The organism is Tabrizicola sp. (assembly GCF_041919135.1).
In the GTDB taxonomy this organism is placed as follows: domain Bacteria; phylum Pseudomonadota; class Alphaproteobacteria; order Rhodobacterales; family Rhodobacteraceae; genus Tabrizicola.
The window spans coordinates 1-53953 of record NZ_JAYRUJ010000012.1; the positions used below are offsets into that span (position 1 = coordinate 1).

Consider the following 53953-nt stretch of genomic DNA (forward strand, 5'->3'; position numbering starts at 1 on the left):
CTCGCGCCTTGTCTTCAGATTTTCCGAACCTCAACCGCGTCGCCGCCGCTTCCGCCCGTCACCGCCGCGTCTCCGCTTCGGTGAGGCGGTATTTACGGAGACCAAGCAAAACCCGCAAGAGGGAAAAAACGGAATCCTTCAAAAAACTTCTCACGACCGGAAAAGACCGCAAAATCTTGGGGTTGGCGCAAGAAAGGCCACAAAGGGGCCCCATCCTGCGCAACTTCCTTTCCCTCAGGCCGCTGCGCTGCGGCGAGAGCGGCCACGGGGAAGAAGGCGCAGGCCCAGAAGCAGGGCGCCAAGCGTCCAATAGAGGAGAATCTCCCCGGTCCAGACCTTGGAAAGCAGCGCCAGATGCAGCAGGCCGGCCAGAATCGCGCCATAGGCCAGGCGGTGCAGACGCCCCCAGGCCTGCGGCCCCAGCCGCCGGATCGCCGCATTGCTGGAGGTGAGGGCCAGGGGAATCAGCGCCGCGAATCCCGCCATGCCCAGAATCACATAGGGCCGCTTCACCAGGTCGGCGGCCATCTCGGCCCAGCGCAGGCCCATGTCCAGCCAGACCCAGGCCACCAGATGCAGGGATATGTAGAAGAAGGCGAGCAGCCCCAGCGCCCGGCGAAAGCGGATCAGGTTCAGCCCGGCCCGACGCAACGGCGTGACCGCCAGCGAGGCCAGGAGGAACTGCAGGCCCAGCTCGCCCAGCCGGTGCTCGATCGCCTTTACCGGCTCGACCCCCAGGCCTCCGACCACCGCGCCCCAGAGCAGCAGCGCCAGCGGCAGCAGCCCCAGGCCATAGACCAACCAGGTCGGCACTCGCCGGGCCAGGCCGTTCAGCCGCTCCATCAATAGTCCACCGCCAGGTCCTGCCCGGCATAAAGCGAGGCGACCTCGGCCTCATAGCCGTTAAACATCAGCGTATCCTCGCGACCCGCGAAAATTCCCGCGCCGACCCGACGTTCGCTGGCCTGAGACCAGCGCGGATGGTCCACGTTCGGATTCACATTGGCATGGAAGCCGTATTCCCGCGGCTGCAGCATGTTCCAGGTGGTCGGCGGCATCCGGTCCACCAGCGAGATCCGCACGATCGACTTGATCGACTTGAATCCGTATTTCCACGGCACCACCAGCCGGATCGGCGCGCCGTTCTGCCGGGGCATCGCCTCGCCATAAAGCCCGGTCGCAAGAATCGTCAGCGGATGCATCGCCTCGTCCAGACGCAGCCCCTCGCGATAGGGCCATTCGATGAAGGGGCTGGCCTGGCCCGGCATCTCCTCGGGGCGCAGCAGCGTCTCGAAGGCGACGAACTTCGCGCCGGGCTGCACGCCCACCCGCTCCAGCAGGCCCGAGAGCTGGAAGCCGATCCAGGGCACGACCATCGACCAGGCCTCGACACAGCGGAAGCGGTAGATGCGCTCCTCCAGCGGCTGGTCCTTCAGCACATCGGCCAGGTCATAGCTGCCGGGCCGGTCCACCATCCCGTCGATCTGCACCGCCCAGGGGTCGATGGTCAGCCCGCCGGCATAGGCGGCGGGGTCCTCCTTCCCGGTGCCGAATTCGTAGAAGTTGTTATAGCCGGTGATCTCCTCCAGCGTGTTCGGGGCCGCGTCGGTGGAATAGCGGCTCGCCGCCGCCTCGATCCGCCCCAGCGCGGGCGTCGCGGCCAGGGCGGCCGTGCCGGCGATCAGCTGGCGGCGGTTCAGCCAGAGCGGTTTCGGGGTCACGTCGGACCAGGCAAGCTTGCGGGTCATGGCACCTCCTGAACGTGGGAACAATGATGCGCCGGTCGGCGGGAAAGGCAAAGCAATCCCGGTCACGTCCTCGGCAATCGACTGAAACATCCCGCCCGGCTTCACCTCCGGTCGAGTTGCCGCGAAATTGGCCCGGCTTGGCGCAAGGGAACCCGTGTTTCCCGGCGGCGTTGTGTCTGCGAACTGCCGTTCCGGCACCATTTCGGGAGACAGACCATGTTTCGCATGAAAACCCTTGCCGCCACCGCCGTCCTGGCCGTCCTTTCGACCTCTGCCTTCGCCGCCGTCGACCGGATCGCGAAGATCGACGTCACCGCCGACCTGACCGCGATCGGGAACGAGAAGGCCGCAACCTTCTGGGCCAATCTGGAAACCGATCTCGAGAACGCCATCGCCGCCCGTGTGACCGACCGGGTGGCCGACACCGGGGCCGAGATCCTGGTCGACATCCGCGAGGTCGAGCTGGCCAGCGCCTTCGACCGCGAACTGAACCTGGGCGATGCCGTCCTGGTGGGCCAGGTGAACATCAAGGACGACACCGACAACTCGAACTTCGACGCCTACGAACTCAGCGTCTCGCTGGAGAACGCGCAGATCGTCCTGCCCGAGGGCACGTTCCTCATCCTGTCCACCGACACCACCGGCGCCTACAATCGCCTGGTCGACACCTTTGCCGAGGGCGTCGTCTCCCGGCTGAAGTGACAGGTCCCTCACCGTCCGTTTCGCGGCCGCATCCCCGCCGGGTTGCGGCCGCATACGGTTGACGGCAGGGCGCCGATGGGGAAACCTCCCGCTCCGGGCACTGGTGAGATGAGTCAACGCAGAATGCAGTCCGTCACTGATACCCGCGCTGCCGCAGCTGGCAGGACATGATGCCACGCAGGCCCGGCCCGCTGCCTGCGCTTGTGTTCCTTGCCGCCGCAACCGCCGGTGCCGGGCTGGTCTGGGCCGTCCATGTCGTCGAAAGCCAGCGGGACCGCACCGATTTCGAAGCCTCTGCCGACCTGGCCGTCGACCGTGTCGTCTCGCGGATCGAGAAGCACGTCGTCCTGCTGCAAGCGACCCGTGGCCTCATCGCCGCGCAAGAGGGCGAGCTGAACCGCCGGGCCTTCGACCGCTTCATGGCCACCCTCGACACGATCAACGAACTTGGCGGCGTGCAGGGCGTGGGATTCGCGCGGATGATCCCGACCGGCGGGGCCGCTGCCGTCGAAGAGGAGATCGAGGCGCGTTACCGCGTCGACGTCCAGGTCCGCCCCCCCACGACCGAGCCCTGGCGCACCCCGATCGTGATGCTGGGCCCCGTCACGGCCCGCAATCTCGTCGCATTGGGCTATGACATGTATGTCGATCCGACCCGCCGCGCCGCGATGGACCGCGCCATCGTCAGCGGCCTGCCGCAGATGAGCGGTCCGGTCGAACTCGTGCAGGAAATCACCCAGGACAAGCAGACCGGCTTCCTGATCTATCTCGCCTTCGGCGCCGGCCTGGACACTCCCACCTCCGGCTTCGTCTATGCGCCCTTCCGTGGCGGCGACCTCGTGCGTGCCGCGCTGGCGGCCGGCCCGCCGCTTCCGGTTGCCGTCACCGTCACCGACACCGGCGCGCCCGACAGGCCGATCTACACCAGCCCCGACAAGCCGCTTGGCAAGGGCCTCGTCCTGCAGCGTGCGGTCGAGCTTGCGGGCCGGCAATGGTCCTTCACCGTGCGGGAACTCTATCCGCCCGCCGCCTGGCGCCGCAACATCGGCAGCATCCTGGTCGGGCTGATCTCGTTCCTCTTTGCCGGGGCCGCCGCCGCCGCCGTCAGCGCCCGCCAGAACGAGGCCGAGCAGGTCCGCGCCCTGGCCGCCGCCGCCCGGCGCGAGGCGGAGTATCGCGGGCTTCTCCTCGACGAGATGAAGCACCGGATCAAGAACCACATCGCAAGGATCCAGTCCATCGCCCGGCAAAGCGCGCGCGGGGCCACCGATGTGAAGGCCTTCACCGATGCTTTCGACGCCCGGCTTCAGGCCATGGCCGCCGTGCAGGAGATCCTTGCCGGCACCGCCGTGCCCCAGGCCGACGTCCGCTCGATCCTGCGGACAGAGCTTCGTCAGGGCCTCGACACCGATCAGGTCGAGCATCTCATGGAAGGCCCGGTCGTGCGGCTGGACGAGCGGCAGGCCCATGCTTTCGCCATGGTCGCGCATGAGTTGGTGACGAATGCGATGAAATACGGCGGCCTCACGCCCGAGGGGAAGGGCCTGCGCATCGCCTGGTCTGTCGGCTCTGGTCCGAACGGGGCCGAGGAGGTGACGGTGGATTGGGACGAACGCTTCGTCGCGACCGCCGAAGGCGGCGCCCCGCCCGCCGGCTTCGGCTCGCGCCTGATCGACGCCAGCCTGAAGGGAGAGCTTTCCGGCACCCTGACCCGCGACTTCCATGCCGCGGGATTGCGGATCCTGTTGCGCTTTCCGCTCAAGCCCGCGGTCGGGGCGACCGCGCCCGAACAGATGGCCGCGCAATGAAAGACGGCCCGCGCCGCCAGGGGCGCGGGCCGTCCGGATCGCAGGGCGCTTACTCCTTCTTGAATTCGGGCAGCGCCTCAAGCTCCTCCTTGGTCATGTCGACCCAGATCGCCAGGTCGCCGCCGCTGCCCTGGGCCACGGTCAGCCGGTCCAGCGGGATCGCCACGGCCTTGGCGCCGATCCCAAGGAAGCCGCCCACGTCCAGCACCACGTCGGTCACCTGGCCTTCGCCGGTCAGCACCAGATCCGAGATTTCGGCAATCGAATTGTCCGCGGTATCGCGCACATTCGCCCCGGTCAGCATCTCGGCGGTCAGCGTCTCGCGCTCGACGGCGACATAGCCCTCGGGAAGGGTGACCGCCCCCGGCGTGGTGGTCGCGGCGCCGCCCGCCGCCTCCGCATCCGCCGCAGCCGCCGCATCGGCGTCGGGAGCGGGCTCGGCGCCGGCGTTGGCGTCGGTATTGGTGTCGGCCGTCGCATCGGCGTTGGCGGCGTCTGCGCTCGCATCCGCGGCGGCAGCGTCGGCGGCAGGCGCCTCGTCGGTCGCGGCGCCATCCGTCGCCGCCGCATCGCCAGCCGTGGCATCGGTCGCGGCCGTGGTGTCAGTCGTGGCCGCAGCGCCCGGCACGACCCATTCCGGCGCGGTGTCCAGGGCGGCGCGGTCGGCCTGCATCACCAGGAACCAGCCGTCCGCATCCGTGGCGTCGTCCTGGACAAAGCGCAGGGCCGCCATGTCGACCGCGACCTGGCGCTCGCCGATTCCCAGGAAGCCGCCGATATCGACCAGCACCGCATCGACGCTGCCGTCGCGGCCCAGGATGATGTCGTTCACTTCGCCGATATCGTTCCAGCCTTCCTGCACGCCGCTATAGGCGTCGGCGTCCACGGCGGCCTCGCTGGCATAGATCCGCGCGCCGATCATGTCCGAAGCCGCGACCGCGGGCCCTGCGGCCTCGGTCTGGAACGGAGAGGTCTGGGCCAGCGCAGGATAGGCAAGGCCGGCCGCCATGGCGGTTGTAAGAAGCAGAGTTTTCACGGGACTCTCCTGTGTCTGTTGTGCGGCAGGTCTCTCGCCGCTTGTACGTGGGATCAACGTCCCTGCATCGGGCAGGTTCCGGCCGGTTTCCGCCGTTCCCGCGCCCCTGGGCGGGAAATCGCGCAAGGCTCAGACCATCTCGTCGGGAACCAGAGGGAAAGCGCGGCCGAAATCCTCGGCCGATTTCGGGTCATAGGGCAGGATGAAGCCCCGCCGCCGCGCGGGCGGCAGTCTTGCATTCCGCCCCGCCAGCGCCCGCCAGGCCATAAGCGCCCTGTCCGGATCGAAGAAATCCTCGCCCGCCCCCGATGGCAGCCAATGCTCCATCAGCCGCCGCCGCAGCGCGACCACATCCTCCGGCCGGTCGATCACCAGCCCCGCCTCGGTATCCCAGCGCAGCGAGCGCCCGTTCAGGTTGGCCGAGGAGACGATCGCCCGCCGGTCGTCGAAGATGCTGACCTTGGCATGGATATAGACCAGCGGCGCGCCCTTCAGCTGCGCCCTGCCGCCTTCCTTCGTCCTGCGGCGCTGCGCCGCCCCGCCGATGAACAACCGTCGGCCAAAGCCTTTGCGCAGGATCCGCAAGGCCCGCGCCTGCAGGAATTCGCCCAGCCGCGCGTCCAGCCGGGTCGAGCCCTCGAAGGCCACGTCATCCGGCGCGGCGGGCAGGATCAGGATCATTCGCAATTCCGGGTTCCGCCGCGCCTCTCCGGCAAGGTGGCGGGCAAGGCGGCGGTCGCGGAAATACTGCGTCTCGACATAGATCAGCCGCCGCGCCTGCCCGATGGCCTCGTGATGCGCGGCCTCGATCTCGGCCACCAGGGGCTCGGGCGCGATCTGCCGCCCCGCCCAGCGCAAGCGCCGGCGCGAGAGCGTGCGGACAAAGCGCAGCCCTTCGTGCCAGGGTGCGGCGGGCAGCGGGTCGGCCGCGCCCGCCACCACCGCCAGGAATCGCTCGAGATGCGCCTTCGCATCCCCGGCCACCGGCCCCTCGATCATCAGTTGCACGTCATGCCAGGTCTCGTGCCCCGGCAGCTCATGCTCGGGCGTGTCGTAGAACCTCTCGTCCAGGTCCAGCCCGCCGATGTAAAGTCGCCGCCCGTCGATGACCGCCAGCTTCTGGTGATGCGTCGCGGGATGCAGTGGCGGCACCGCCAGGACCCGGGGCCGGGGCCGGCGCTCCAGCGGCCCGGCCAGCAGGCGCCGCGCCCCCGGCATCTCGCGCAGCGCGGCCAGGCGGATGGGCGGGACCTGCCGGCGCAGCCAGCGGCTCAGGCGCGCAAGCCGCGACAGGATCAGCGGCCAGAACAAGAGCCGCGGCCCGATCCCCGCCACCGCCGAATGCATCGCCGGGATCACCTGCAGCCGCGCTTCCGGCCCGGCAAGTTCGGCCGCCGCCCAGAACATCCTGACCGTCCGCCAGGTCGCCCGGTGCAGCCTGGGCCGCGCGACGGGATCGAAATCCGACAGGATCACCGTCAGGCGCACCCCGCGCCGCAGGGTGTGGATCACCAGTTCGAACCAGCTCCGCCCCACCGCCCGCCCTTCGGCCGAGCGCAGCCGGGTCTTCAGGTCGAACACCCGGAACCCGGCCAGGATCTCGCTTTCGGCGCTGAGGAAGGCCCGCTCCAGCGCGGGATAGGCCTCGGCCGCGGTGACCAGCACCGCGACCCGGCCTGCAACTGGTGTGGCAACGGGCGTGACGGAATCCGGCTCCGCCATTCCATCGGTTCAGGGGCGCAGGCTGTCGGTCGACGAGAAAAACATCGCCTGACTGACGGCCGAGCGGACCTGCTCCTCGGTATAGGGCTTGTTGATCAGGAAGGCGGGTTCGGGCCTTTCGCCGGTCAGCAGCCGCTCGGGGAAGGCGGTGATGAAGATCACCGGAATATCGCCGAACTGGGCCAGGATCTCGTTCACCGCCTCGACGCCCGAGGAATTGTCGGCCAACTGGATATCCGCCAGGATCAGATCCGGCCGCTCGGCCGCCGCCATCTTCACCGCCTCGGCATGGGTCCGGGCGTTGTCGGTGACCCGGTGGCCCATTCCCTCGACGATTGCGGCGATGTCCATGGCGATGATCGCCTCGTCCTCGATCACCAGAACCGAGCCGCGCACCGACTCTTCCATCTCGCGGATCGCGGTCTCGACCAGATGCTTCGCCTCGGCCTCGTCGCTCCCCATGATCGCCGCGACCTGGTCCAGCTCGAAACCCTCGATCGTGTTCAGAAGCAGCGCCTCGCGCGAATTATGGGTCAGCCGCGCCAGATGGGCCTGGGCTGCACTCGCCAGCCCGCCCTCGGCCTCGGCCACCGGGGCGCCGGAACTGGACCAGACCGAATGGAATACGGCGAACAGCGCGACCTTGGGATCGTCATGCTGCGCCAGAAGGTCCGGCTCGGCGACGACAGCCTCCAGCACCGCCACGGCATAGCGGTCGCCGCTGGTCTGGTTTCCGGTCAGTGCACGGGAATAGCGGCGCAGATAGGGTAGATGGCGGGCGACGGTTGCCGAAAGATCCACCGTGTCCTGTGCGAGCATGTACAGACTCTCCCTCGTCATTTTCGCTATGCGTCGCAGGATCAACGCTGCGCCATGGCTTCGGTTCCACAGCGGCGGAGAGATCGGCAAATTTCGGTTCCACGTTGGAACCGTGTGCATGTTGAAGGCGTTCGTCCTTCACGAGTGAGTGGGAAGCAGAACGATATGACGAGAGAAAAGGACGAAGATGTCCCCAAAAGGCAGGCGATGCGGGCACAGATCGACGAGAATCTGAAGCGTGTCTACACCTCGGCCCTGAACGAAGAGCTTCCCGAGCGGTTCCGAGAGCTTCTGTCGCAGCTCAAGGCGCGGGAGGCCGCGAAGGACGGCGGGAAGGATGGCGGAAGGTCATGACCGGAGGCACCGATGTCCCCGAAGACCCGCGCGACCGGCTGGCGGGCGCGATCCCTCGGCTGCGCGCCTTCGCGATCAGCCTGGCGCGCGACGTGACCCAGGCCGACGACCTTGTGCAGGACACGATTCTGAAGGCATGGTCCAACATGGACAAGTTCGATCCCCGGACCAACCTGGATGCCTGGCTTTTCACCATCCTGCGCAACACCTTCTATTCCGCCCTGCGCAAGACCCGGCGCGAGGTGCAGGACACCGACGGCGTCCACGCCGCCGCCTTGTCCGAGAAGCCCGCGCATGACTCGCGCCTCGCGTTCAAGGATTTCCAGCGCGCCTTCGACATGCTCTCGCCCGAACACCGCGAAGTGCTCATCCTGGTCGGGGCCTCGGGCTTTTCCTGCGAGGAGGCGGCCGAGATGATGGGCGTCGCCATCGGCACGGTGAAAAGCCGCGCCAGCCGCGCCCGCAAGCGCCTGGCCGAAATCCTTCACCTGGCCGAAGGCGAGGGCCTGTTCTCGGGCACCGACGGACCCACCCAGGCGGTCGTCTTGCGCGCCGCTTCGGGTGCGCGTTGACATTGCCCGCGACCGGCAGATTCGCGAAAAGCACCCTGGGCTTCCGCTTGGGCAGCACGCTGGTCCTGGCGCTGATGCCGCTTGGCGTTCTCTCTGTCGTCCAGACCCAGTCCGCCCAGAACGACATGCTCGCCTCCACCCTGGAAGGCGTGGCCGGGGCCTCGCTCAAGGCGGTGCAACAGCAGATCGACCTGATCAACGACGCCCGGATCTCGGCCCGGGTGATGGCGGCCGCGCTCCCCGTCGCACTCAGCGAACGCGGCTCCTGTTCGGACCGGGCCAAGGCGGTGAACGACGATCTGCCCAGCGCGACCCTGGTCGCCTATCTGCCGATGTCGGGGCTGATGAGCTGCTCCTCGACCGGCGCTGTCCACGACTTCAGCAGCAGCCCGCATTTCCGCAACGCCATCTCCCGGCCCGAGCCGATGGTCATGTACAATCCGCACGGGGCGGTTTCCGACACCGCGGTCGTCGCCGTGACGCATCCGGTCTTTGACCGGCAGGGCGCCCAGATCGGGATCGTGTCGATCTCGCTTCCCTATTTCTCGGTCGCGCCGCAGGCCTATGCCGATCCCGTCGCGCTGTGGCGGCCGGTCTATCTTGCCACCATCCGGGGCGACGGCACGCTTCTCATCGGCTCCGATCCCGGCCGCGACCTGGACTCCGCCTTGCCCCCCGGCGTGACCGCCGCTTCGCTGGCCGAACGCGCCGGCAGGTCCGCCCTGCTTCGGGACGAGGGGGCCAGCCGCATCCTCTCGGTCACTTCCGTCGCCCCCGACCTTTACCTGCTTTCGATCTGGCAGCGCGAAAGCGCCGGCATCTTCAGCCCTGCCAGCTGGGTGGCGCCCTATCTGCTGCCGGTTCTCACCTGGCTGGCCGCTCTTGTCGCCGCCAGCTTCGCCGCCAGCCGTCTTGTCGTGCGCCATGTCCGGGCCCTGTCGCGCTCGATGTCCGACTACATGGCGACCCGCAGCCGCATCATGGTGCCCGACATCACCGACGCGCCGGCCGAAATCCAGAATCTGCACGCCGTCTACGAACAGCTGATCCGCACTATCGAGCACGAGGAGGCCGAGCTGCAGAACCTGATCGTGGACAAGGACGTCCTCCTGCGCGAGGTGAACCACCGCAGCGGCAACAGCCTGCAGATCATCGCCTCGGTGATGCGGATGTATCGCCGCGAAAGCCGGGACGATGAGGTCCGCACGATTCTCGACGGCCTGATCAACCGCGTGATCGCGCTGTCGTCCACCCACAGCAGCCTCTACACCATGACCGGCCGCCGCGACGTGCCGATGGACGAGATCCTGGCCGGCGTCGTGCGGCGGCTGAAGGAAATCCACGGCGTCGCCCTAGGCGTGGCGCGCAAGCATTTCGATCCGGTCCGCATGCCGGTCGAGGCCGCCGTCCCCCTGGCCATGGCCCTTGCCGAGATCATCGGCTGCCATTTCCACGCCCGCTCCGTCGCCAGCGAAGGGGTCGACATCTCGTTTCGGGAAGACGACGGAGAGATCAGCCTCAAGGTCGAGGGCCCGATCGTGCCCGAGTTCCTGCCCGAGACCATGAGCGGCATCGCCGCCCTGCCGCGCCGGATGCTGCTTCAGTTCGCCGCACAGCTGCGTGGCAAGGTGGCGATCCGCTCCGCGGACAACCGCTCGGCGGTCGAGGTGACCTTCCCCCATATCGCCGTCTGAAACGACTGCGGCCGGCCCCTGTCTCGGGACCGGCCGCGTGAATTTGCTGGGCGGATCAGTGCCGGACGTCGGTCCCGCGCCAGGCATGTTCGGGGCGCAGCACCAGCCTGGCGCGCTCGATATCGCGACCCATCGCCGACTTCAGCTCCTGCGCCAGGTCGCTGGCCCGGGTCACCTCGGCCCGCGCGGCGGCCCTGGCGTCATCGACCAGCTGGTCGCGGGCATCGCCCATCAGCCGGTCCTCCAGCTCGGTCGGCGGGAACATGCAGGCCACCGCCGCCCCCGCCGCCGCCATGGCCATGCCTGCGGCAAGCGGATAGCTCTCGACAACCTCGCGCCCCTTGGCGGTGGCGGCCACGCTGGCGGTATAGACCCGCTCCCGCGCCTCCAGCGCCTCGGCCCGGGCGGCATCGGTCAGCCCCTCCAGCCCATGCCCCAGCGCCGCGCCGGTGTCGCGCGCAAAGGCGCCCATCACCGCAGCCCGATGCTTCGCCAGTTCCGCCGCCGGGGTCAGGCCGCGCCGCGCCGCATGGTCGATCTGCCGCAACAGGTCGGCCGCGCGGGCGCGCAATCCCTTGGCCCGGGCCAGCCACTCCTCCTCGGGATCGACCGGCTCGGCCAATGGCGGGCCGCCCTCGTCCTCCCAGCGGGTGAGGGCCTCGAACTTCTCGGGCGGTCGGGGATGCCTCTCCGCCGCCTGGCGCTGCCGGCCCAGGATCAGCGCCGCCAGCGCCACGCCCGCCACCGCCGCGACAAGGGGCTGCGCCCGTATCGCATGGTCCAGCCGTGACAACAGCGGCGCGGCCTGCGCGGCCAGCGCCTCCTTGCCCTGTTCGACCAGCGCCGAGGGGGTCAGCCGGTCATGCAACTCGGACAGGGACCGCGCCAGTTGCATCCGGTCGCGCTCCAGTTCGCGCTCGATCTCATGGCAATCCACGTCAGACATGTCGCACTCCTTCCTCGCTCATGGCGGCGCGCACCGCTTCGGCATCGCGCCGAACCCCGCGCAGCGCCCGGTCGGGCCAGAGGCCCCGCAGCCGCAGCGCCGCGCGCCCGGCCAGCGCCAGCACGATCGCCAGCACACACAGCGCCAGCCCCACGATCAGCGCCGCCCAGCCCGCGCCCAGGCCCGCCTCGGCCAGCGCCGCGACGGCGGCGCCGGCCAGGACATTCAGCCCGACCAGCGCCAGGATCGCCGCCAGCACGATCTTGACCAGACCGCCCGCGGCCATCCGCAGGCCTGCGCCCGCCTCGGCCCTGGCCAGCATCAGCTCGCCCTTGACCAGACGCCCCAGGCCCGTGACCACATCGGACAACAGCGTGCCCGTGGGCTCGGTGTTTTCCGCCGGGCCCGGCATCAGACCCGCGGCCCCTGGTGACGATCATGCTCGGCCATCCGCCGGTGCGCCGAGGACCGCACGAAGCGCGCCGCCGCAAAGCCCACCACGGCCGCGGCCGCCATGAAGGCCCCCGGATGCCGCCGGGCCATCTCGCGCACGTCCGCCGTCAGGTCCGAGACCGACCGCTGCCGCAGCACGTCCGAGGCCTGGGTCAGCCCCTGCGCCACGCTGCTCAGCACCTTGGACTTCAGCGCATCGCCATCCTCGCCATCGGCCGAGCGTTGCAGCGTCGCCGCCAGCCGCTCGCCCACGTCCGAAAGCGTCTCGCGCGCCGTATCGGCCTTTTCCACCGCGACATCCTTGACCGCCGCAAGGGTCGATCCCGCGCCGCCGACGATCGCGTCCTTGGCCTCCTTCAGGCGCGAGCGGCCCTCGTCCATCGCCTCCGAGGCGCTGTCCTTCAGGCCATCCAGCTTGCGCTTGCCCTCATCCATGACGTCGCCCGCCTTCTCCATCGCGGCCGCGCCGCCCTCGCTCGCGGTTTCGGCAAGCGACTGGGCCAGGTTGCTGCCCGAGCCTTCGGACTGGTCGTCTGATTTCTTGTAGGTCCCGTTCATGGCAGATCTCCTGAAATCTCCGGGGTAAGGTCCATGCACCGCGCCAGGGTCCGGCGGCTGTGCGTCACGGTCTGACAATGCGAAAGCCGCCGCATCGGTTCCCGTCCGCCTCCCCGCCGCCGCACCCGGTCGGCCAGCCCCCGCCTGCCGCAAACTTTTTCCGCGACCCTGCGGAACCCTGGCCCCCGGCCGGGGGTTGAGTCGCAAACGTCACCCGGCGCGGCTCCCCGCGCGCCCTGACCCAAAGGAGAATTCCCATGCTCGGCTGGGCAGTCACATTCCTCGTCATCGCGATCATCGCCGGCGTCCTCGGCTTTGGCGGCATCGCGGGCACCTCGGCCGGGATCGCGCAGATCCTGTTCTTCATCTTCCTGGTGCTGTTCGTCATCTCGCTGTTCCGCGGCGCGCTCCGCCGTTGAGCCACCCCCCCGAGGGCGACGGTCCTTCCCTGCCGTCACGCCTCGATCTGGGGCTGCAGCTTCGGTTGCAGCCCCTTTTTCATGCGCGATCCATTCGGCCACGCTTCTGTCGTCAGCGATTGTTTCGCGTGGGGTCAGGCGGCGACCGGCTGCGTCGGGCGCTGCGGCTGGATCTGCAACAGCAGCCGGATCCGGTCCTGCGCCATCCGCCCGTCCAGCCGTTGCAGGAAGGCCCGCAGCGACCCCAGCGCCGGGCCCTCCTGGACCGTCAGCACAACCTCCGCCCCCGGCTTGCGGCGCAGGGATGGCAGGAAGGTCAGGATCGCGCACATCAGCGAGAACATCGCCTCGCCGTCCTGCGCGTTTCCGGCCAGCACCAGCCGATCCAGCCCGCCCAGATCGCGGATCACCCCATGCAGATGCCGCAGCGAGGCGCTTTGCCGGAAGTCGGTCCAGATCATCTGCGCGCCGGGCAAGGAAAGCTCGGCCAGCGTCATCCGCACCAGAGAGCTTCCGGCCACGATCACCACCGCCCCGTCAGCGCGGCGCAACTGCTCCAGCGGCAGATCCAGCGCCGCCTCGTTCAGCAGGGTCACCGTTGCTTGGCTCATGGCTCGTCCTCCCGTCCGGGCAAGGGGCAACCCCAGGGACGGCCTCCGGTTCCCCGAGGGCCGCCGGTTCCGCACCGGGAACCGGGATGCGCCAGGGCCGTTGTCGGGCGAACAGGGCAGTGCATGGGGATCAGGATGCCAGACGAACCGGCCGCGACGACCGACCTCACGCTTCCCTTTCCCCGCGATCCCTCACCCGGCGCAACCTCGGTCGCCTCACTGCGGACGCTTGCCACCATCACCGTGGTCTGCGCCATCCTTTACGTCGCCAAGGACCTGTTCCTGCCCCTGGCGCTTGGCATGCTGATCGCCTTCATCCTGACCCCCGTGGTCAACGCCCTGCGCCACCACGGCCTGCGCGACACCGTGGCGGTGGTGCTCACGGTGCTTTCCGCCGCCACATTGGTCGGGGCCTTCGTCCTGATCCTCGCCTTCCAGATCAGCCAGATCGGCTCCAACCTGCCGCAATATCAGGGCAACGTCCTGACCAAGATCGACTCGCTGCTCGACGCCGGCAAGGACAGCCGCATCATCTCGCACCTTCAGGGCCTGGTCGGGCGGATCTCAGACCGCCTCGCCGCCGAAAGCGCCGCCACCGGAGACGCCGCGATGAAGGTCGAGGTGGTCGAGCACACCGGCCTGAAGGACTGGCTGACCGGGGTCATCCTGCCCGCCATGACCCCGGTGGGGATCTTCGGGCTGATCTTCGTCGTCGCCATCTTCGCCCTTCTCGAACGCGGCGCGCTGCGCGACCGGCTGGTGCAGCTGATCGGAGGAACCAACATCCTCGCCACCTCGCGCCTGCTGGCCGAGGCGGGGGCGCGCGTCTCGACCTATCTCTTCGCGCAGCTGGTGGTGAACGTGATCTATGCCGTGCCGATCTGGTTCGGCCTCTGGCTGATCGGCGTGCCCAATGCGCTGTTCTTCGGACTCGTGACGCTGGTGATGCGGTTCGTGCCCTATATCGGCTCGGCGATCTCGGCGATTCTGCCGCTTCTCATGGCCTTCGCCGTCTCGCCCGACTGGTCGCTGGTGCTCTGGACCGGGGCGCTGTTCCTGGTCGTGGAATTCACCACCTCCAACCTCATCGAGCCGTGGTTCTACGGCCAGCGCACCGGGCTCTCGCCGCTGGCCGTCATCGTCTCGGCAATGTTCTGGACCTGGCTCTGGGGTCCGGTCGGCCTGATCATGGCGACGCCGCTGACCGTCTGCCTCGTCGTCGTCGGACACCATGTCCCCAGCCTGCGCCTGTTCCCGATCATGCTGGGCGACCAGCCCGTGCTGGCCGAATCCGCGCGCCTCTACGACCGTCTTCTTGCCGGCCATTCCTTCGCCTTCACCGAGGCCGCGACCGCCTCGACCGCGCAGAACTACCTGGCCGACTACTACGACCGCAGCGCCATCCCGGCGCTGGCGCTGGCCCAGGCCGACCATGAGGCGGGCCTTCTCTCCGACTACCAGACCAACCGCATCGCCCATTCCGCCTGGAGCCTGACCGAGGACCTGGAAGCCGTGGTCGAGGACGAGCTTGCCTCGGCCACCAAGACCCCCGCCGAAGGGGCCGAGGCCGCGCCGCTGGTGTCGAATGGCGTGCTTGACGGGCTGGGCAGGCGCATCGCGGTCATGGGCGCGCGCACCGGGCTGGACGATGCGGCGGCGCAGATGCTCTCGCAAGCCCTGCGCGCCGAAGGGGCCGAGTCGCGCGCGGTGCCGCATCGCTCGCTGATGCCGCGCGCGCTCGGGGACCTCGATCCCCAGACGCTGGTCCTCGTCTCGCTGGACGCCAGCCTGCCGCGTTCGGTGGATTTCCAGCTCCGTCAGCTCCGCCGCCGCCTGCCCGGCATCCGCATCGGCCTGGCGCTCTGGCCGCCCGAGGACGGCCCCCTGCCAGAGCCCGCCAGCGCCGATTTCGTGGCCCGGGGCATGGAAGCCGTGCTTTCGGCCGCCTTCGACCTGCCCTCGCCCACGGAAACGGCCGGACAGTCCCCTGCCCGGCCCGCCTGAAAAAGTCGGGGCGGAACCGAAGTTCCGCCCCTTCCATGGCGATCAGAGGTCGGCCTGCCCTCTCGTCCCCAGATCGGGAGAGCGTCCTTCCACTGCGCCACGAACGATATTCGCAATTCCCCGCAACAGCCCGTGTCCGTCCCAGACATCGGCATGGTCCGGGTCGATCGCCAGCGCGACCACGTCATGCGCCTCGGGCCCCTCGGGCCAGAAGACCTTGGCCCCCGGCGACCACAATTCCCGAACCAGATTCTTGTCGGACTCCACCTTGGCCTGCCCATGCAGGGCAACATGGTCGCCCCGCCCCTGAAACGACAGGAAGACCGAGCCATTCTCCCGGACATCCCTGGCCGCGTCCGAAGTGCTTTCGGTCAGCACATAGACCAGCCCCCGCTCGGGTTTCGGGATCGTGGACATCGGCCGGCCGCGCATCCCCTGGTCGGAGCGGGTGACCAGCATCGCGACATCGATCCTGTCGATCATCTCCCAGACCCGCTCCGGCTTGATCGCCTCGGGCTTCTGGTCGGTCTGCTTGTCACCGTCTTCGGTCATTGGCGCGGGGGTCCGGATTGCAAACCGGCGGCCGATGGCCGCCACTCCCCGCAAGAACTTCCGGATCCCGGATCGGTTCCCGCCAAGTTCAAAAATTTTCATCCGGCAGAAAGCAGACGGCCCGGGGGTGCCCGGGCCGTTCTCTTCTTAGTGCACCACGGCCTGGGCCGGGCGCTCGCGTCGGCTTTCGACCACGCGATCGCCGATGATCAGGCCTTCCGGCCCGGCCGTGACGCGGATCACGCTGCCGTCCAGGATTTCCCCGGCCAGCAGCATCTCGGCCAGCGGGTCCTGCAACTGGCGCTGGATCACCCGCTTCAGCGGCCGCGCGCCAAAGACCGGATCATAGCCCTCGTCCGCCAGCCAGGCCTTGGCCGTCGCGTCCAGGTCCAGCGTGATCTTGCGCTGCTCCAGCCGCTGCTCCAGCCGGTGCAGCTGGATCTCGACGATACCGCCCATATCCGCCCGGTTCAGCCGGTCGAAGATGATCTGCTCGTCCAGCCGGTTCAGGAATTCCGGCCGGAAATGCGCCCGGACCGCCTCCATCACCTCGGCCTTCGCATGGGCCGCGTCCATGCCTTCCGGCAATTCGCTCAGCGCCCGCGCCCCGAGGTTCGAGGTCAGGATGATCAGCGTCTGCTTGAAGTCCACCGTCCGGCCCTGGCCATCGGTCAGCCGACCGTCGTCCAGCACCTGCAACAGCACGTTGAACACGTCCGGATGCGCCTTCTCGACCTCGTCGAACAGCACCACCTGATACGGGCGGCGGCGGACAGCCTCGGTCAGCACCCCGCCCTCGTCATAGCCGACATAGCCGGGGGGTGCCCCGATCAGGCGGCTGACCGAGTGTTTCTCCATGAACTCCGACATGTCGATACGGACCATCGCGCCGTCATCGTCGAACAGATACTCGGCCAGCGCCTTGGTCAGCTCGGTCTTGCCGACGCCGGTCGGGCCGAGGAACAGGAAGGACCCCAGCGGCCGGTTCTCGTCCGACAGTCCCGCGCGCGACCGCCGGACAGCCCGCGACACGGCCTCCACCGCGGCGCGTTGCCCGACGACACGCTTGCCCAGCTCCTCTTCCATCTTGAGAAGCTTCTCCTTCTCGCCTTCCAGCATCTTGGTCGTGGGAATGCCGGTCCAGCGTTCCACCACCTCGGCGATCTGCTCGGGCCGCACGGCCTCGGCGACCAGCGCCTGGCCTTCCTTGGCTTCCGCCTCGGCCAGGTCCTTCTCCAGCGCCGGGATGCGGCCGTATTGCAGTTCGCCCGCCTTGGCGAAGTTGCCCTCGCGCTTGGCGCCCTCCAGCTCGGCCCTTGCGGCGTCCAGCTGCTCCTTCAACGTCCGCGCCGCCTCCAGCGAGGCGCGCTCGTTCTGCCACTTCGCCGTCAGTTCGGACGACTTTTCTTGCAGGTCGGCCAGCTCCTTCTCCAGCTTCTCCAGCCGGTCCTTCGACGCCGCGTCGTCTTCCTTCTTCAGCGCCTCGGCCTCGATCTGGAATTGCAGGATCTGCCGGTCCAGCGCGTCCAGTTCCTCGGGCTTGCTATCCACCTCCATCCGCAGACGGCTGGCCGCCTCGTCCACCAGGTCGATGGCCTTGTCCGGCAGGAAGCGGTCGGTGATATAGCGGTGCGACAGCGTCGCCGCCGCCACCAGCGCCGAGTCGGCGATCCGCACCCCGTGGTGGAGTTCATACTTCTCCTTGATCCCGCGCAGGATACTGATCGTATCCTCCACCGTCGGCTCCTCGACAAACACCGGCTGGAAGCGACGGGCCAAGGCCGCGTCCTTCTCCACATGCTTGCGGTATTCGTCCAGCGTGGTCGCACCGATGCAGTGCAACTCACCCCGCGCCAGCGCCGGCTTGATCAGGTTCGCCGCATCCATCGCGCCTTCGGATTTCCCCGCGCCGACCAGAGTATGCATCTCGTCGATGAACAGGATGATCTCGCCCGCCGCCGCCTCGATCTCCTTCAGGATCGCCTTCAGACGTTCCTCGAACTCGCCACGGTATTTCGCCCCGGCGATGAGCGCGCCCATGTCCAGCGCCATCAGCTTCTTGTTCTTCAGGCTCTCCGGCACGTCGCCGTTGACGATGCGCAGGGCCAGCCCCTCGGCGATGGCGGTCTTGCCGACGCCGGGTTCCCCGATCAGCACCGGGTTGTTCTTCGTGCGCCGCGACAGCACCTGCATCGCACGGCGAATCTCCTCGTCCCGGCCGATGATCGGGTCGATCTTGCCGTCCCGCGCCGCCTCGGTCAGGTCGCGGGCGTATTTCTTCAGCGCCTCCATCGTGTCTTCCGACGACGCAGAGTCAGCCGTCCGCCCCTTGCGCACCTCGTTGATCGCCGTGTTCAGCCCCTGCGCCGTCACCGCCCCCGCCGTCAGCGCATCCTTGGCGCGCGTGTTCACCAGCGCCAGCGCGGTCAGCAGCCGTTCGACCGGCACGAAGGAATCCCCGGCCTTCTTGGCCACGGTCTCCGCCTCGTCCAGCACCCGCACCAGTTGCGGGTCGACATAGGTCTGCGCATCGCCGCCGGTGACTTTGGGCAGCTTGGCGATGGCGGCGTTCACCGCCTCGTTCACCCGCTCGGGGCTGCCGCCCGCCTTGCGGATCAGGTTCGCGGCCAGGCCCTGATCGTCATCCATCAACGCCTTCAGCAGATGGTCGGGCAGCACGCGCTGGTGGCTTTCCCGCATCGCGATGGTCTGGGCGGCCTGAAGGAAGCCGCGCGACCGCTCCGTGAATTTCTCCAAATTCATCGGCAATCTCCTCTGGTTAAGCGCCCCCCTCGCGCCGCCCGGACTTCCGGCACGGTGCATGGGGCCTTGCCGCTGACTTGGGCGCGCCCTTCAGGCTTTGCAATCCCCGTCCCCCGGAAAATCCGCCTCGGCGACAACCTGCCCGGCCTTCCGGATCGGCCTTTCCCCGCCGATCGCCACCCGCCCCTTGCGCGGGCCCCGGCCCATCCCAAAGGCGCATGGCCGCAATGCCTTGCCTTCCACCCCGGCCGCCGTCCATCTGGACATTCCGAACCCGGAAGGCCCCGCGATGTCCGATGCAAAGCTCCCCCTGATCCACAAGGCCCCGGTCGAGGGCCTGACCGTCCATGTCGCGCGCACCGGCATCTCGATCGGCGACGCCGCCTGGCTCGACCGGCTGAGCGATGGCCGGATCGGGGTCTATGCCCGCGTCCGCCAGCCCTTCCTCGGCCTGATCCCGCGCCTGCGTCCCGCGCTCCTCGGCCATCTCGGCCCCCTGGCCGAAGAGATCGTCGCCCCCTCCCTCGCCCATGGCGATCCGCTCAGGGTCCGCATCATCGACCTGATGCCCGAGCATCTGTCGAACGGCTTCCCGCCCGAGGTCTATATCTCGGTCTGGGGCGATCCGCGCCACCTGCAGCCGATCCTGCAGGCCGTCCTCCCCGAGCCGGACCCCGAGCCCGCTCCGCGTGGCCCGGTCCCGACGCCGCGCCTCGCCTAGATCTCATAGCGCACATAGGCGAAGGCGCTGGCATCCGGCGCCCAGCAGGGCACGTTGAGCGTTCCCTGGGCGCCCGTGATCTCGCGCAGCCGCCGCCGGTTGCCGCCCTCGGGGTCGCACAGGACCAGCGCCACCGGCACGTCGGCGGGATGACTCTCGGTCCCCGGCGGATAGGCAAGATACAGCAGATGCTCTCCGTCGGGCGAGGAATGCGGGAACCAGTTCACGCAATCGTCCCGGAACAGCTGGCGCTGCCCCAGTCCATCCGCGGCCATCACCCAGATCTGCGCCCGCCCCGTCCGGTCGCAGTTGTAATAGATCCGGCGGCCGTCCGCGCTGAACTCCGGCCCGTCGCACTGCCCCTCGCCAAGGGTCAACCGCCGCTCCTCGCCGCCAGTCTCCAGCGTGTAGACGTCGATCACCCGCCTGCCGCCCCGCGCCGCGACATAGGCAAGAACACCTCCATCCGGCGAGATCCCGTGCCACCAGCTCGGCGCCTCGGGCGAGATCTTCGCCGGCTCGCCCCCCGTCGCCGGCATCCGGTAGATCTGCGCCCCCCGCCCCTCGTGATGCGAGCCGAGGAAGATCGTCCCCCCATCCGGGCTGAAGCCATGGTCGTTGTTGCACCGGACGGCCTTGCCCGTTTCCAGCGCAAGCAGCTCGGGCGCGGCCAGCGGCACCCGGAACAGCCGCCCGCCCCCGTTCACCAGCAGCCAGTCCCCCGAAGGCGCCCAGTTCGGCGCCTCGATCCGGCCCTCGACAACCAGCACCTCGCGGACCTCGCCCGTCGCCAGATCGAAGGTCTCGATCACGCTCCGCACCAGCTGCCTCCAATGCCCGCAAGCGTTCAGCCCGCCGCTTCCATCACCCGCTTCAGGCCCCGCACCAGTGCCGCGCTGGTCCGCCGCTCCACCCTTGGCCCGAACCCCATCGCGACAACCTTGCCGCCCGCCGCGAAATCCTCGGCGCAAGAGCCATGCAGTTCCCGAACCCCCTGCGCCAGCAGCCCCGGCGCGGTCTCGGCGGTCACCCCCGCCCCCGCCATCACCGCGATCCGCCCTGCCGCCTGCGCCACCAGCGCCCCGATGCGGGCAGCCCCCGCACCCGCCGTCGCCGCCCCGCCCGAGGTCAGCACGCGCCGAAACCCCAGCGCCACCGCCTGTCCCAGCGCCTCGCCCTGATCCGGCACAAGGTCGAAGCATCGGTGCAAGGTCAGGTCCAGGGGCTCCGGAACTTTCGAAAATTCCGGGTCGGAGCCGTCAAAGGCTCCGGTCCGATTTCTTGCAGGACCTCGATCCCCGCCCGCCGCCCGCGCCGCCGCGACCAGCCGCCGCAGCACCGGCAGGTCCAGCCGCCCGTCCGGCAGGCTCGCCCCCAGCACCACCCCCGCCAGCCCGGCCTCGCCCGCCGTCGCGATCTCCGCCTCCATCGCCCGCACCTCCGCCCCGGACCAGACGAAATCCCCCGCCCTCGGCCGGATCATCGCCAGGACCGGCACCCCGCACTGCGCCGCTTCCCGCATCATCCCGACCGAGGGGGTGAGGCCCCCCAGGGCCAGCGCCGCGCACAGCTCGATCCGGTCCGCCCCGCCCTCGACCGCCGCCTCCAGACCCGCCAGCGTATCGACGCAGACCTCCAGCCTCAGCCCCATTCCGCCTGCCCCGCCATCGCCGCGCCCAGCAGCCCCGCATCCGCCCCGCATTCCGCCGGCACCACCAGCGGCGCAACCGTCCGCCGCAGGATCCGCGCCCGCACCGCCTCGTCCAGCCAGGCCACCAGCCCCGGCGCGCGGCTCAGGCCCCCGCCCACCGGCACCACATCCGCGCCGACCAGGTTCACCGCCAGCGCCAGCGGTCCCGAGACCAGATCGCGCCACAGCTCCAGCGTCGCACCCTCGCCCGCCTGCCAGCGCGCCACGATGTCCTCCGCGCCCAGCGCCTGGCCCGTCCGCGCCTGGTGCAGCCGCTCCAGCCCGCGCGCCCCGCCGATGGTGTCCACGCAACCGACCTGCCCGCAGCCGCAGGCAAGGGCGTAGTCGCCCCGGATCACCGGCCCGTGCCCCCATTCCCCGGCATAGCCGCCCGCCCCGGTCACCAGCCGCCCGCCGATCACCAGACCGCCGCCGACACCCGTGCCCAGGATCACGCCCAGCACCGTGCCATGCCCCCGGCCCGCGCCCCGCGCCGCCTCGGCCAGGGCAAAGCAATCCGCGTCGTTCAGCACCTTGACCGGCAAGCCCACCGCCGCCTGCAACTCCGGCCCCAGCCGCAGCCCGTCGATCGCCGGGATATTCGCCACCGTCCCCTCGCCCGTCGCCGGATCCACCACCCCCGCGATGGAGATGGCGATGCCCCTCTCGCGCCCGGTCACGAACCCCGCAATCGCCGCAGTGAACCCCGCCTTGTCGCCCGCGGGCGTCGGCACCTCCCCCACCGGCCGCAACGCGCCGTCCCAGACCGCGGCCTTGATCCGGCTGCCGCCGATGTCGAACACAAGGATCATCCCGCCCCCCTTTTGCGCCAGTCTTGACAGCCCGACCCCGCCCCGTCAAACCGCCCAAAACCCCGGAGATCGCCATGCCCGCAGATGACCGCCTGATCGTCGCCCTCGACGTGCCGAACGTGGTGCAGGGCCTCGACCTCGTGTCGCGGATCGGCGAGGCGGCCGGCTTCTACAAGATCGGCCTCGGCATGCTGACCGGCGGTGGCCTCGCCCTTGCGAACGAGTTGAAGCACGAACAGGGCAAGCGCGTCTTCCTGGACATGAAGCTCTTCGACATCGGCGCCACCATCGAGGCCGCGGTCCGGGGCCTCGCGCAATACGACCTCGACTTCCTCACCGTCCACGGCGACCCGCAGGTGGTCAGCGCCGCCGCCACCGGCAAGGGCGGCACCGGCCTCAAGATCCTCGCCGTCACCATCCTCACCTCGCTCGACCGCGCCGATCTTGACGCGAACCTGATCAGGCCCGGCGACATCCACGAGATCACCCTGGAACGCGCCGCCCGCGCGCTTGCCGCCGGGGCCGACGGCGTGATCGCCAGCCCGCAGGAAGCCGCGCTGATCCGCGCCCTGCCCGAGGCGCGGGGCAAACTCATCGTCACCCCCGGCGTCCGTCCCGCCGGTGCCGCCTCCGGCGACCAGAAGCGCATCGCCACTCCGCATCAGGCCATCTCCGACGGGGCCGACCACATCGTCGTCGGCCGCCCGATCTGGCAGGCGCAAGACCCCGCCGCCGTCGCCCGCGCCGTGGTGGCCGAGCTTCCCACGCAAGCCTAAGATTTTTCGTCGAAAAATCTTAGGCTCCCACAACGCCAAATTCCAAATTAAAAGAATCGGGTTTACAAAGCCAAGTATTTTTGTCAGCTATACGGCGATCCCAGCCGAAGGTCTCTCCATGCGCCTGCTCTCCGCCCTGCTTCTGACGACCCTGGCCAGCCCGACCCTCGCCGCCACGCCGGAGGACGTTACGCGCCACTATGCAGACCTCGCCCTCGCCGGCTATCAGGACAGCCTGACCACCGCCCAGGCCCTGCAACTCTCCGTCGCCGCCCTGATCGCCACCCCCTCCGACGCCACGCTTGCAGCCGCCCGCGACGCCTGGCTCGCCGCCCGCGTTCCCTACCAGCAGACCGAGGCCTTCCGTTTCGGCAACCCGATCGTCGACGACTGGGAAGGCCGGGTGAACGCCTGGCCGCTGGACGAGGGGCTGATCGACTACACCGCCGCCGGCTACGGCAACGAGGAAAACCAACTCGCCACCCTGAACGTCGTCGCCACGCCGAAATTCACCCTCTCGGGCAACGAGATCGACGCCTCGACCATCACCCCGGCGCTGATCGCAGAGACCCTGCACGAGGCCGACGGGATCGAGGCCAACGTGGCGTCCGGCTACCACGCCATCGAATTCCTGCTCTGGGGCCAAGACCTGAACGGCACCAACCCCGGTGCGGGCAACCGCCCCGCCACCGACTTCGCCACCGGGGACGCCTGCACCAATGGCAACTGCGACCGCCGCGCCGCCTATCTGCGGGCCGCGACCGACCTTCTGGTCGCCGACCTGACCGAGATGGTTGACAACTGGGACGAGGACGGCCCGGCCCGCGCCGCCGTGACCGTCGACCCGCAGAAGGGCATCCTCGCCGCCCTTACCGGCATGGGCAGCCTCTCCTATGGCGAACTCGCGGGAGAGCGGACCAAGCTGGGCCTGATGCTGAACGACCCCGAGGAGGAGCATGACTGCTTCTCGGACAACACCCACAACAGCCACTTCTACGACGGTCTCGGCATCCGCAACGTCTATCTCGGCAGCTACACCCGGACCGATGGATCGGTGCTGCAAGGCCCGTCGCTGGCCGATCTGGTGGCCGCGGCCGACCCCGGCGTGGACACGCAGCTGAAGGCCGAACTCGACGCCTCCGTCGCCGCCCTGCAAGCCCTGAAGGATGCGGGCGACTCGGGCCGCACCTTCGACACGCTCATCGCCCCCGGCAATGCCGAAGGCGAGGCGCTGATCATGGCCGCCGTCAACGCGCTTGTCACCCAGACTGCCTCGATCGACCGCGCCGTCACCGCGCTCGGTCTCTCCAAGGTCGATTTCGAAGGCTCGGACAGCCTGGACAGCCCGGAGGCCGTCTTCCAATGATGATCTGCCACTGCCAGTCGATCACCGACCACGAGATCCGCGCCGCGGTGGACTGGATGCGCGCCGCCGACGCCGATACCGTCATCACCCCCGGCAGGATCTACCGCGCCCTCGGCAAGCGCGCCGATTGCGGCGGCTGCCTGCCGCTGTTCCTCGACACGATGCGCCAGTCGGAAAGCCTGCCCGTGGGCGCGCCGGTCCCGATCCTTCGCCGCCCTGCCATCGCCGCGCGCTGAGAGGGAACCGAAGCCGCGCCGCTACCGTTAGCCCGCGATCACCAGGCAAGGGAGGACCGGCCATGAAAGGCGACGCGAAAGTCATCGAGTACCTCAACGCGGGCCTGCGGTCCGAGTTGACGGCGGTCAGCCAGTACTGGCTGCACTACCGCCTGCAAGAGGACTGGGGCTTCGGCCATCTCGCCGACAAGTCCCGCGCCGAATCGATCGAGGAGATGCACCACGCCGACCGCTTCATCGCCCGGATCATCTTTCTCGAAGGCCATCCCAACCTGCAGAAGCTCGACCCGCTGCGCGTCGGCCAGACCGTCCGCGAGACGCTGGAGGCCGACCTCGCCGCCGAACACGACGCCCGCAACCTCTATATCGAGGCGCGGCAGCACTGCGATCAGGTCGGCGACTATGTCTCGCGCGCGCTGTTCGACGACCTCTTGGCGGATGAAGAGGGCCATATCGACTATCTCGAGACCCAGCTCGACCTTTTCGACAAGCTCGGCGCCGAACGCTACGGCCTGCTGAACGCCAAACCCGCCAGCAAGGCCGACTAGCGCCCCGCCCTCACCCCTTGGGGCGCGTCTCTCCAGGGCATATGCCCCGCGTAGGGTGCGCTACAGCGCACCTCGGCAGCGCACCCCGGAGGAGCGTCGTTCGCCCGGGCACAGACAGCATCGACGAACGGCCGTCGAGCGGTTTCAGCACAGGACCTCGATCAGGCGGGGACCGCGCTGGCCCATCGCCTCGGCGAAGGCGGCGTTGAAGCCGGCCATGTCCTCCACCCGCACCGCCTGCACCCCGTGACCCTGCGCCAGCGCCACCCAGTCCAGCCGGGGGCCCTCGACGTCGAACATCTGGCTGGCGTTGCGGCCGACCTCGTTCACCCCCATCGCCGCCAGTTCCTCGCGCAGGATCTGGTAGCCGCGGTTGGCGAAGACCACCGTGGTCACGTCCAGCCCCTCGCGCGCCATGGTCCACAGCGATTGCAGGGTGTACATCCCCGAGCCGTCGCCCTCCAGCACCACGACCTTGCGCTCCGGGCAGGCCACGGCGGCGCCCACGGCATTCGGCAGGCCAAAGCCGATCGACCCGCCGGTGATCGTCAGCACGTCATGCCCGCGCGCCTGCTTCAATGCCGGGGCAAGGTGGCCCGAGGCGGTGATCCCCTCGTCCACGATGATCGCCTTCTCGGGCAGCAGCGCGGCGAGGGACTGGCCCAGTTTTTCCAGCGTCAGCGGGCCATCGGGCAGGGGTGGCAGCGAGAGGGCGGTGAAATCCCCCGGCCCGAGGTCCGCCTCGCCGATCTCCTCGGCCAGGGCGCGCAGGGTCCAGTCGATGTCCATGTCGCGGCTGCACAGGTCGATCAGCCTTGTATCCGGGTCGTCGGGGGTCGAGGGGCGGCCGGGATAGGCGAAGAACCCGGCGGGCCGCGTGGTGCCGCACAGGACCAGCGCCGGGGCCCCGTGCAGCAGGGCAAGGTTGTCCTCGATCCGATAGGCCATCCGCTCGATCGCCACCGACCCCGCCCCCCGGCGGAAGCGGGCGGCGAAGAAGGGCTGCATCAGCCGCGCGCCCGCCGCCTTGGTCAGCCGTTTCGCCAGCAGGCCAAGGTCCGACCACAGCGCGGGACCGTCCAGCAGCAGGATCGCGCCGGGCTGGCGCAGGGCGCGGGCGGCGGCGGCCACCTCGTCCTGCAACGGGCGGCGCAGCGGCACCGGCGGCGGCGCCACCGCCTGCGCTTCGGCCGGGTCCCAGGCCATGTTGGCGGGCAGGATCAGCGTCGCGATCCGGCCATTCCCGCCGCGCGCCGCCTGGATCGCATCGGCCGCGTCCGTCGCCACTCGCCCCGGCTCGGAACAGACGCGGGTCCAGTGCGAAACCGCCTGGCTGATCCCGACCGTGTCGCCCTTGAGCGGCGCCTCGAACCGCAGGTGATGGTCCGCGTGATCCCCCATCACGTTCAGCACCCCGCTTTGCGCCTTGCGCGCATTGTGCAGGTTGGCGAAGGCATTGCCGAAGCCCGGTGCAAGGTGCAACAGCGTTGCCGCCACCTCTCCCGACATGCGGAAATAGCCGTCCGCCGCGCCAGAGACCCCGCCCTCGAACAGGCAGAGGATGCAGCGCAGGTCGGGATGGCGGTCCAGCGCGGCCACGAAATGCATCTCCGAGGTGCCGGGATTGGCGAAGCAGACCCGAACGCCACTGGCCAGCAGGGTCTTAACCAGGGTTTCCGCGCCGTTCATCCTCTGCCCCTCCGCTTCGTGATCGCCACTCCCTCCTTGGCAGTCCGCGTCCCTTGGCGCAACCCCGGCCCGCCTTGCGGCCCGATCACTCAATCTCCCCCTGCCCGCCATATTTTTGCCGTTCTGGAAACGCTTCCTTGGGGCAGGTGAATGGTAGGGCCGCGCAATGGGACCAAAGGTTATCCAGCTCGACACGGAACGGCGCGAGGCGACGGCCCCGGCCCCGCGCCGCGTGACTCTGATCGTGCCCGTCTACAACGAGGAGGCCAGCATCGCGCTGTTCCTCGACAGGCTCTCCCCGGTGATCGAGGAGGCAGGCACCCTTGTCCGCATCGACATCCTCTTCGTCAACGACGGCAGCCGCGACCGGACCGAGCGGCTGATCCTGGCCGAGGCGGAAAGGCGGCCCGGCATCTCGCTTCTGAACCTGTCGCGCAACTTCGGGAAAGAGGCGGCGCTGACCGCGGGCCTGCACCATGCCACCGGCGATGCGATGATTCCGCTGGACGTCGACCTGCAGGACCCGCCCGAGGTCATCCTGCTGATGATCCGGCGCTGGCTGGACGGGGCGAAGATCGTCAACGCCCGGCGCAACCGGCGCGACGGGGACAGCTGGCTGAAATCCCGCTCGGCCGGGGCCTTCTACCGCCTGTTCAACGCCATGGCCGAACGCCCGATCCCGCGCGACGTCGGCGACTTCCGCCTCATGGACCGCGAGGTGGTGCAGGCGATCCGCCAGCTCGGCGAACGCTCGCGCTGCAACAAGGCGCTGTTCTCCTGGGTCGGCTTCGAGACCGAGGAAGTCCTGTACGACCGCCCCGCCCGCGCCGCGGGCGAGACGCAATGGTCCTACTGGAAGCTCGCCAAACTGGCGCTCGATGCCATCTTCTCCTCGACCACGGTGCCGCTGCGAATCTGGACCTGGGTCGGCATGCTGATGGCGCTGGTCTCGCTGGTCTACTCGCTGGTCGTCTTCATCCGCACGCTGGCCTTCGGGATCGACGTGCCCGGCTATGCCTCGACCGCGATCCTGATCCTGGTCTTTGGCGGCATGAACATGTTCGCGCTGGGCATCATCGGCGAATACGTCGGCCGCATCTACACCGAGGTCCGCCAGCGCCCGCTTTACGTCGTGCGCTCGCACCACGTTTCCGATATGGCGGAGGGATGAGATGGACAGTGCCGTCTACGACCGAATGAACGATCTCGAGGCGCATCACTGGTGGTTCGTCGCGCGCCGCAATATCATTGCTGCGCTGGTCGGCCGTGCCCTGAGCAAGCGGCCCGCCCGCATCCTCGAAGCTGGTTGTGGAAGCGGCGGCAACCTGCAGATGCTGCGCAGCTTCGGCGAGGTCGACGCATTCGAATACCACGGCCCCGCGCGCGAGGCCGCCGCGCGCAAGACCGGCATGACCATCCCCTTCGGCGCCTTGCCCGATGCGCTACCCTTCGACGATGTCTACGATCTGATCGGCCTGTTCGACGTGCTGGAGCATATCGAAGACGACATGGGTTCGCTGGTTGCGCTGCGCGAGCGCCTGGCATCGGGCGGCAAGATCCTGGTGACCGTCCCGGCCTTGCCCGCGCTCTGGTCCGGCCACGACGTCCGCCACCACCACTTCCGTCGCTACACCCGGACCAGCTTGACGGAGGTGGCGCGAAAGGCCGGGCTGAAAGTGACCTACGCAAGCTATTTCAACTTCTTCCTTTTCCCGCTGGCCGTGGCCGCGCGCGCGCTGAAACGCATGGCGGGAAGCGATGTGCCTGACGACCAAATGCCCGCCGGCTGGCTGAACGCCCTGCTGGCCCGCATCTTCGGGACCGAACGCCATCTTCTCGGTCGCGTTCGGTTGCCCATCGGACTGTCGCTTGTGGCGGTTATGGAAAGGGCCTGAGGCGTCATGCTGAACCAGGTGGCCCGCTTCGGCGGGGTGGGAGTGCTGGCGACGCTGGCACATGTCCTGACCGCGCTTGTGGCCGAGCGGATGCTGCAGATGTCTGGCCAGTCAGCGAATCTCGCCGGGTTCCTGACCGCCGTGCTGATTTCCTACTTTGGCCACGCGAATTTCACCTTCCACGCGGGGCCGGGCTCGTCGGAGCGTTTCCTGCGCTTTGCGACGGTTTCCGTTTCCGGGCTCGCCGCCAGCAGTCTGACCGTCGCCTTGATCACACAGGCCCTGGGCCTGCCCTTCGTCGTCGCCATGGCCGCCGTGGTTATCGTGGTTCCGACCGCCACCTACCTGGCAATGCGATTCTGGGTCTTCCGGCAGATCGCGCAGAACTCCACCGAGGCTTGGGCCGGTGTTCTGCTCTCGCTTGGCATGACGCTTGTCCTGGCTTTGCTCTTTGGCCACCATCCGCTGACCAACGACGTCGCCTGGTACCTGGTGGCCACGCGCGAATGGCTGAACGGTGCGCCGTTGTACGAGCACATCATGGAGGTGAATCCTCCGCTGAACTTCTACTACACCGTGCCGCCGATCCTTCTGGCCGATCATTTCGGCCTCAGCGACACGGCCGCCCAGTACCTTTTCATATGGGTGCTTCTGTTCCTGATCCTGTGCTGGTGCAGCGCGATCATCCGCACGGACCTTGGCTTTTCTCCGGTCCGGCAGGCGGCGTTGCTTGCAGGATTGGCCGTCGCGATGGCCGTTCCGGCCCTGGACAGCGTAGGGCAGCGCGAATTTTACCTGGTCTTGCTGATGACACCTTGGCTGTTGACGCAGGTTACAGACAAGCGCCTGCCGACCCGCCGCGAGGTCGGGACGGCGGCCGTCGCGGCCTTGGGCGTTTGCCTGAAGCCGCATTTCGTCCTGTTTCCGGCGGCGATCACCCTGCTACACATCCTCCGCCATCGGTCGCTGAGGCCGGTCTTCTCGGTCTCGAACCTGACCTTCCTGGCGATCGGTCTGGCTTATGTCGGCTATATCGCGCTGGTCCATCCCGCCTATCTGACCGACATCGTCCCGATTGCCCAACTCGTCTATGGCGGCTACCGGGCCGAGCCGAATGTTGTGTTCGGCCTTTACTTGCGGGAATTCCTTCTGATGGCGTTGCCGGTGGGCCTTGCCCTTCTCGACCGTCCGCGCAGTTTTGCGCCGCTTCCGTTTGCCGCTGCCGGTCTGGCGGGTTTCCTCTGCTATGCCCTGCAGGCCAAGGGCTTCCGCTACCACATGATCCCGTTCCTGTCCTTCGGCCTGATGGGCTGTGTCATGGTCCTTGTGCAGGCGCGGGCCGTCGGTTCTCTGGCCGTGGCCTGCGCTGTCGCCGTATTTGGGGTGAGTGCGGTTACAGCATCAGAGGGGTTTCACCGCAGCTATTCGGTCCAACAGGCAAAGCGAGTGAAGCAGGAGCTTGCCGATTACGACAGCGTTATGGCCTTGACGACCAATCTCGGCGCCGGTCCGCCGGTTGCGTTCGAAACCGGCTCCAGATGGGCAAGCCGCTACCCGACCAACTGGCTGATTCCCGGCGCGTTGAACGCTTTGGCCAAGACCGATTGCGCAACCGAGGCCGAGCTTTGCGCGCAGTTCCAGGGCATCGTCCACCGCAACAGGTCGGACAACATCGCCGACATGATCGCGGAGGAACCGGATCTGCTGATCGTCGACCGCTATTCAGGCTACTTCGACGTGGGCCGCTTCGACTGGCTCAATTTCATGGCGGAAGACCCGGCCTGGGCTCCCGTCTTCGCCGAGTATCGGAAGATCGGCGAGTCTCTGCGGTACGACTATTATCTGCGCCAGACCGAAAAAACCCCGCCGTGACATCACGGCGGGGTAAAGGTGTCCCCCAGGCGGTCCGGGGGACAGGCGTGTGCCGTAGGTTCAGTGCGGGCGGCTGCCGTCGGCCTCCATCTCGGCGCGGATCTGCTGGCGCAGAAGGTCGATGGGCACCATCTTGCCGTCGCGCTTGAAGTGCCAGTAGGTCCAGCCGTTGCACGAGGGCGCCCCCTCCAGCGCCGCGCCGACCTGGTGGATGCTGCCCTTGACGTCATTGCCGATCAGCGTGCCGTCGGCGCGGACCTTGGCCTTGAAGCGGTTGCCGATCGAGAACAGCTCCTCGCCCGGCCGCAGCATGCCGCGTTCGACCACCTGGCCGAAGGGCACCCGGGGTTCCGCGCGTTTCGAGCCGGTGACCTCCAGCGCCGAGGCGTCGAAGCGCCGCACGCGCTCGATCCGGTCGAGGGCGACCTTGCGATAGGCTTCCTCGCGCTCGATCCCGATGAAGTCGCGGCCCAGCATCTTGGCCACCGCCCCCGTCGTGCCGGTGCCGAAGAACGGGTCCAGCACCACGTCGCCCGGATTGGTCGTCGCCACGATCACCCGGTGCAGCAGCGCCTCGGGCTTCTGCGTCGGATGCGCCTTGTCGCCGTTCTCGTCCTTCAGCCGCTCATGCCCGGTGCACAGCGGAATCACCCAGTCCGAGCGCATCTGCACCCCTTCGTTCAGCGCCTTCAGCGCCTCGTAGTTGAAGGTGTATCTCGCCGCCTCGTCGCGGCTGGCCCAGATCAGCGTCTCATGCGCATTGGTCAGCCGCTTGCCCTTGAAGTTCGGCATCGGGTTCGACTTGCGCCAGACCACATCGTTCAGCAGCCAGAAGCCCTGGTTCTGCAACTCGGCCCCCAGGCGGAAGACGTTGTGATAGCTGCCGATCACCCAGATCGCCCCGTTCGGTTTAAGGACCCGCTTCGCCGCCGCCAGCCAGTCGCGGGTGAAGGAGTCGTAGGCCGCGAAGCTGGAGAACTGGTCCCAGTGGTCGTCCACCGCGTCGACCCTGGAGTTGTCGGGCCGGTGCAGGTCGCCCCGAAGCTGCAGGTTGTAGGGCGGGTCGGCGAAGATCAGGTCGACGGAACCCGCCGGGAGAGCGTTCATCGCCTCCACGCAGTCGCCCGCAAGGATCTGGTTCAGCGGAAGCCCGTCCGCCGGGGTCGTTCTGGTCGTCATGTCTCTGCCTCTGCGCCCGGCATCTGGTGTGCCGATGTTGTGCCAAAGCATGAGTCAGAGCCGATTCGGCGTCAAATTCTTTTTTGAATCAAGAGGTTACAGAAACATCTTGATACAAGATATTGTGGACGGGCCTGAACGAACGCCTATGCCAAGGGGTCACGCCAAGATCTAGAAGCGCGGCCAGATGATCGGGCGTGGGGTATCCGGCATTGGTTTCCCAGCCATAGCCGGGGTGCTGTTGCGCCAAATCCACCATGATCCGGTCGCGCGTCACCTTGGCCACGATCGAGGCCGCCGCGATCGACAGGCACAGCGCGTCGCCCTTGATGATCGCGGTCGCGGCGCAGGCCAGTCCGCGCGGAATCATGTTGCCGTCGATCAGCGCATGGTCCGCCGAAAGCGCCGCGACCGCCCGCTCCATCGCCAGGTGGCTGGCGCGCAGGATGTTCAGCCGGTCGATCTCCTCGACCGTGGCATGGGCGACGCTGACTTCGGCCAGTTCCATGATCTCGGCGAACAGGACCTCGCGCCGTGCCGCGGGCAGGACCTTGGAATCGTCCAGCCCCTTCGGGATCCGCGCCGGGTCCAGCCGCACCGCCGCAGCCGTCACCGGCCCGGCCAGCGGGCCGCGACCGGCCTCGTCCACGCCCACCACGCGGACGATGCCGCGAGCGAGGATGTCGGTCTCATGCAGGAAGCTGGGAGGGATGCGCGCCATGCGGCAGCACTAGCGCGGATGGGCGCGCGGAAAAAGGGGGACGAAGGCTGCTCACCCCTTCGTCCCCCAAAGCGGGCGGGGTCAAGGGCAACCCCGCCCTGGTCCCTCAGCGGCCCGTGACGCGGAAGCCCGCGTCGCGCAGGCATTCGGCACTGTAGACCCGGTCGTCGCGGCCGAAGATCCGGGCCCGGTTGGCGCAGTCGCGCGGCAGGCGATAGTCGAATCCCTCGCGCCGCAGGCAATGCTCGGAGAACAGGGTGACCGACCGCTGCGCCCCGTCGATCGAGATGGCGCAGGTGGCCGGCACGCGCGGGCGCTTCACGGAATGCGCCTTGCCCGGCCTGTCGTCGTCGTTCAGCTCATGCGCGATGGCGCCCACCACCAGCGCCGCGATCAGCGCCTTGGTCAGGTCATCCTTCTTGTCGGCCTTCGCCGGGATCGCCGCCCCCAGGACCAGCGCCAGGGCAAGCGCACCGGCGGTCAGGACGCTGGCAAAGCGGCGTGGCTGGATGCCGCGTTCGGCCACCCCATGCGAGGCGATGCGAACGGCGGCGCTGCGGAACATCGGGGTCATGGCGGTCTTCCTTCTGGCTTGCGGTCCTGCGACCTGTCGACCAAGCCTCGCGCCGGGATCCCGACGTAAGCAATATCGCCCCGGCGCTAGGGCATAACACCCGCCCGCGCTGCGACTGTTATCCCATAGCAGCACCGGAAAAATCGCCGTGATATTGAATATCAGCGAATCCGCGGGCATCTTCGCCGCATCGGGGCCAGCCGCCCCACCCCGGAGCCGAACATGACCCGACTGCTTCTTTCCGCCGCCCTTGCCCTGGTCCTCGCCGGCCCGGCTGCGGCGGAATGCTACGCCGATTACAAGGCCAAGCGTGACGAGCCCCTCAAGCTGCATTACGGTGTGGCGCAAGTGTCGGACGGCAATTGCAGCCCCGGCGCCGCCGAAGGCGAACTTGCGCCCAGGCTGGCCGCCGATGGCTGGACCTTGCTGACCGTTCTGTCCACATTCGGCCCCGAAGGGCTTGAGGAAAGGAAAGCGAGTGCCGGAGCCTACTTCCTCCGTTACTGACAGTCTCAAGGCCGGCAACCGCGTGGTTGCCTTCGGAATTGCCGCCATCGTCCTGATCCTGCTGGCCGCAGCCCTGTTCCTGTTCCTGAACCTGCCCGACGCCAACGCCTTCAACGCGCGTGTCGAACGGCTGTTCGTCGAGAACAATGACCTGACCACCGGGGCCGAGATCAAGCTGCTGGAGATCCTGGCCCAGTCCGGCACCGCCTTTTCCGAGGTGCTGACCAGCTACCGCATGGTAATCTTCGTGCTGTTGCTGTTCTCGACCGCGATGCTGATCGCCGCGCTGGTGTTCCTGGTGATGATCGTGGCGCTGAACCGCCGGATCTCGGCGATCCAGCGCGCGGGCATCCAGGTCGCCAGCCTGATGATCAGCCGCGAGGCGCGGGCGGTCTATATCAACGACATGGAGTTCCAGCTGACCGAGGCCGCGCTCGAGACGCTGTCCGTCCTGGCCGAGGCGCGGATGGACGACGAGGTTCTGACCGGCGCCCAGATCGAGGCGGTGATTTCCGGCCGCAACGAATCCGACTGCGAGGAAGCCGCCGGCGCGACCCGGGTCAAGCGCCTGCGCGACGCGCTTGGCAACCAGCTGGTGTCCGAGCTTCTGGTCAAGACCATCGCCCGCCGCGGCTATGTGCTGGCGGTGGGCAAGGACACGATCAAGATGATCTGACACCCCCGAAACGCAAAAGGCCCGGATCACAGGATCCGGGCCTTTTGGCGTAGGTGGTGAGCCGGACAGGATTCGAACCTGTGACCCGCTGATTAAAAGTCAGCTGCTCTACCAACTGAGCTACCGGCCCCACGAGGCGGCTGATTAGTGAGGCCCGTGGCGGGGGTCAAGGGCAAAAACGTGCGGCACTGGCAAAACTTGGGCCGGGGGCGTATATGCCGGGGCATGATGGATAGTCTCTCGCAATCCGGCCTGCCGTTCATGAAAATGCACGGCGCGGGCAACGACTTCGTGGTGATCGACTCGCGCGGGCGCGGGGCGGTGATGACGCCCGGCCTTGCCCGTGCCATCGGCGACCGGAATCGCGGCGTGGGCTTCGACCAGCTGGCCGAGATCACGACCTCCGACACCGCCGATTTCAGGCTGGCGTTCTGGAACAATGACGGCTCGCAGGCCGGGGCTTGCGGCAATGCGACGCGCTGCGTCTGCGACCATGTGATGCGCGGGCTGGGGGTGGACCGGGTATCGCTGGTCACCGCGCGCGGGGAATTGCGGGCCGAGCGACTGGCCGACGGCCGCGTGTCGGTGAACATGGGCCATCCCCAGCGCGACTGGCGCGAGGTGCCGCTGGCGCATGAGGTTGATCCGCTGCACCTGCCGCTTTCGGGCGATCCGGTGGCGATCGGCATGGGCAATCCGCATTGCGTCCGCTTCGTCCCCGATGCCGAGGCGGTTGACCTTGCCGGCGTCGGTCCGGGGCATGAGCATGACCCCCTCTTCCCGCAGCGCACGAATGTCGAATTCGCCTCGCTGATCGGCCCCGATCACCTGCGGATGCGGGTATGGGAGCGGGGAACGGGAATCACGCTGGCCTGCGGCTCGGGGGCCTGCGCCACGGCCGTCGCGGCGCATCTGCGGGGCCTGACCGGGCGGCATGTGGTGCTGGAGGCGGATGGCGGCAGGCTGGAGGTCGACTGGCGCGAGGATGGCGTCTGGCTGACCGGCCCGGTGGCGCGGGTGTTCGACGGGGTGCTCACGCCCGGTTTCGTGGCGGCCCATCGATGAACGAGGCCGCGAAACCCCCGGTCTTCGCGACCCTCGGTTGCCGGCTGAACGCCTATGAGACCGAGGCGATGAAGGAGCTTGCCGCGGCCGCGGGCCTCGGGCAGGCGGTGATCGTCAACACCTGCGCCGTGACCGGCGAGGCCGTGCGGAAGGCCAAGCAGGAGGTCCGACGGCTGGCGCGGGAAAATCCGGGGGCGGCGATCATCGTCACCGGCTGCGCGGCGCAGACCGAGCCCGAGACCTTCGCCGCCATGCCCGAGGTGACGCGGGTCGTCGGCAATCATGAGAAGATGCAGCCCGAGACCTGGAAGGGCCTCGCCGCGCCGGACCTGATCGGCGAGACCGAGCGGGTGCAGGTCGACGACATCATGTCGGTCCGCGAGACGGCGGGCCACCTGATCGACGGCTTCGGGCGGCACCGGGCCTATGTGCAGGTCCAGAACGGCTGCGACCACCGTTGCACCTTCTGCATCATTCCTTTCGGCCGGGGCAATTCCCGCTCGGTCCCGGCGGGGGTGGTGGTCGAGCAGATCAACCGGCTGGTGGACCGGGGCTTCAACGAGGTGGTGCTGACCGGGGTGGACCTGACCTCCTGGGGCGCCGACCTGCCGGGCGAGCCGCGGCTGGGCGATCTGGTGCGGCGGATCCTGAAGCTGACTTCGGTGCCCCGCCTGCGGATTTCGTCGATCGATTCCATCGAGGCCGACCCGGCGCTGATCGAGGCGATCGCGACCGAGCCGCGGCTGATGCCGCACCTGCATCTGTCGTTGCAGGCGGGGGATGACCTGATCCTGAAACGGATGAAGCGGCGGCATCTGCGCGGGGATGCGATCCGGTTCTGCGGGGAGGTGAAAGCCTCGCGGCCGGAGATGGTCTTCGGGGCGGACATCATCGCGGGCTTCCCGACCGAGACCGAGGCGATGTTCCAGAGGTCTCTGGACCTGGTGGAGGAGTGCGGGCTGACCTTCCTGCATGTCTTCCCCTTCTCGCCCCGCAAGGGCACCCCGGCGGCCCGGATGCCGCAGGTCCGGGGGCCGGAGATCAAGGAGCGGGCGGCGCGGCTGCGGGCGCTGGGGGACCGGGTGCTGGGGGAGCATCTGGCGGCCCAGGTCGGGCGGGTGCATCGGGTGCTGACCGAGGGGAGCCGGGTGGGGCGGACCGAGGGGTTCGCGGAGGTCGCCTTCGCGGCGGAGCAGCCGGAGGGGGCGATCCTGGAGGTCCGGGTCACGGGGCAGGACGGGGAACGGTTGCTGGCCTGAGCTGTCCACGGTGGACAATCTCACAGAGCTTTTCGAAATCAATGGCTTGGCTGCGGGCGTTAGGAGTTCCTTTACCTTTTGCGGTGTCTGCTTGTCGGTGTCCCGACCCGGGGAAAGGGGGCGTGGGGTGTGGCGTGTGGCGTGTGGCGTGTGGCGTGTGGCGTGTGGCGTGTGGCGTGTGGCGTGTGGCGTGTGGCGTGTGGCGTGTGGCCCCGCTTCGCGAATTGTGCGCTGGCGCGCGCGCCTTTGTCTCGCCTCTGGCCTGCGGCCAACCGGCTCGGCGTTGGGGGCGCTTCGCCCCCCAAACCCCCCGAGGATATTTGCACCAGTATGAAAGGCGGGGGCGCGGGGCTTGGGCCGGCGTGGCACGGTGCGCTGCAGCGCAGTCTGCGGCAGGGTCAGGTGAGGGCGACGAGGTGGTTGTCCCATTGCGTCGGGTTGGCGGTGAGGGGGGTGAGGGCCCCGTCACTGGCGGACCAGATCGCGCCGCTGCCGTCGGTGACGGTGAAGCCGCCGCCGCTGACCGCCGCGCCGCAGAGGTCGGGGCGGTGGTGGGTGGCCCGGTGGCTGCCATCCGCGGCAAACAGCATCAGCGCGCCGCCCCTGGGGGAGGTGACCAGGATGCGCTCGGCCGTAGCGGCGATGGAGCCGGCGTAGCCTTGCATCGTGAAGGCCTCGGCCTCGGGCGGGGGGCAGAGGCTGGGGGTGCTGCCGGGGGTCCAGAGGCCGAGTTGCGGCACGGGTTCGGCGGGGTCGCCCTCCCATTGCATGGCGAAGGCGATGGTGTCGCCGATGAGGGCGAGGTGACGGATGGAGTTCTGGCGGAAGTCGGCAAGCTCGATCTGGTCGAGGAGACTGCCATCGGCGGAGAGGAGCGTCAGGTTCGGGCGCATGTCGGGGATGTTCAGCTTGGCGCGGTCGACCGGATCGGTCCGGATCCCGCCATTGGCGACGGCCAGGCGGCCATCTGCAAGACGCCGGATCTCATGCGGGCCGATACCGTGGCTGGGCCAGTCGGTGAGGCGGGTATAGCCTGCGGTGTCCCAAAGGCCGATCCGGCCCTCGGAAGTTTCGGCCACGACTTCGGAGGTCATCAGGAGCGCGCCGTCGAGCGTATAGGCGCCGTGGCCGTTGAACTGCCTGCCCTCGGGTGGGGCCAGGCGGTGGCGGGTCTCGCCGGTGGCGCAGTCGATCACCAGGGCGAAGGTGCCGGGGCGGCGGGCGAAGGCCACGGCCTCGGCCCGAACGGGGTGTGCGGCGGCGGCGTGGCCCCTGCCGGGGAGGGGAAGCTGGAACAGGCTGTCGCCGCTGGCGGTGAGGCCGTGCAGGAAGAAGTCCTCGCCCCGCTTTCCGGCGGCGAGGAAGGCGGGCGCGCCGACATCGGCCCAGGTGAGGCGCGGGGTCAGGCTGGCGGCCAGGGTGGCGAGAAAGGCGCGGCGTCGCATCAGTCGCCATCCTGCGAGTTGAAGCCGAGTTCCACCCCAAGGGCGGGGCCGAGTTCCGCAATGGCAGTATCGCGGGTGGTGCGGACGGCCTGTTGCAGGATCTCCAGCTTCAGCCAGCCCTGCGGGTCGGCGATGCTGTCGATGCTCTCGATTCCGCCGGCGAGGCTGAGGGCATGGTCGAAGGCGGCCAGCGTCTTCGGGCTGTCGGGGTTCAGCCTCTGCGTCAGGTCGCGCAGGGCCTGGAGCGAAAGGGTGATGTTCTGCATCCCGCGCCCGGCGGCATGGCCCTGGGCCAGGTCGGGACGGGGCTTGTCGAATGTCGCGAGCGGGCGGCCGATCTGGCGGTCGGCGATGAATTCGAGGCCGGTGGCCAGCTGGGTGAAGAGGGCCTGGGTGGCCTCTTCCGGCTTCAGGAATTTCTCGTTGCCGGGCTGGCCGGCGGTAAGGAGGAGATCGCCGAAAGGAAGCCAGTCGCGGGCAAGCTCGTCGCCCATGCGGGCAAGGTCGTCGGCGGTGGCCTGGATCAGCGGGCAGGGGTCGGCGGGCAGGGTCGCCGCGGGGTAGAGCAGGCGTTCGAGCCCGGAGAGGCCGCGGGCGGCGACCGAGTGCTGGGCCATGGTCTCGGGCGTCAGGGGGGCGCCGGTGAGGAGGGCGGCCTGCGCCTTGGCGCCAAGGCCCTTGGGATCCGGCCAGTAGAGGATGGCGAGGGAGCGGCCGTCCGTCTCGGCCGGGCCGAGGTGGAGGTGGGCGACCTGCATCCAGGCATCATAGGCGGCGTGGAAGGCGGGGCGCAGGGTGTCGGGGTCGCAGCCGTCGAGGCTGGCGAGGGCGGTGGCGGCCTGGGCGAAGGCGGCATAGCCGGGGCGGGCGTGATCCTGCACCACGGCGGCGGTATCGGCTGCGGCGGGGGCCGCGAGGAGGAGGGCGAGGGCCAGTGCTGCGGGCGCCCCGGCCCCCCGCCACGCGGGGGAAGGGAGGCGCGGAATGGCGCGCGGTGCGATCATCTGGCGGGCGTTGCGCATCAGAGGGACTCCAGGAAGGCGACGAGGGCTTGGCGGTCGGGGGTGGGAAGGGCGGCGACGGCATCGCGCTGGGCCTGCGCCTCGCCGCCGTGCCAGAGGATCGCCTCGAGCAGCGAGCGGGCGCGGCCGTCGTGCAGGTATTCGGTATGGCCGGAAACCTGTTCGGTCAGCCCGATGCCCCAGAGCGGCGGCGTCTTCCATTCGCTGCCGGTGGCACGGCCTTCGGGGCGGTGGTCGGCGAGGCCCTCGCCCATGTCGTGCAGGAGGAGGTCGGTATAGGGCCAGATCAGCTGGAAGCTTTGTTCGGGCTGGCCGGTGAGCCGGTGGGTGACATGTTTCGGCGTGTGGCAGCCCTGGCAGTTCAGGCCGTAGAAGATTTCCTTGCCGCGCAGCACCTGCGGGTCATCCACATCGCGCCGTTCCGGCACGCCGAGGTTGCGGGCGTAGAAGGTGACGAGGTCGAGGGAGGGGCCATCGACCTCGAGCCCGTCGCGGGCCTGCGGCTCCTGGCCGTGGGGGGCGTCGATGCAGGTCTGTTCGCCGGTCGTGCAGTCGCCCCAGGGGTCGGGGTGGAGGGGGGTCGAGAGGCCCATGTCGCCGGCGAAGGCCCCGGCGGATTGTTCGCGGACGGTGGGCGCGCCGCCCTTGAGGCCGAAGCGGCCGAGCATCGGGGCGCCGTATTCGGCGGAGGGGACGATCTGCGGGCGACCGGAGATGCCGTCGCCGTTCCCGTCGTCCGGATCGGCCAGCGCGAGGATGTCGGCGGCGGGGATGGCCTCCAGCAGGCCGAGTCCGATCATCTGCGGCGCGATTCGGGGAGAGAGCAGGAGGCCCTCGGCGGGGGGGCCGTAGGCGGGGTCGGCGAAGCTGTAGCTGGGGGCGCGGAGGGTGACGGTGGCGCCGTCGGCGAGGGTGACGGGGGTCTCGGTCCAGGTCACGTCCATCCGGCCCTCGGCGGCGTGGCCGGGGGCGGCGAGGTCCTGGAGCTGGCCGCCGTAGGTCGGGTCGGGCTGGGTGGCGATCCAATCGGCGATGCCCTCGGGCGTGGGGCCGCCGAGGGTGGAGAGGCGGAGGAACATCGAGACGCGGGAGGCCTCGGGCGTGGGGGGCGTGTGGCCGCGGCCGTCCTTCAGGTGGCAGTCCTGGCAGGCGCGGGCGTTGTAGAGCGGGCCGAGGCCGTCGGAGGCGAGGGTGGAGGCGGGTGCCGCGACCCAGGTCTTGCGGAAGAGCGCATTGCCGAGCTTGAAGTCCATCTCGCGCTCGAAGGGCATGTTGGCGGAGTGCTGGCTGAAGGCGTCGGCGGTGGCGATGGCGCGGACGGTGGCGGCACCGGCGGGCCTGGCCTCGAAGGGCTCGGGACTGGTGAAGTCGGTGGGGGGCGCGAGGACGGCGGCGATCTTGGCGGAGTCCTCGGGGGTGCGGGGAAGGGTGGGGAGGTGGCGGTCGTCGAGGCCCTGCGCGAGGGCGGGAGCGGCGGTCAGGCAGAGGAACAGGGCGAGGCGCATGGAGGACTCCTTGGGGCGGAGTCATACTCTCGGGTTCTTGAGTATTTCAATCGGAAAATGTGGGCGGGCTTTCGCGCCTGCCCGGCCGGGGTTCCGATCGACGCCGATGCGGGGAGGCCGTGCGGGCCGCCGTGGAGGGGGGAGTTCCGGGTCGGAGCGGCGAGAGTGCCGGACGCGGCCTTCCCGGCACGATGGGCGGTTGACCCGCTTTGGCGAGGCCCCCGCCGGCCCCGCGCGACGCTAGTTGTGGCCTCTCAGGAGGTTGTTCACCCGGAAGGCTGCAATCGCCAAACTCCAGCCGAGGACCCCGCAGGATGAACAGCCCGCATCATGGCGCCCGCCTTGCCGTCCACAGCCGAGAGCAGATCATCGCCCGTGTTGGCGCCGGACAGAGAGCAGCCGAGGTGGCTTCTGCCTTCGGTGTGTCCCTGCGCACCCTCCGCAAGTGGCTGGCCCGGTCTCGCGCGGGCGGGCGCGCGGCGCTTTCCAGCCGCGCGAGCGCGCCCGCCGGCGTGGCGGGACGCCTGCCGGAGCGCCTGGTGGCGCTGGCCCTCTACCTGCGGCGCGACGCTGGGGCCTGACCGGGGCGGAGATCGCGCGCAGGCTGGGCCTTGCCCGCTCGACCGTGGCGCGCTGGCTGGCGCGGGCGGGGATGGGGCGGCTGGGCCGTCCTGACCCGCCCGCGCCCGTGCGATGACATCAGCGCGCGCGACCGGGCGAACTCATCCATCTCGACATCAAGACGCTGGGCCGGTTCGACCGGCCTGGCGACCGCGTCACCGGCACGTGCAGGGGCTGCCGCAACCGGGCGCGGGCAGGGACTTCGTCCATGTCGCGGTCGATGGCATTGGCCTAAGTCGAGGTGCTGGGCGACGAACGCCGCGACACCACCATCGCCTTCCTGCTGCGCGCCCTGCGCTGGTTCCGCGGCGACGGCATCCGGGCCGAACGGATGATGACCGACAACGGCTCCGCCTAGCGATCCCGCCGCTTCGCCAAGGCGCTGCGATGGCTGGGCATCCGCCACATCTTCACCCACCCTACAGGCCCAAGACCAATGGCAAGGCCGAGCGGTTCATCCGGACAATCCTGCGCGAATGAGCCTGTGGCCTCGCACATCCCACGTCCCAAGCAAGAAACGCAGACCTGCCGCGCTGGCTTGACTGGTTCAACAGGGCAAGGCCACACTCCGCCCTCGACGGCCTCTCACCCCCTCAAGGATGAATGACCTCATGAGAATGCACAGCTAGGCGACCGGGTTCAGCGCCTTGTTGTAGGGGTGCCAGTCGGTGATGTCGGGGTAATGCCGTTTGCGCCAGGCCTTTACCCGGTGGTTCATCACCCGCTTCCACAGGGGCGGCACCATCGCGGCCATCGCCATCAGCGGATAGCCAAAGGGCAGCTGCGGCGCCTGGGCCTTGGGATAGGTCTGCAACAGCGGAAAACGGCGGTCCGGCTTGTAGTGGTGGTCCGAATGGCGCTGCAGGTTGATCAGCAGCCAGTTCGAGGCCCGATGCTCGGCGTTCCAGCTGTGGTGCGGCAGGACATGTTCGTATTTCCCTGCCCCGAGGTGGCGGCGGGTCAGGCCGTAATGCTCGATGTAGTTCACCAGTTCCAGCTGCCAGATCGCGGCGCAGGCCTGCACCAGGAACAGGCCCAGCCCCAACCGGCCGCCAAGCGCCAGCGCCAGCGCCAGCATCGCCGCCTGCAGCGCCCCGTAGCGCCAGAAGGGATTCGCCCGGTGCCACCGGGGCAGCCCCCGACGCGCCAGCATCGCCACCTCGGCCCGCCAGGCAGAGGGCGGGCATTGCCGCAGGACGCGAGGGAAGAAACGGTGGAAGCCTTCGTTATAGCGCGCGGTCACCGGATCGCGCGGGGTGCCGACGTGGACATGGTGGACGCGCAGATGCTCGGACCGGAAATGCGAGTAAAGGACCGTGGCCAGCAGCAGGTCGGCCAGCAGACGCTCCAGCCGCGATTTCTGGTGCATCAGCTCATGCGCGTAGTTGATGCCGATGGTCCCCGAAAGGACACCCATGCCGAAGAACAGCCCGATGCGCTCTCCCATGTCCAGATGCGCGGCGCGGGGCACGTACCACAGCATCGCGAGCAGCAGCGCGAACTGCACCGGGAACCAGACCAGCGTTACCGCCCGGTGCCAGAACAGCGCGGACTCCTCGGTCTGCGGGTCGGGATTCTCGCGATTCGGCGTGGTCACCGCATCCAGAAGCGTGAAGAGCCACCAGGTCGAGAGCGGCAGCAGCGCGATCGTCCAGCCGCCGAAGACCATGCCCAGCACCGCCAGGGGCGGCAGGCACAGCGACAGCCAGAACGGCAGGGCGGAGGGCAGACGGCTCATGCGGGCACACTAGCGACCCGCCTCCTGTCGCGGAAGGGCCACGACGCCGCAGACATGGCCGCAGGAGGAACCATATGCCGAAGGTTTTAGTCAGATGCCGGACCGCGCCAGGTCCCAGGCCTTGCGCATCACGGTGGGCAGGTCGGCCGGGCGAAAATCGGCGCGGCTGATCCAGTCGCCCCTTTGCGCGGCCCCCTCCACCCGCCCCACGAGGACCCGCAGGATCAGGTGGAAATGGGTGAAGGTATGGCGCACCTCGCCCAGCTCCTGCCAGTCGGCCGCGGCAGGCGCCTCGCCCCCGGCCCCGTCCCAGGCATCGCCCGGCAGGCCCAGCATCCCGCCCAGCAGCCCGCGCTCGGGCCGCCGTTCCAGCAGCACGGCGCCGTCGCGGTATCCGAGCCAGACCCTGCCGCGCCGCAGGGGCTTGTCCGCCTTGGGCGTCTTGCGCGGCAGGTCGGCCTGCAGCCCGGCCGCGCGGGCGGCGCAGGCATGGCCCCAGGGGCAGATCCCGCAGGCCGGGCTGCGTGGCGTGCAGATCGTCGCGCCAAGGTCCATCACCGCCTGCGCGTGATCGCCCGGCCGGTCGAGCGAGGTCAGCCGCCCGGCCAGCGCGACCAGCTCGGGCTTGGCGGCGGGCAGCGGCGTCTTGACCAGGAACATGCGGGACATCACCCGCTCGACATTGCCGTCGACCACGGTCGCCGCCTCGTCGAAGGCGATCGCGGCGATGGCGCTGGCGGTATAGGGGCCGATGCCCGGCAGGGCCAGCAGGCCCGCGCGCGTCTGCGGAAAGCACCCGCCATGGTCGGCGACCACGGCCCGGGCGCATTTCAAGAGGTTCCGGGCGCGGGCATAATAGCCAAGGCCCGCCCATTCCCCCATCACCGCCGCATCCTCGGCGGCCGCGAGATCCGCGACCGTCGGCCAGCGGGCGGTGAAGCGGTGGAAATACTCCTTCACCGCCGCCACAGTGGTCTGTTGCAGCATCACCTCGGACAGCCAGACGCGATAGGGGTCCGGCCGCAGCCCCGCGGCCCGGTCGGCAGGCGGCACGCGCCAGGGCATCACCCTTGCATGGCGGTCGTACCAGGCCAGAAGCCGCGCGGTAAGGTCGGGATCGGTCATCGCCCGAACATAGCCATCCCGCCGCCAGCGACCAGCCCCCCGGCGTCACGCGATCTTTATGGGCTGAAACGCAATGCTCTCTGGCGGGGGACGCGGGCTGCGATAATATGCCGGGAAATGGCGCGCAAACCGCTTCCCTCTCCCTCCTCCGAACACCGCAAACGCGGGTTCGAGCCTGCTTTCGGGCTGATGAAGGATACCGTCCGCGCCGCCGGGGAATCGCGGGGCTTCGCCGTCGCGCGCCTGCTGACCCATTGGGCCGAGGTCGCGGGCGAGGAGATGGCGCGCAAGACCCGGCCGGTGAAGGTCGGGTACGGCAAGGGCGGCATGGGCGCCACGCTGACGCTGCTAGTCCGGGCGGCCGAGGCGCCGATGGTGCAGATGGCGCTGCCGGTCCTGAAGGAACGGGTGAACGCCGTCTATGGCTATGCCGCGATCAGCCACATCCACCTGACGCAAACCGCCGCCACCGGCTTTGCCGAGGGCCAGGCCGAGTTCACGCCCGCCCCGAAGGCAGCCGCCATACCCGACCCCGCCACGCAAGCCCTCGCCCGCAGCACGGCCGAGGGGATCGCCGATCCCGGATTGCGCGGCGCACTTGAACAGCTGGCGCAAAACATCTTAACTCGCCCGCGCATGAAGAAGGACGCCTGACGATGCTGAAACTGAACCGCCGCGCGATGATCGCCCTTGCCGCGGCCGCCACGGCCGCCCTCTCGTCCGCGCTGGCGCAGGAAGCCACCGAGGCCCCGGGGGACTTCTCGCTCGGCTCGCCCGATGCGCCGGTGAAGATCGTCGAATACGCCAGCTATACCTGCCCGCATTGCGCCGACTTCCACAAGGCGGCGTTCAAGAGCCTGAAGTCGGAATACATCGACACCGGCAAGGTCCATTTCACCCTGCGCGAGGTCTATTTCGACCGCTACGGCCTCTGGGCGGCCATGGTCGCGCGCTGCGGCGGCGAGATGCGCTATTTCGGCATCCACGACATGCTGTTCGACCAGCAGCAGGACTGGGCGGCCGCGCCGGATCCGACCGCGGTGGTGAACAAGCTCAAGACGATCGGGCTTTCGGCCGGGCTGGACCAGGCGACGCTGGACGCCTGCCTGAACGACCAGGCCAAGGCCGAGGCGCTGATCAAGCAGTTCGAGGCCAACATGGCCGCCGATGGCGTCACCGGCACGCCGACGATCTTCGTCAACGGCGCCAAGCACTCGAACATGGGCTATGCCGAGCTGAAGGCGCTGATCGACGCCGAGCTGGCGAAATAATGGCCGCGCCGCTGGAGGGGATCCGCGTCATCGAACTGGCGCGCATCCTGGCCGGACCCTGGGCCGGGCAGACGCTGGCCGACCTGGGCGCCGACGTGATCAAGGTCGAGGCGCCCGAGGGCGACGACACCCGCCGCTGGGGCCCCCCGTTCATCGAGGCCGAGGGCGAGAAGACCGCCGCCTATTTCCACGCCGCGAACCGGGGCAAGCGGTCGATCACCTGCGATTTCCGCACGCCCGAGGGGCAGGAGACCGTCCGCCGCCTGGTCGCCGACGCGGATGTGGTGATCGAGAACTTCAAGGTCGGCGGGCTGGCGAAATACGGGCTGGACTGGGACAGCCTGCGCCGGGTGAATCCCCGGCTGATCTACTGCTCGATCACCGGCTTCGGCCAGACCGGCCCCTATGCCCATCGCGCCGGCTATGACTTCATCATCCAGGGCATGTCCGGGCTGATGAGCGTGACCGGCCCCGCCGACGGCCAGCCGCAGAAGGTGGGCGTCGCGGTGACGGATGTGTTCACCGGGGTCTATGCCGCCACCGCGATCCTTGCGGCGCTGGTGCAGCGCGGGCGGACGGGCGAGGGGCAGCAGATCGACATGGCGCTGCTGGACGTCGCCACCAGCATCATGGCGAACCAGGCGATGAACTACCTCGCCTCGGGCAAGGCGCCCGGCCTGATGGGGAACGCGCATCCGAACCTTGCGCCCTATGCGGTCTTCGACTGCAAGGACGGCTGGCTGATCCTGGCGACCGGGAACGACGGCCAGTATCAGCGGCTGTGCGGGATCCTGGGGCTGCAGGACATGGCGACGGATGCAAAGTTCCTGACCAATGCCGACCGCATTGCCCACCGGGAGGAGATGACCGAAAGGATCACCGCCGCGACCCGGACCTGGGCCAAGGCCGATCTCCTTGCCGCCTGCGAGGCCGAGGGCGTTCCCGCCGGGCCGATCAACGACATGGCCGAGGTCTTCGCCGACCCGCAGGTCGTCGCCCGTGGCCTGAAGATCGCGCCCGAGGGCCTGCCCGGCCTGCGCAGCCCGATGACCTTCTCGGGGGCCGAGCTTGCGCTGGACCGCCCTGCGCCACGTCTGGGCCAGCATCAGGACGAAGTGCTGGGGAAGTCCCAAGCCTGAAATTTTTCGACGAAAAATTTTGGGCTTACAATCCCAGCCGGTCGAATGCGGCGTCCAGCGCCGACCAGTCCGCGACCCGCAGCCGGACCACCAGCGTCAGCACCTTCGGCCGCCAGGCCGGGGGCAGTCGCGCCGCGTCCTTCTCGGTCGTGACCAGTTGCGCCCCCGCCGCCGCCGCCTCGGCCTCCAGCCGCCGCAGCAGGGTTTCCGACAGCATCTCGTGATCCGCCAGCGCCTCGCCCCGGACCAGTTCGGCCCCCTCGCCGCGCAGCGTGGCGAAAAAGCGCGAGGGGTCTGCGATTCCGGCAAAGGCCAGCACCCGCTGCCCCTGCCAGTCCATCCCCATCTGCAAAGGCTCCAGCCGGCCGACCAGCCGGGGCACCGCGACCGCCCCGCCCCAGATCGCGCCGAAACGGACCTGCGCCGACTCCTCCCCGATCGTCAGCACCAGATCCGCCCGCGCCAGCCCGACCCCGACCGGCTCGCGCAGCGGACCCGCCGGGATGCAGCGGCCATTGCCGAAGCCCTTGGCCGCGTCTACCACCACCAGCCCCAGCGAGGGCACCACCGAGGGATTCTGGAACCCGTCGTCCAGCAGGATCACCCGCGCGCCTGCCGCCTCGGCCGCCCGCACGCCTGCCGCCCGGTCCTTGGCAACCCAGACCGGCGCGAAGGCCGAAAGAAGCAGCGGCTCGTCCCCGACCTCCTCGGCCCGGTGCGCCGCCGTGACCTGGACCGGCCCTTCCAGCCGCCCGCCATGCCCCCGGCTGACCACATGCGCCGCGTGACCGCGCGCTGCCAGCCGCTCGACCAAAGCGATCACCGTCGGCGTCTTGCCCGCCCCGCCCGCGACCAGATTGCCGACGCAAAGCACCGGAACCGCAGGCCGGTAGCCCGACTGCTTCAGCCGCCGCGCCGTCGCGGCCGCATACAGCCAGCCCAGCGGGGACAGCAGGCGGGGCAGCAGCCCCGGCCGGTCGGGCCTGCGCCACCAGAAGTCGGGCGCGCGCATCAGCCGCCGTCCAGGATGGAGCGCAGGCGGTTCAGCACGCCCTCGGTCACCTCGGCCCCGTCGCTGGCCAGGGCCCAGGCGGCATGCGCCAGCCGCGCCGCCCGGTCGGGCGCCAGAAGATCGCCCAGCGCATCGCCCAGATCATTGGCCGAGGCCACGGCCCGCGTTCCCCGCACCGCGCCCAGCCGGCCGAAGATCGGCCCGTAGCCCCCCGTCCGCGGCCCGTGCAGGATGGCCGAACCCAGCGCGGCCGGCTCCATCGGCGAGCGTAGCGGACCCTTGCCCGTCAGGCTTCCGCCCAGATAGCAGACCGGCGCAAGCCGATACCACAACCCGTATTCCGCCGCATTGTCGACGATGAACACCTCGACTTCCGGCTCCGGCTCCTCGTCCAGCGACCGCTGGGCGACCACCCAACCCTCGGCCGCCTCCATCTGCCCGGCCAGCGTGGCGGAACGCGAGGGGTCGGCCGGCATCAGGATCATCAGCAGCCGATGCGAATGCTGCAGCGCCATGCGATGCGCCTGGATCACCGCCGCCTCCTCGGCCTCGGGGATGCCCGCCGCGAACCAGACCGGGCGCGAGGCGACCATCTTCGCCAGCGCCGCGCGCTCGGCCTCGAGGCAGGGCAGGACGGGATTGTCCTCCATCATCCTTCCGGTCACCGCCACCGCGGACAGCGCCGCCCCCGCCTTGCGGAAGGCGCGCGCCGCGGCCTCGTCCACCGCCGCGACATGCTGGAAACGCGACAGGGCCGAGCGCATCAGCCCCGGATACCAACCGTCCCGTTCGCGCAGGAAGGCCGGGGCGCGGGCATTGACCAGAAGCATGGGAATGGCGCGTTCGGCGGTCTCGTGCAGGATCGCGGGGCGCAACTCGCCTTCCGAGAAGACCGCGGCTTCGGGTCGCCAGTGGTCAAGAAAGGCCCGCGCGTCGGGCGGCGTGTCCGGCGGCGGCGGTTGCAGGATCACCCCGGCGCGCTGCGGCAGCGCCGCCGGACAGGTCAGAAGCACGGCGATCCCGTCCTCCTCGACCAGCCGCCCCGCCAGCGCCAGCATCGCCGGAGCCGCCGCCTCGCCCGGTGCGTGCAGCCAGACCAGACGCCCGGCCGGACGCCTGGGCCGGGTGGCCTCGGCACCCGGTTCCCGGCGCTGGCCGAGGTTGTACAGCGTCAGACCCAGCAAGGCGGGCATGGATCAGGCGCCCAGCTCCTCGGTCGGCGAACCTGACCTGGCCTCGTCCCGCAGGCGGTGGATATGGGCGATGAAATAGCGCATGTGGGCATTGTCCACGGTGCGCTGCGCCTCGGCCTTCCAGGCGCTGAAGGCAGTCTCGTAGTTCGGGAACATGCCCACGATATGGATCTTCGACACGTCCCGGAAGACGTTGACTTGCGGGTCGACAAGCTCGCCCCCGAAGACAAGATGCAGGCGCTGGGTCATTTCGGGCTCCGTTCAAGGGATCGCGGCGAACCTATCCGCTTCGCCGGTCAGGGGGAAGATGCCGGACCGACAAGGCGCTCGGGACTTGCGCTGATGGGGATGTCGCGCGAGATTGAGGCAGGCGCGGGATGCGCGGGCATTTCAGGAAGGGGATTTTCATGGATTACCAGGATCTGATCGGCTGGCCGCTGGTCTATATCTTTATCGCCCTGTTCATCATCCTCAGCATTTTCCTGGGGGTCCGCATCGTGCCGCAGTCGGAAAAGCACGTCGTGGAACGCTTCGGCCGGCTACGGTCGGTGCTGGGGCCGGGGATCAACTTCGTCGTGCCCTTCCTGGACCGGGTGGCGCACAAGGTCTCGGTTCTGGAACGGCAGTTGCCGAACGCCAGCCAGGACGCGATCACCGCCGACAACGTGCTGGTGAAGGTCGAGACCAGCGTCTTCTACCGGGTGACCGAGCCGGAAAAGACGGTCTACCGCATCCGGGACGTGGATGGCGCGATCGCGACGACGGTGGCGGGGATCGTCCGGTCCGAAATCGGCAAGCTGGAGCTGGACCAGGTGCAGTCGAACCGCGCCCAGTTGATCGAGCGGGTGCGCGAGCAGGTCACGGTGATGGTCGACGACTGGGGAGTCGAGGTCACGCGGGCCGAGATCCTGGACGTGAACCTGGACGAGGCGACGCGGGCCGCGATGCTGCAGCAGCTGAACGCCGAACGGGCGCGGCGGGCGCAGGTCATGGAGGCCGAGGGCCGCAAGCGCGCGGTGGAACTGGCCGCCGACGCCGAGCTTTACGCGGCCGAGCAGCAGGCCAAGGCCAAGCGGGTAACCGCGGATGCCGAGGCCTATGCGACGGGCGTGATCGCCGAAACGATCAAGGAAAGCGGGCTGGAAGCGGCGCAATACCAGGTCGCGCTGAAACAGGTCGAGGCGATGCAGGCCATCGCCTCGGGTCAGGGCAAGCAGACGATCCTGATGCCGGCCAACCTGCTGGAGGCCTTCGGGGATGCGTTCAAGATGCTGAAAGGACGGTAGGATGCTGCACGATCTGGCGGGAACCTGGTGGGCCTGGGTCGTCCTTGGCTTCGCCCTCGGCGTGCTGGAGATCCTTGCGCCGGGCTATATCTTCCTTGGCTTCGCGATCGGGGCGGTCCTCACCGGGATTCTCGTCGCGATCGGCATCCCGGCCGGCCTGCCCGCGCTGATCCTGATTTTCGCGGTGGCCTCTGTCGCGGCCTGGCTGGTCCTGCGCCGGACCATGGGGGTCAGGCAAGGTCAGGTGAAGATCTGGGACCGGGATATCAACGACAATCCCTGAGAGACATCGCCGGAAGCGTCCACAGTGGACAGGCGCGGCGACGTCAGTGAATTCAAGGGGTTGGCTTTGGGCGTTTACCGCGCGGTAACGCTGTTTCCGGCGCGGACGCGCTGTCGCGCACCGTCGGACGGGGCGCTTTGTCGCCTCCTACGGGCGGCGGATCGTGTCGCCCGGTTGCAGCGTGGGGAACAGTTCCTCGACCTGCGATGCCTCGGGGGCCTCGGCGATGATCCTTGCGGCCTTCCGGCCGATTGCCAGGCGGCAGGCATCCATCGTGGCCAGCTTGCGCGGCAGGCCGTCCAGAAGCTCCACCCCGTTGAATCCGGCCAGCCCGATGCGGCCAGGAACGTCGAGTCCCTGGGCGAGGCAGTAGAGCAGGCCCCCTGCCCCGATCATGTCGTTGGAGAAATACAGGAAGTCGACGTCCGGCGTCCGGTTCAACACCGCCTCGGTCATCTCGCGCCCCTTCAGCAGCGCCGACCCGCCGGAATAGAATTCGCGGTCCACAAGCGCCAGTCCCGCCTTGGAAAGCGCCTCCTCGAATCCTTCCAGCCGCTTCTTGGCGCGGAAGTCGTTCGGCATCCGCGTGCCCAGGAAGGCAATGCGGCGATAGCCGGCGGCGATGATCGCCTCGGCCATCTGCCGCCCGGCGCGGCGGTGCGAGATGCCGACCGCGTGGTTGATCGGCGCGCCGTCGATGTCCATGATCTCGACGATCGGTATCCCGGCGCGGGACAGCATGGCGTGCGACGCGGTGGAATGTTCCAGCCCTGCGATGATCATGCCCGAGGGGCGCCAGCTGAGCATCTCGTAGATCACCGATTCCTCGCGATCGGGGAGATAGTTGGTGACACCGACCACGGGCTGCAGGCCGGTGCCTTCCAGCACCTCGGAGATGCCGGTCATCACCTCGGGGAAGACCATGTTCGACAGCGAGGGAATCACCACGCCGACCAGGTTCACCCGCTGCGAGGCGAGGGCGCCCGCGATCTTGTTCGGGACATAACCAAGGGTGCGCGCGGCCTCGAGCACCCTTTCCCGGGTCGCGGCCGAAACGTCGCCCCGGTTGCGCAAGACCCGGCTGACCGTCATCTCGGAAACGCCCGAGGCTTCGGAGACGTCGCGCAGGGTCAGCGTATGGCGTGGGTCGGGCGTGGGTTTGGTCACGGCATGGGTCCAAGCGTGGGGAATACCCTTTGTTAGCGCCAAAACCCGGGCTTGTCCAAGCCGCTTTCACCTGCTAATGTTTGCGCTAACAGCCGCCAGTGCTGGCCATATCCGTCGGGCTCTGCAAGCTCTCACCAGGAACCCGGAGGACGAAAGGGGGGGTAGTGGGCCAAAACTTGCCTCCCCTTTTCTTTTCCGACGGTTGAAATGGCGGCGATTTCATCGCATGACGACAGGAAGGCCCCGTAGCTCAACGGATAGAGCGTCCCCCTCCTAAGGGGAAGGTTGCAGGTTCAAGTCCTGCCGGGGTCGCCAACGGAGGCAGCATGACCCGATCCCCCGAAATCAGCGCCTTTCTTGCCGCTTCGGCCGCGGCTCTGCGCAAGTCCTGCACCGGCGAGGCGTTGCGGGCGGCGGAGACGGTGATCGGCCGCTTTGACGCGGTCGGCCCGACCGGGGGAAACCCGGCGCGGTTGCCGGTCTGCGACTGGATCGCCCCCGCCCTTGCGGCCGTGGCCCCCGAGCGGGCTGCGCTGGGACGGGCGTTTGCGGCAGTCCAGGGGCAACTGGAGTGGAAGCGCCGGGTCTCGGCCAGGGAGAGCGACCAGCGGTTCTGGAACGGCCACGCCAATGCGATGATCCTGGGGCCGGGAGGCCTTGAGCGACGCGACGATCTGTGGATCGGGGTCACGGTCATGGCGCCGGGGGTGGATTACGCCACGCACAACCACCCGCCGGAAGAGGTCTATCTGTCGCTGAGTCCCGGCGAATGGTGGAATGCCCGGATGGACTGGACCGATCCCGGCCCGACAGGCTGCATCTACAACCCGCCGGGAATCGCCCATGCGATGCGCTCGGGCGAGGGGCCGTTCCTGGCGCTGTGGTATCTGCCGATCTGACGGCGATGCCGGACGCCGGAAATCGAGGATTTCCGTGACGATTTCCTGCGGAAATCGGGTGCGCCCGGATCAGAAATCCAGGTTCTCGACCGACAAGGCGTTCTGCTGGATGAACTCGCGCCGGGGTTCGACCACATCGCCCATCAGCTTGGAGAAGATGTCGTCGGCCTCGGCCAGGTCGTCGACCTTGACCTGAAGCAGCGTCCGCGCCTCGGGGTCGAGCGTGGTTTCCCAAAGCTGGTCGGGGTTCATCTCGCCGAGACCCTTGTAGCGTTGCAGGGTCAGGCCCTTCTCGCCCTCGGCCAGGATGGATTTCAGCAGGTCGATGGGCCCGTGGATCGGCTGCTCGCGGTCCTTGCGGACAAGGCGGGCGGGGTCGCGGTAGATGTCGCGATGCTGCCCGGCGATCTGGCTCAGCTTGCGCGCCTCGCCCGACCGCAGGACGGCGCCATCCAGCGTCCGCAACTCCTCGACCCCGCGCAGGATGCGACTGAGGCGGATCCCGTGGTCCTGGGTGATGCGGCCCTGCCAGCCACGCTCGAACTCCGGCGCGATCAGGTTCAGGCGTCTGGCCACGGTGTCGGCAACCAGTTGCAGGTCGTCGTCGGCGCGGCCGGGATCGAAGGCCCCGGCAAGCGCCGCCTGTTCCAGGATCGCGCGGGGATAGTGGGTCGGGAAGGCGTCGAGCACCCGGCGGAACTGGCGCGCGCCCTCGATCACGCGGGCGAGATCGTTGCCCGCAATCTCCTGCCCGTCGGTCAGGCGCAGGACGGCGCCTTCGGTGCCCATCTCGACCAGATAGTCGTCAAGCGCGGCCTGGTCCTTGAGGTAGACCTCGGACTTGCCGCGCGCGACTTTGTAGAGCGGCGGCTGGGCGATGTAGAGATAGCCGCCCTCGATCAACTGCGGCATCTGGCGGAAGAAGAAGGTCAGCAGCAGCGTGCGGATGTGGGCGCCGTCGACGTCGGCGTCGGTCATGATCACGACCTTGTGGTAGCGCAGCTTGCCGATGTCGAATTCGTCGCGGCCGATCCCGGTGCCGAGGGCGGTGATCAGGGTCCCGATCTCCTGGCTGGAGAGCATCCGGTCGAAGCGGGCGCGTTCCACGTTCAGGATCTTGCCGCGCAGGGGCAGGACGGCCTGGTTGGCGCGGCTGCGGCCCTGCTTGGCCGAGCCGCCGGCGGAGTCGCCCTCGACGAGGAAAAGCTCGGACTTGGCGGGGTCGCGTTCCTGGCAGTCGGCCAGCTTGCCCGGCAGCGAAGCCACGTCCAGCGCGGTCTTGCGCCGGGTCAGCTCGCGCGCCTTGCGGGCGGCCTCACGCGCCAGCGCGGCCTCGACGATCTTGCCGACGATGATCTTCGCGGGGCCGGGGTTCTCCTCGAACCATTCGGCGAGCTTTTCGTTCACCAGGTTCTCGACCGCCGGGCGGACCTCGGACGAGACCAGCTTGTCCTTGGTCTGGCTGGAGAATTTCGGGTCCGGCACCTTGACCGACAAGACGCAGGTCAGCCCCTCGCGCGCGTCGTCGCCGGTGAAATCCACCTTCTCGCGCTTGGCGATGCCGGAGGATTGCGCGTAGCCGGTGATCGTCCGCGTCAGCGCGCCGCGGAAACCGGCCAGATGCGTGCCGCCATCGCGCTGGGGGATGTTGTTTGTGAACGGCAATACGGTTTCGTGGTAGCTGTCGTTCCACCACATCGCCACCTCGACCCCGATGCCGTTCTTTTCACCGACGATGTAGATCGGTTCGGGCATGACCGAGGTCTTGGAGCGGTCGATGTATTTCACGAACTCCCGCACGCCGCCTTCGTAGAAAAGCTCTACCTTCTGCGGTTCGGCATGGCGTTCATCTTCCAGGATGATGCGCACGCCGGAATTCAGGAACGCCAGTTCGCGCAGG

The 53953-nt window shown here is 68.8% G+C and carries 55 protein-coding genes, 2 tRNA genes and 1 pseudogene (1 of these 58 cut by a window edge); 29 read left to right on the forward strand and 29 right to left on the reverse strand.

Going from position 1 to position 53953, the window contains the following annotated elements; translation table 11 throughout:
• Positions 1–234: 234 nt before the first annotated feature.
• Together msrQ and msrP are read right to left on the reverse strand one after the other, a co-directional pair.
• Entirely contained in the window at positions 235–843 is a 609-nt protein-coding gene (msrQ, locus tag ACE3UA_RS10600) for a protein-methionine-sulfoxide reductase heme-binding subunit MsrQ (protein WP_374644883.1), read from the reverse strand.
• Positions 843–1748: a protein-methionine-sulfoxide reductase catalytic subunit MsrP gene (gene msrP / locus ACE3UA_RS10605; protein WP_374644885.1), complete on the reverse strand. Its 906-nt coding sequence runs from the start codon at positions 1746–1748 to the stop codon at positions 843–845. The genes msrQ and msrP overlap by 1 nt, the downstream gene beginning before the upstream one ends.
• A gap of 216 nt (positions 1749–1964) precedes the next feature.
• On the opposite strand from msrP, the gene ACE3UA_RS10610 reads away from it, so the two are divergent.
• The gene (locus tag ACE3UA_RS10610) at positions 1965–2450 is read left to right on the forward strand and encodes a hypothetical protein (protein WP_374644887.1); all 486 of its coding nucleotides are present in this window, start codon (positions 1965–1967) and stop codon (positions 2448–2450) included.
• A gap of 170 nt (positions 2451–2620) precedes the next feature.
• Entirely contained in the window at positions 2621–4258 is a 1638-nt protein-coding gene (locus ACE3UA_RS10615) for a CHASE domain-containing protein (RefSeq protein WP_374644889.1), read from the forward strand.
• A 49-nt stretch (positions 4259–4307) separates the two neighbouring features.
• Here the strand turns inward: ACE3UA_RS10615 and ACE3UA_RS10620 are convergent, their stop codons facing one another.
• The 3 genes from ACE3UA_RS10620 to ACE3UA_RS10630 form a co-directional block, all read right to left on the reverse strand.
• Entirely contained in the window at positions 4308–4562 is a 255-nt protein-coding gene (locus ACE3UA_RS10620; RefSeq protein WP_374645092.1) for a PRC-barrel domain-containing protein, read from the reverse strand.
• Positions 4563–5423: 861 nt separating this feature from the next.
• Positions 5424–7016 (reverse strand): phospholipase D family protein, encoded by a 1593-nt coding sequence (locus tag ACE3UA_RS10625; protein ID WP_374644891.1) that lies wholly within the window; start codon positions 7014–7016, stop codon positions 5424–5426.
• 9 nt (positions 7017–7025) lie between these two features.
• Entirely contained in the window at positions 7026–7835 is an 810-nt protein-coding gene (locus tag ACE3UA_RS10630) for a response regulator (RefSeq protein WP_374644893.1), read from the reverse strand.
• Positions 7836–8042: 207 nt separating this feature from the next.
• Here ACE3UA_RS10630 and ACE3UA_RS10635 point away from each other — a divergent pair, with 207 nt between their 5' ends.
• Genes ACE3UA_RS10635 through ACE3UA_RS10645 form a run of 3 tightly spaced genes read left to right on the forward strand, consistent with a single transcriptional unit; the run spans position 8043 to position 10455 of the window.
• Positions 8043–8189: a NepR family anti-sigma factor gene (locus ACE3UA_RS10635; RefSeq protein ID WP_374644895.1), complete on the forward strand. Its 147-nt coding sequence runs from the start codon at positions 8043–8045 to the stop codon at positions 8187–8189.
• Complete coding sequence (locus ACE3UA_RS10640; protein WP_374644897.1) at positions 8186–8761, forward strand: RNA polymerase sigma factor; 576 nt, start codon at positions 8186–8188, stop codon at positions 8759–8761. Before ACE3UA_RS10635 ends, ACE3UA_RS10640 begins: the two co-directional genes overlap by 4 nt.
• Before the next feature lie 47 nt (positions 8762–8808).
• The gene (locus ACE3UA_RS10645; RefSeq protein WP_374644899.1) at positions 8809–10455 is read left to right on the forward strand and encodes a sensor histidine kinase; all 1647 of its coding nucleotides are present in this window, start codon (positions 8809–8811) and stop codon (positions 10453–10455) included.
• A gap of 55 nt (positions 10456–10510) precedes the next feature.
• On the opposite strand, the gene ACE3UA_RS10650 is transcribed toward ACE3UA_RS10645, so the two are convergent.
• Genes ACE3UA_RS10650 through ACE3UA_RS10660 form a run of 3 tightly spaced genes read right to left on the reverse strand, consistent with a single transcriptional unit; the run spans position 10511 to position 12412 of the window.
• On the reverse strand, positions 10511–11401 hold the full coding sequence (locus ACE3UA_RS10650; RefSeq protein ID WP_374644901.1) for a DUF3618 domain-containing protein: 891 nt from the start codon (positions 11399–11401) through the stop codon (positions 10511–10513).
• Positions 11394–11813: a phage holin family protein gene (locus ACE3UA_RS10655; protein ID WP_374644903.1), complete on the reverse strand. Its 420-nt coding sequence runs from the start codon at positions 11811–11813 to the stop codon at positions 11394–11396. The genes ACE3UA_RS10650 and ACE3UA_RS10655 overlap by 8 nt, the downstream gene beginning before the upstream one ends.
• Entirely contained in the window at positions 11813–12412 is a 600-nt protein-coding gene (locus tag ACE3UA_RS10660) for a hypothetical protein (RefSeq protein WP_374644905.1), read from the reverse strand. The genes ACE3UA_RS10655 and ACE3UA_RS10660 overlap by 1 nt, the downstream gene beginning before the upstream one ends.
• 257 nt (positions 12413–12669) lie before the next feature.
• Here ACE3UA_RS10660 and ACE3UA_RS10665 point away from each other — a divergent pair, with 257 nt between their 5' ends.
• Positions 12670–12831: a DUF1328 domain-containing protein gene (locus ACE3UA_RS10665; RefSeq protein WP_374644907.1), complete on the forward strand. Its 162-nt coding sequence runs from the start codon at positions 12670–12672 to the stop codon at positions 12829–12831.
• A 134-nt stretch (positions 12832–12965) separates the two neighbouring features.
• On the opposite strand, the gene ACE3UA_RS10670 is transcribed toward ACE3UA_RS10665, so the two are convergent.
• Positions 12966–13442 (reverse strand): hypothetical protein, encoded by a 477-nt coding sequence (locus ACE3UA_RS10670; RefSeq protein ID WP_374644909.1) that lies wholly within the window; start codon positions 13440–13442, stop codon positions 12966–12968.
• Between the two features lie 135 nt (positions 13443–13577).
• Here ACE3UA_RS10670 and ACE3UA_RS10675 point away from each other — a divergent pair, with 135 nt between their 5' ends.
• Complete coding sequence (locus tag ACE3UA_RS10675) at positions 13578–15446, forward strand: AI-2E family transporter (protein WP_374644911.1); 1869 nt, start codon at positions 13578–13580, stop codon at positions 15444–15446.
• A gap of 42 nt (positions 15447–15488) precedes the next feature.
• On the opposite strand, the gene ACE3UA_RS10680 is transcribed toward ACE3UA_RS10675, so the two are convergent.
• Together ACE3UA_RS10680 and clpB are read right to left on the reverse strand one after the other, a co-directional pair.
• Positions 15489–15998 (reverse strand): pyridoxamine 5'-phosphate oxidase family protein, encoded by a 510-nt coding sequence (locus tag ACE3UA_RS10680; RefSeq protein ID WP_374644913.1) that lies wholly within the window; start codon positions 15996–15998, stop codon positions 15489–15491.
• 147 nt (positions 15999–16145) lie between these two features.
• Positions 16146–18761 carry an ATP-dependent chaperone ClpB gene (gene clpB / locus ACE3UA_RS10685; protein WP_374644915.1) on the reverse strand — a complete coding sequence of 872 codons (2616 nt, stop codon included), beginning with the start codon at positions 18759–18761 and terminating at the stop codon, positions 16146–16148.
• 289 nt (positions 18762–19050) lie between these two features.
• Between clpB and ACE3UA_RS10690 the strand changes: the two genes are divergently transcribed.
• Entirely contained in the window at positions 19051–19482 is a 432-nt protein-coding gene (locus ACE3UA_RS10690) for a hypothetical protein (RefSeq protein WP_374644917.1), read from the forward strand.
• Here ACE3UA_RS10690 and ACE3UA_RS10695 read toward each other — a convergent pair.
• Genes ACE3UA_RS10695 through ACE3UA_RS10705 form a run of 3 tightly spaced genes read right to left on the reverse strand, consistent with a single transcriptional unit; the run spans position 19479 to position 21984 of the window.
• Positions 19479–20303: a TolB family protein gene (locus tag ACE3UA_RS10695; protein WP_374644919.1), complete on the reverse strand. Its 825-nt coding sequence runs from the start codon at positions 20301–20303 to the stop codon at positions 19479–19481. The two genes, ACE3UA_RS10690 and ACE3UA_RS10695, sit on opposite strands and share 4 nt — an antisense overlap.
• 26 nt (positions 20304–20329) lie before the next feature.
• Positions 20330–21133 (reverse strand): copper homeostasis protein CutC, encoded by an 804-nt coding sequence (locus ACE3UA_RS10700; protein ID WP_374644921.1) that lies wholly within the window; start codon positions 21131–21133, stop codon positions 20330–20332.
• Entirely contained in the window at positions 21124–21984 is an 861-nt protein-coding gene (locus ACE3UA_RS10705; RefSeq protein WP_374644923.1) for an ROK family protein, read from the reverse strand. The genes ACE3UA_RS10700 and ACE3UA_RS10705 overlap by 10 nt, the downstream gene beginning before the upstream one ends.
• A 74-nt stretch (positions 21985–22058) precedes the next feature.
• Here ACE3UA_RS10705 and pyrF point away from each other — a divergent pair, with 74 nt between their 5' ends.
• The 4 genes from pyrF to bfr all read left to right on the forward strand — a co-directional run bounded on the left by pyrF (position 22059) and on the right by bfr (position 24910).
• Positions 22059–22760, forward strand: coding sequence for an orotidine-5'-phosphate decarboxylase (pyrF, locus tag ACE3UA_RS10710; protein ID WP_374644925.1), 702 nt, complete (start codon positions 22059–22061; stop codon positions 22758–22760).
• 118 nt (positions 22761–22878) lie between these two features.
• Entirely contained in the window at positions 22879–24126 is a 1248-nt protein-coding gene (locus ACE3UA_RS10715; RefSeq protein WP_374644927.1) for an imelysin family protein, read from the forward strand.
• Positions 24123–24362, forward strand: a complete 240-nt coding sequence (locus ACE3UA_RS10720) for a bacterioferritin-associated ferredoxin (RefSeq protein ID WP_374644929.1) — start codon at positions 24123–24125, stop codon at positions 24360–24362. Before ACE3UA_RS10715 ends, ACE3UA_RS10720 begins: the two co-directional genes overlap by 4 nt.
• 62 nt (positions 24363–24424) lie before the next feature.
• On the forward strand, positions 24425–24910 hold the full coding sequence (bfr, locus tag ACE3UA_RS10725) for a bacterioferritin (protein WP_374644931.1): 486 nt from the start codon (positions 24425–24427) through the stop codon (positions 24908–24910).
• A gap of 144 nt (positions 24911–25054) precedes the next feature.
• On the opposite strand, the gene ACE3UA_RS10730 is transcribed toward bfr, so the two are convergent.
• Positions 25055–26599, reverse strand: a complete 1545-nt coding sequence (locus ACE3UA_RS10730; protein WP_374644933.1) for an acetolactate synthase large subunit — start codon at positions 26597–26599, stop codon at positions 25055–25057.
• Positions 26600–26765: 166 nt separating this feature from the next.
• Here ACE3UA_RS10730 and ACE3UA_RS10735 point away from each other — a divergent pair, with 166 nt between their 5' ends.
• From ACE3UA_RS10735 to ACE3UA_RS10745, 3 genes are read left to right on the forward strand one after another with little or no spacing between them, the layout of a single operon-like run.
• Positions 26766–27770, forward strand: coding sequence for a glycosyltransferase family 2 protein (locus tag ACE3UA_RS10735; RefSeq protein ID WP_374644935.1), 1005 nt, complete (start codon positions 26766–26768; stop codon positions 27768–27770).
• Position 27771: 1 nt separating this feature from the next.
• Complete coding sequence (locus ACE3UA_RS10740; protein WP_374644937.1) at positions 27772–28494, forward strand: class I SAM-dependent methyltransferase; 723 nt, start codon at positions 27772–27774, stop codon at positions 28492–28494.
• Positions 28495–28500: 6 nt separating this feature from the next.
• Positions 28501–30366 carry a GtrA family protein gene (locus ACE3UA_RS10745; RefSeq protein WP_374644939.1) on the forward strand — a complete coding sequence of 622 codons (1866 nt, stop codon included), beginning with the start codon at positions 28501–28503 and terminating at the stop codon, positions 30364–30366.
• A 60-nt stretch (positions 30367–30426) separates the two neighbouring features.
• Here ACE3UA_RS10745 and ACE3UA_RS10750 read toward each other — a convergent pair whose 3' ends face one another.
• The 3 genes from ACE3UA_RS10750 to ACE3UA_RS10760 form a co-directional block, all read right to left on the reverse strand.
• Positions 30427–31545: a site-specific DNA-methyltransferase gene (locus ACE3UA_RS10750; protein WP_374644941.1), complete on the reverse strand. Its 1119-nt coding sequence runs from the start codon at positions 31543–31545 to the stop codon at positions 30427–30429.
• Between the two features lie 88 nt (positions 31546–31633).
• Positions 31634–32266 (reverse strand): ribonuclease HII, encoded by a 633-nt coding sequence (locus ACE3UA_RS10755; protein WP_374644943.1) that lies wholly within the window; start codon positions 32264–32266, stop codon positions 31634–31636.
• Between the two features lie 106 nt (positions 32267–32372).
• On the reverse strand, positions 32373–32840 hold the full coding sequence (locus tag ACE3UA_RS10760) for a hypothetical protein (RefSeq protein WP_374644945.1): 468 nt from the start codon (positions 32838–32840) through the stop codon (positions 32373–32375).
• A gap of 222 nt (positions 32841–33062) precedes the next feature.
• On the opposite strand from ACE3UA_RS10760, the gene ACE3UA_RS10765 reads away from it, so the two are divergent.
• Positions 33063–33347, forward strand: coding sequence for a hypothetical protein (locus tag ACE3UA_RS10765; RefSeq protein ID WP_197643090.1), 285 nt, complete (start codon positions 33063–33065; stop codon positions 33345–33347).
• The gene (locus tag ACE3UA_RS10770; protein WP_197643089.1) at positions 33319–34023 is read left to right on the forward strand and encodes a response regulator transcription factor; all 705 of its coding nucleotides are present in this window, start codon (positions 33319–33321) and stop codon (positions 34021–34023) included. Before ACE3UA_RS10765 ends, ACE3UA_RS10770 begins: the two co-directional genes overlap by 29 nt.
• A 54-nt stretch (positions 34024–34077) precedes the next feature.
• Here ACE3UA_RS10770 and ACE3UA_RS10775 read toward each other — a convergent pair.
• A tRNA-Lys gene (locus ACE3UA_RS10775) sits at positions 34078–34153 on the reverse strand.
• A 95-nt stretch (positions 34154–34248) separates the two neighbouring features.
• On the opposite strand from ACE3UA_RS10775, the gene dapF reads away from it, so the two are divergent.
• The gene (dapF, locus tag ACE3UA_RS10780) at positions 34249–35088 is read left to right on the forward strand and encodes a diaminopimelate epimerase (RefSeq protein WP_374644948.1); all 840 of its coding nucleotides are present in this window, start codon (positions 34249–34251) and stop codon (positions 35086–35088) included.
• A complete protein-coding gene (gene mtaB / locus ACE3UA_RS10785; RefSeq protein WP_374644950.1) occupies positions 35085–36347 on the forward strand; it encodes a tRNA (N(6)-L-threonylcarbamoyladenosine(37)-C(2))-methylthiotransferase MtaB in 1263 nt (420 codons plus the stop codon). The genes dapF and mtaB overlap by 4 nt, the downstream gene beginning before the upstream one ends.
• A 398-nt stretch (positions 36348–36745) precedes the next feature.
• On the opposite strand, the gene ACE3UA_RS10790 is transcribed toward mtaB, so the two are convergent.
• Genes ACE3UA_RS10790 through ACE3UA_RS10800 form a run of 3 tightly spaced genes read right to left on the reverse strand, consistent with a single transcriptional unit; the run spans position 36746 to position 40319 of the window.
• Positions 36746–37795, reverse strand: coding sequence for a DUF1513 domain-containing protein (locus ACE3UA_RS10790; protein ID WP_374645094.1), 1050 nt, complete (start codon positions 37793–37795; stop codon positions 36746–36748).
• On the reverse strand, positions 37792–38814 hold the full coding sequence (locus ACE3UA_RS10795) for an imelysin family protein (protein ID WP_374644952.1): 1023 nt from the start codon (positions 38812–38814) through the stop codon (positions 37792–37794). Before ACE3UA_RS10795 ends, ACE3UA_RS10790 begins: the two co-directional genes overlap by 4 nt.
• Positions 38814–40319 (reverse strand): di-heme oxidoredictase family protein, encoded by a 1506-nt coding sequence (locus tag ACE3UA_RS10800; RefSeq protein ID WP_374644954.1) that lies wholly within the window; start codon positions 40317–40319, stop codon positions 38814–38816. The genes ACE3UA_RS10795 and ACE3UA_RS10800 overlap by 1 nt, the downstream gene beginning before the upstream one ends.
• 314 nt (positions 40320–40633) lie before the next feature.
• Between ACE3UA_RS10800 and ACE3UA_RS10805 the strand changes: the two genes are divergently transcribed.
• From ACE3UA_RS10805 to ACE3UA_RS10815, 3 genes and pseudogenes are all read left to right on the forward strand, one after another.
• Positions 40634–40900 (forward strand): helix-turn-helix domain-containing protein, encoded by a 267-nt coding sequence (locus ACE3UA_RS10805; RefSeq protein ID WP_374644956.1) that lies wholly within the window; start codon positions 40634–40636, stop codon positions 40898–40900.
• An 11-nt stretch (positions 40901–40911) separates the two neighbouring features.
• Positions 40912–41016: a hypothetical protein gene (locus ACE3UA_RS10810; RefSeq protein WP_374645096.1), complete on the forward strand. Its 105-nt coding sequence runs from the start codon at positions 40912–40914 to the stop codon at positions 41014–41016.
• Between the two features lie 440 nt (positions 41017–41456).
• A pseudogene (locus ACE3UA_RS10815) lies at positions 41457–41543 on the forward strand (integrase core domain-containing protein); the annotation flags it as partial.
• Positions 41544–41565: 22 nt separating this feature from the next.
• On the opposite strand, the gene ACE3UA_RS10820 reads toward ACE3UA_RS10815, so the two are convergent.
• Both ACE3UA_RS10820 and ACE3UA_RS10825 read right to left on the reverse strand, forming a co-directional pair.
• Complete coding sequence (locus ACE3UA_RS10820) at positions 41566–42678, reverse strand: alkane 1-monooxygenase (protein WP_374644958.1); 1113 nt, start codon at positions 42676–42678, stop codon at positions 41566–41568.
• Positions 42679–42768: 90 nt separating this feature from the next.
• Positions 42769–43803: an A/G-specific adenine glycosylase gene (locus ACE3UA_RS10825; protein ID WP_374644960.1), complete on the reverse strand. Its 1035-nt coding sequence runs from the start codon at positions 43801–43803 to the stop codon at positions 42769–42771.
• A 117-nt stretch (positions 43804–43920) separates the two neighbouring features.
• Here ACE3UA_RS10825 and ACE3UA_RS10830 point away from each other — a divergent pair, with 117 nt between their 5' ends.
• The 3 genes from ACE3UA_RS10830 to ACE3UA_RS10840 are packed head-to-tail and all read left to right on the forward strand — an operon-like array spanning position 43921 to position 46213.
• Entirely contained in the window at positions 43921–44457 is a 537-nt protein-coding gene (locus ACE3UA_RS10830) for a DUF721 domain-containing protein (protein WP_374644962.1), read from the forward strand.
• A gap of 26 nt (positions 44458–44483) precedes the next feature.
• The gene (locus ACE3UA_RS10835; RefSeq protein WP_374645098.1) at positions 44484–45074 is read left to right on the forward strand and encodes a DsbA family protein; all 591 of its coding nucleotides are present in this window, start codon (positions 44484–44486) and stop codon (positions 45072–45074) included.
• Complete coding sequence (locus ACE3UA_RS10840) at positions 45074–46213, forward strand: CaiB/BaiF CoA transferase family protein (RefSeq protein ID WP_374644964.1); 1140 nt, start codon at positions 45074–45076, stop codon at positions 46211–46213. The genes ACE3UA_RS10835 and ACE3UA_RS10840 overlap by 1 nt, the downstream gene beginning before the upstream one ends.
• A gap of 25 nt (positions 46214–46238) precedes the next feature.
• On the opposite strand, the gene lpxK is transcribed toward ACE3UA_RS10840, so the two are convergent.
• Genes lpxK through ACE3UA_RS10855 form a run of 3 tightly spaced genes read right to left on the reverse strand, consistent with a single transcriptional unit; the run spans position 46239 to position 48667 of the window.
• The gene (gene lpxK / locus ACE3UA_RS10845; RefSeq protein WP_374644966.1) at positions 46239–47225 is read right to left on the reverse strand and encodes a tetraacyldisaccharide 4'-kinase; all 987 of its coding nucleotides are present in this window, start codon (positions 47223–47225) and stop codon (positions 46239–46241) included.
• The gene (locus ACE3UA_RS10850; protein WP_374644968.1) at positions 47225–48418 is read right to left on the reverse strand and encodes a 3-deoxy-D-manno-octulosonic acid transferase; all 1194 of its coding nucleotides are present in this window, start codon (positions 48416–48418) and stop codon (positions 47225–47227) included. Before ACE3UA_RS10850 ends, lpxK begins: the two co-directional genes overlap by 1 nt.
• Before the next feature lie 3 nt (positions 48419–48421).
• Entirely contained in the window at positions 48422–48667 is a 246-nt protein-coding gene (locus ACE3UA_RS10855) for a DUF4170 domain-containing protein (RefSeq protein ID WP_197643105.1), read from the reverse strand.
• A 158-nt stretch (positions 48668–48825) separates the two neighbouring features.
• Between ACE3UA_RS10855 and ACE3UA_RS10860 the strand changes: the two genes are divergently transcribed.
• Positions 48826–49704, forward strand: coding sequence for an SPFH domain-containing protein (locus ACE3UA_RS10860; protein WP_374644970.1), 879 nt, complete (start codon positions 48826–48828; stop codon positions 49702–49704).
• A 1-nt stretch (position 49705) separates the two neighbouring features.
• Positions 49706–49987, forward strand: coding sequence for an NfeD family protein (locus ACE3UA_RS10865; protein ID WP_374644972.1), 282 nt, complete (start codon positions 49706–49708; stop codon positions 49985–49987).
• Positions 49988–50134: 147 nt separating this feature from the next.
• Here the strand turns inward: ACE3UA_RS10865 and ACE3UA_RS10870 are convergent, their stop codons facing one another.
• Positions 50135–51154 (reverse strand): LacI family DNA-binding transcriptional regulator, encoded by a 1020-nt coding sequence (locus tag ACE3UA_RS10870; RefSeq protein WP_374644974.1) that lies wholly within the window; start codon positions 51152–51154, stop codon positions 50135–50137.
• A 239-nt stretch (positions 51155–51393) separates the two neighbouring features.
• Between ACE3UA_RS10870 and ACE3UA_RS10875 the strand changes: the two genes are divergently transcribed.
• Together ACE3UA_RS10875 and ACE3UA_RS10880 are read left to right on the forward strand one after the other, a co-directional pair.
• Positions 51394–51469: transfer RNA gene (locus tag ACE3UA_RS10875), tRNA-Arg, on the forward strand.
• Positions 51470–51480: 11 nt separating this feature from the next.
• Complete coding sequence (locus ACE3UA_RS10880) at positions 51481–52053, forward strand: dimethylsulfonioproprionate lyase family protein (protein ID WP_374644976.1); 573 nt, start codon at positions 51481–51483, stop codon at positions 52051–52053.
• Between the two features lie 69 nt (positions 52054–52122).
• Here ACE3UA_RS10880 and gyrB read toward each other — a convergent pair whose 3' ends face one another.
• Positions 52123–53953, reverse strand: partial view of a DNA topoisomerase (ATP-hydrolyzing) subunit B gene (gene gyrB / locus ACE3UA_RS10885; RefSeq protein ID WP_374644978.1) — the 3' portion only. 620 nt of this gene lie beyond the right edge of the window; the window shows 1831 of its 2451 coding nt (coding positions 621–2451); its start codon lies beyond the right edge, outside the window; its stop codon occupies positions 52123–52125.

Bases quoted from the DNA above. Each gene is read 5' to 3' on its own strand.
- msrQ (WP_374644883.1), bottom strand. From the start codon at position 843: ATGGAGCGGCTGAACGGCCTGGCCCGGCGAGTGCCGACCTGGTTGGTC.
- msrP (WP_374644885.1), bottom strand. From the start codon at position 1,748: ATGACCCGCAAGCTTGCCTGGTCCGACGTGACCCCGAAACCGCTCTGG.
- ACE3UA_RS10610 (WP_374644887.1), top strand. From the start codon at position 1,965: ATGTTTCGCATGAAAACCCTTGCCGCCACCGCCGTCCTGGCCGTCCTT.
- ACE3UA_RS10615 (WP_374644889.1), top strand. From the start codon at position 2,621: ATGCCACGCAGGCCCGGCCCGCTGCCTGCGCTTGTGTTCCTTGCCGCC.
- ACE3UA_RS10620 (WP_374645092.1), bottom strand. From the start codon at position 4,562: ATGCTGACCGGGGCGAATGTGCGCGATACCGCGGACAATTCGATTGCC.
- ACE3UA_RS10625 (WP_374644891.1), bottom strand. From the start codon at position 7,016: ATGGCGGAGCCGGATTCCGTCACGCCCGTTGCCACACCAGTTGCAGGC.
- ACE3UA_RS10630 (WP_374644893.1), bottom strand. From the start codon at position 7,835: ATGCTCGCACAGGACACGGTGGATCTTTCGGCAACCGTCGCCCGCCAT.
- ACE3UA_RS10635 (WP_374644895.1), top strand. From the start codon at position 8,043: ATGCGGGCACAGATCGACGAGAATCTGAAGCGTGTCTACACCTCGGCC.
- ACE3UA_RS10640 (WP_374644897.1), top strand. From the start codon at position 8,186: ATGACCGGAGGCACCGATGTCCCCGAAGACCCGCGCGACCGGCTGGCG.
- ACE3UA_RS10650 (WP_374644901.1), bottom strand. From the start codon at position 11,401: ATGTCTGACGTGGATTGCCATGAGATCGAGCGCGAACTGGAGCGCGAC.
- ACE3UA_RS10655 (WP_374644903.1), bottom strand. From the start codon at position 11,813: ATGCCGGGCCCGGCGGAAAACACCGAGCCCACGGGCACGCTGTTGTCC.
- ACE3UA_RS10660 (WP_374644905.1), bottom strand. From the start codon at position 12,412: ATGAACGGGACCTACAAGAAATCAGACGACCAGTCCGAAGGCTCGGGC.
- ACE3UA_RS10665 (WP_374644907.1), top strand. From the start codon at position 12,670: ATGCTCGGCTGGGCAGTCACATTCCTCGTCATCGCGATCATCGCCGGC.
- ACE3UA_RS10670 (WP_374644909.1), bottom strand. From the start codon at position 13,442: ATGAGCCAAGCAACGGTGACCCTGCTGAACGAGGCGGCGCTGGATCTG.
- ACE3UA_RS10675 (WP_374644911.1), top strand. From the start codon at position 13,578: ATGCCAGACGAACCGGCCGCGACGACCGACCTCACGCTTCCCTTTCCC.
- ACE3UA_RS10680 (WP_374644913.1), bottom strand. From the start codon at position 15,998: ATGACCGAAGACGGTGACAAGCAGACCGACCAGAAGCCCGAGGCGATC.
- clpB (WP_374644915.1), bottom strand. From the start codon at position 18,761: ATGAATTTGGAGAAATTCACGGAGCGGTCGCGCGGCTTCCTTCAGGCC.
- ACE3UA_RS10690 (WP_374644917.1), top strand. From the start codon at position 19,051: ATGTCCGATGCAAAGCTCCCCCTGATCCACAAGGCCCCGGTCGAGGGC.
- ACE3UA_RS10700 (WP_374644921.1), bottom strand. From the start codon at position 21,133: ATGGGGCTGAGGCTGGAGGTCTGCGTCGATACGCTGGCGGGTCTGGAG.
- ACE3UA_RS10705 (WP_374644923.1), bottom strand. From the start codon at position 21,984: ATGATCCTTGTGTTCGACATCGGCGGCAGCCGGATCAAGGCCGCGGTC.
- pyrF (WP_374644925.1), top strand. From the start codon at position 22,059: ATGCCCGCAGATGACCGCCTGATCGTCGCCCTCGACGTGCCGAACGTG.
- ACE3UA_RS10715 (WP_374644927.1), top strand. From the start codon at position 22,879: ATGCGCCTGCTCTCCGCCCTGCTTCTGACGACCCTGGCCAGCCCGACC.
- ACE3UA_RS10720 (WP_374644929.1), top strand. From the start codon at position 24,123: ATGATGATCTGCCACTGCCAGTCGATCACCGACCACGAGATCCGCGCC.
- bfr (WP_374644931.1), top strand. From the start codon at position 24,425: ATGAAAGGCGACGCGAAAGTCATCGAGTACCTCAACGCGGGCCTGCGG.
- ACE3UA_RS10730 (WP_374644933.1), bottom strand. From the start codon at position 26,599: ATGAACGGCGCGGAAACCCTGGTTAAGACCCTGCTGGCCAGTGGCGTT.
- ACE3UA_RS10735 (WP_374644935.1), top strand. From the start codon at position 26,766: ATGGGACCAAAGGTTATCCAGCTCGACACGGAACGGCGCGAGGCGACG.
- ACE3UA_RS10740 (WP_374644937.1), top strand. From the start codon at position 27,772: ATGGACAGTGCCGTCTACGACCGAATGAACGATCTCGAGGCGCATCAC.
- ACE3UA_RS10745 (WP_374644939.1), top strand. From the start codon at position 28,501: ATGCTGAACCAGGTGGCCCGCTTCGGCGGGGTGGGAGTGCTGGCGACG.
- ACE3UA_RS10750 (WP_374644941.1), bottom strand. From the start codon at position 31,545: ATGACGACCAGAACGACCCCGGCGGACGGGCTTCCGCTGAACCAGATC.
- ACE3UA_RS10755 (WP_374644943.1), bottom strand. From the start codon at position 32,266: ATGGCGCGCATCCCTCCCAGCTTCCTGCATGAGACCGACATCCTCGCT.
- ACE3UA_RS10760 (WP_374644945.1), bottom strand. From the start codon at position 32,840: ATGACCCCGATGTTCCGCAGCGCCGCCGTTCGCATCGCCTCGCATGGG.
- ACE3UA_RS10765 (WP_197643090.1), top strand. From the start codon at position 33,063: ATGACCCGACTGCTTCTTTCCGCCGCCCTTGCCCTGGTCCTCGCCGGC.
- dapF (WP_374644948.1), top strand. From the start codon at position 34,249: ATGATGGATAGTCTCTCGCAATCCGGCCTGCCGTTCATGAAAATGCAC.
- mtaB (WP_374644950.1), top strand. From the start codon at position 35,085: ATGAACGAGGCCGCGAAACCCCCGGTCTTCGCGACCCTCGGTTGCCGG.
- ACE3UA_RS10795 (WP_374644952.1), bottom strand. From the start codon at position 38,814: ATGCGCAACGCCCGCCAGATGATCGCACCGCGCGCCATTCCGCGCCTC.
- ACE3UA_RS10800 (WP_374644954.1), bottom strand. From the start codon at position 40,319: ATGCGCCTCGCCCTGTTCCTCTGCCTGACCGCCGCTCCCGCCCTCGCG.
- ACE3UA_RS10805 (WP_374644956.1), top strand. From the start codon at position 40,634: ATGAACAGCCCGCATCATGGCGCCCGCCTTGCCGTCCACAGCCGAGAG.
- ACE3UA_RS10820 (WP_374644958.1), bottom strand. From the start codon at position 42,678: ATGAGCCGTCTGCCCTCCGCCCTGCCGTTCTGGCTGTCGCTGTGCCTG.
- ACE3UA_RS10825 (WP_374644960.1), bottom strand. From the start codon at position 43,803: ATGACCGATCCCGACCTTACCGCGCGGCTTCTGGCCTGGTACGACCGC.
- ACE3UA_RS10830 (WP_374644962.1), top strand. From the start codon at position 43,921: ATGGCGCGCAAACCGCTTCCCTCTCCCTCCTCCGAACACCGCAAACGC.
- ACE3UA_RS10835 (WP_374645098.1), top strand. From the start codon at position 44,484: ATGATCGCCCTTGCCGCGGCCGCCACGGCCGCCCTCTCGTCCGCGCTG.
- ACE3UA_RS10840 (WP_374644964.1), top strand. From the start codon at position 45,074: ATGGCCGCGCCGCTGGAGGGGATCCGCGTCATCGAACTGGCGCGCATC.
- lpxK (WP_374644966.1), bottom strand. From the start codon at position 47,225: ATGCGCGCGCCCGACTTCTGGTGGCGCAGGCCCGACCGGCCGGGGCTG.
- ACE3UA_RS10850 (WP_374644968.1), bottom strand. From the start codon at position 48,418: ATGCCCGCCTTGCTGGGTCTGACGCTGTACAACCTCGGCCAGCGCCGG.
- ACE3UA_RS10855 (WP_197643105.1), bottom strand. From the start codon at position 48,667: ATGACCCAGCGCCTGCATCTTGTCTTCGGGGGCGAGCTTGTCGACCCG.
- ACE3UA_RS10860 (WP_374644970.1), top strand. From the start codon at position 48,826: ATGGATTACCAGGATCTGATCGGCTGGCCGCTGGTCTATATCTTTATC.
- ACE3UA_RS10865 (WP_374644972.1), top strand. From the start codon at position 49,706: ATGCTGCACGATCTGGCGGGAACCTGGTGGGCCTGGGTCGTCCTTGGC.
- ACE3UA_RS10880 (WP_374644976.1), top strand. From the start codon at position 51,481: ATGACCCGATCCCCCGAAATCAGCGCCTTTCTTGCCGCTTCGGCCGCG.